Genomic DNA, 57,671 nt, shown 5'->3' on the forward strand with positions numbered 1-57,671 from the left:
CCCTCGTGCGTCTCACCGAGCTTGTGGGTGATGCCTGTGTAGAACAGGATCCGCTCGGTTGTGGTGGTCTTGCCCGCATCGATGTGGGCCATGATGCCGATGTTGCGGACCTTGGTCAGGTCAGTCAGCACGTCGCGTGCCACGAGTTTCTTCCCCGTTCCTACAGCAGGTGCAAGCTGTCGAATCGGTGAGCCGAGGCGGGCATTGCCGACCCGACGTCACCAGCGGTAGTGCGCGAAGGCCCGGTTGGACTCCGCCATCTTGTGAGTGTCTTCGCGCTTCTTGACGCTCGCGCCGAGACCGTTGCTCGCGTCCAGCAGTTCGTTCATCAAGCGCTCGACCATGGTCTTCTCCCGGCGCTGGCGGGCATAGGTGACCAACCACCGCATCGCCAGCGTCGTCGAACGGCCCGGACGGACCTCGATCGGCACCTGGTAGGTCGCGCCACCGACGCGGCGGCTGCGGACTTCCAGGGTCGGCTTCACGTTGTCCAGGGCGCGCTTGAGCGTCACGATCGGATCGGTGCCGGTCTTCTCCCGGCAGCCTTCCAACGCCGCGTAAACGATCCGCTCTGCCAGCGAACGCTTGCCGTCCACCAGCACTTTGTTCACCAGCTGGGTGACCAGAGGCGAACCGTACACGGGATCAGCACTCAGCGGCCGCTTCGGGGCCGGACCCTTCCGGGGCATTAGCTCTTCTCCTTCTTCGCGCCGTACCGGCTGCGGGCCTGCTTGCGGTTCTTCACACCCTGCGTGTCAGCGGAACCGCGGATGATCTTGTAGCGCACACCGGGGAGGTCCTTCACACGGCCGCCACGAACGAGCACGATCGAGTGCTCCTGCAGGTTGTGGCCCTCACCCGGGATGTAGGCCGTGACCTCGATGCCACTGGTGAGCTTGACACGAGCGACCTTGCGCAGTGCCGAGTTGGGCTTCTTCGGAGTGGTGGTGTACACGCGGGTGCACACACCACGCCGCTGCGGGCTCCCCTTGAGCGCCGCACTCTTGGTCTTCGCGACCTTGTCCTGGCGGCCCTTTCGGACCAGCTGCTGGATGGTGGGCATGGACCGGCTTTCTGTCAGCGTTCGCGTCTTTACGGGTACTCGTCCAAGCAGCGCTCGTTCGAGCTTCTGTGCCCCTGGCGTCGAGCACCTGTCAGGCACTGTGTTCAGGACTCCCCCGCGCCCCGAGGTCGGGCGTGTCGCCCACTCCCCGGACTTGCGGCGCCGTGGCGTCCCGATCGGGAAGGACCCCAGCGGGCTGGCAGGAGGAGTTCCACACGCCGCTCGGCGCTGCCGTGACCGACAAACGAGAAATCTCGCCCTCGGCCTCGTCATGCACGGGCATGCGGATCGACCCGATGGGGTCGGGTCCGATAAATAAAGATACCTGCCCCGTTCTCAGAGGGTCAAAACGGGGGTCGGTTTGACCTGCTGATCTTCCGAACACCCGCTGCCCAGCGGGTCTGTCGAGCGCATCTCGTGTTACCCCAACACTGTACCCGCGCGCGCAACCCCGGCCGACGACGACGGTGCCCGACGACTTCCAACTGCGCGAGCCAGCTGCCGGCCACCGGGTCCTGACCCGACCGCGGCAGCACGCCGGCGATCCCGGCATCCACCTGCTCGCGGTCCAGATCGAACGCACCGCTCCGGGATGCCGCGGCGTCCGGTGATCATGGTAACCGGCGGGCTGCTGCGGCAGTGCGGCGACGCGGCCCCGGAACCCGGGGCCGCGTCGCGCAGTTCCAGGCCATGCCCACCAACCGACCCCGCGCAGCAGCACCGACGACCTCGCGCAGGCCCGGGTGCCGGCGGAGGGCGCCCCGCGGATCACCGGTGCTCGTCTCGCAGCGGTCCATCGGGCACTGCTGTTCCGAACCGGCGCGGGGCCGGCTTCGGAGCCGGGAACTCGTGCACCGATTCCGGGTCGACCGCCGGCAGCACCTGGGTGGCTTCTTCCTGGGCCTCGCCACCCCCGGCACCCGCGGTCCCCGCATCCGGCGCACCCCCGGTCTCCTCGGCGTGGACCGCTGCACCGCCGGTGCCGTGCGCCCGCACCGGGTAGCGGTCCCGCCATTCCGCATCGTCCGGGGAGTCCGTCTCCTCCTGCCCGCTCCGGAACGCTCCGCGGCCGAACTCGGCGAGGCAGTCCAGCGCCATGCGCTCGACGACCTCCCGCAGCTCCAACCCGGCCAGCCAATCCACGGGCAGGGCCCGCACCCCGTGCAGGGCGCCCACGATGTTCCCGCAAACCGCGCTGGCCGCATCGCCGTCAGCTGCCCAGTCGGCCGAAGCCTTCAGGGCGAGCTGCAGATCGTCCCCCGCGGCCAACGTGGTGCAGACCGCTGCCGCCAGCGCCCCCGCACCGGTGTCGGGAGTGCCGAGCACTTCCGCGGCCTGCTCCGGCGAACCGCGTTCGGCGAGCTCGACCGCGGCTTTCAACCGGGTGGTCGTGCCTTCGTGCCCCGGCCAGGTCTCCAGCACCTGCAGGGCGAGCCACACGCCGTCGTCGAGCCCCCGACCGAGCAGGGCTTGCTGCACGATCACCGCGAGCGCCCCGGCCGGCAGGTGCCCGTCGGGGTGGCCGTGGGTCAGCGCGGCGACCCGGGTGGCGAGTTGGAAGACCTCGGCGGGGTCGGCGGAGTACAACGCCACCGGGGCGACCCGCACCAGCCCGCCGTTGCCGGCGGAATCGTTGACCGGCTCGGTCGGCGTGCCGGTCGGACGCCCCTCGGCGAAACGAGCGAGCTCTTGCCGCGCCGCTCCGTCGGAGATGCGGCTGCGGAACAGTTCCGGGACCCCCACCAGCCAGCCGTCGGGTGCGGGGAAGTCGTCCCGGAAGGGCCCGGCGGCCGATGGCCACGGCACGCCCTGGGTGTGCAGCCATCGCTGGTAGGCGAGCTGGATCTGGGGCAGCGGGTCTTCCGCGCCGAACAACCGCCTCGCCATGCTGCCGCGGATCAGACCTTCGGCGGTGAACAGCGACAGCTGGGTCTTGTCGCTGAGCTCTCCGTCGTGCACGTCCGAGCTGCCCCGCTGCGCGGTGGTCGCCATCCCGAGCGCGTCGCCGAGGGCACCGCCGAGGAAGCAGCCGAGGACCCGCTCGGGCAAGGACGGCGCAGACCGCCGGTCGTCCTCCTGCTTGGCGTGCCCGCCTCGGACCGAAGCCGGGGAGGCCTCGGGCTCGGGCAGTTCGGGGAACTCCAGCGCGGTGTCAGCGACGTGCTGCTCGGTGGCCGTCCCGGGCTCGCCCAGGTCCCCGTGCGCTGCCGTGGTGGTCTGCTCCGGTTCGGGCAGCGCGGGTTCGGTGAACCAGCCCGGTTCCTCGGCTGGGGGCTCGGGATCGTCACCGGAGGCCGGCTCGGCCGAGGCCACCTGCCCCGCGGGCTCGTTTCCGTCCGGCTCGGCGGCGGGCTCGGGGTCCGCGGTGGACTGCTCCACGAGCGGCTCGGGGGCTCCCGGCGTGGCGGCCTGCTCCCCAACGGGTTCTGGCTCGCCCTGCGGAACGAGCCCGGCGCCGTCCGGCTCGGTGGGCAGCTCCGCGGCGAGCACCGGTTCCGACCCGGCATCGGCGGGTTCGGCGGGGTCTTCCCGCCGGTCCGCGTCCGCTGGGGACACCGGCTCGAAGTCGTCCGGTTCCGGGGCGGGCTCCTCCGCTTCCGCCTCGGTCGACTTCGGCTCGACCGGTTCGGGCACCGCTCCCGGGAGCGGGCCGGACAACTCGTGCTCCGCCGCAGCCCCGAGGCCCGGTTCGGCCGAGTCCGTCGGCTGTGCTGCCGGTTCGACCACTTCTTCCGCGGCAGGCCCCGATCCGTCCGAACCCGTCGGCTGCGCCGCTGGCTCGGGCACCTCAGCCACCGCGGAGTCCGGCCCGAGCTCCGCAACCGGTTCTGCCGGTGCCTCCACCTGCGGGGCTTCCGACTCCTCCTCTTCTGGAGCTGCCGGCGCTCCCGCCTCCGGGGTTCCGGGGTCGCTGACCGGCGCGGCGGCGACCCCGTCCTCGACCGGTTCGGCCAGCTCGCTCGGTCGCGGTGCGGTGGGTTCGGCTTCCTCCGCCGGGGCGGCTCCTTCGGCTTCCTCGACGGGGGCGACTTCTTCCACCGCCGGCTCTTCGTCCGGTTCCCGGACGGGAGCGGTGGTCTCGTCCTCGACGGGCGCTGCGGGCTGCGAGTCGCCTTCCTGGTCCGCTCGCTCGTGCGGATCGGGTTCCGGCACCACCGGTTGCGGCGCGGTCGGCTCGCCGCTGGCGAGGAGGGCGGTGTCGCCGTCCACCGGCACCGGGATGGGGCCGGTGGTCTCCGCCGGGGTCTCCTCGGGAACCGACGGGAAGGCGGGCGCGGCCACTTCGCCGGCCGGATCAGGCGCCGCCGACTGCGGGGCCTGCACCGCAGCGGACGGCGGTTCGCCCACCGCGGCCTCGGTTTCCGGGCGGATGAGCGGCAGCACGGTGGTCTGCTCCGCCTGGCTGTCCGCAGTGCTGTGCTGGCGGCCGCGGGCCGGGGCGGCCGGCTGCGGCGCGTACCGCTGCGCCCACTGCGGCGGGGCGAACGCCTCACCGGCGTCCCGGCACAAGGTCTCGACGACCTGCCGCAGCTCCAGCTGCTGCAACCAGGCCTGCGGGATCGCGCCGACCCCGTAGAGAGCACCGGCGAGTTGCCCGGCGAGCGCTCCGCTGACGCAGCTGTCCGCGGAGTGGTTGATCGCCACGCGGACCGCGTCGACGAAGTTGCGCGTGCTGCCGACGGCGGCCAGCGCTATTCCCAGCTCCCCCGGTTTCGCCTCCACGTCGAATTCCACGTCCACGTCGGCGGGGGTGAGCCGACGGCCGCTCCGCCCGACGAACATCGCCGCGTGCACGGTCCGGCGAACATCCGCGGGGACCCCGTTGACCTGGTACGCGACGCCGAGGCGGTGCTGCTCGGTGGCGGTGACCGCGTCCCACAGCGGGATGCCGCGGATCAACTGGGCCAGCACGTCGGCGTGGAACCCGGCGGCGCCGACGGCGTTGGGCCCGGAGGTGAACAGGTGGGCGATGCTCGCCCCGGCGGCGTAGACCGCTTCCGGCCGGTTCGACCACACCATCACCGGCGCGACCCACGCCGCGAAGTCGGCGTTGCCGTCCCGGTCGTGCACCGGGCGCACCGCGTCGCCGGACAGCGGCGGCTGCGTGGCCATCCGGCCGATCATCGGCAGCTGCTGTCCGGTGGGGTTGCGGGTGGAGTACAGCTCGCCGCGGTTCAGCAGCCAACCGGTGGGCTCGGGCTCGGTCCGCAGGAAGGCCGACATCGCGTACTGCCACGGCACGCCCTGGGTGTGCAGCCAACGCAGGTAGTTCACCATCGCGAACCAGGTGGGCAGCCACTGCGCGGTGGGCGCGGAGTTCGCCGCCCTGGCCCGCAGCAAAGCGTCCATTGTGAACGCGACGAGCTGGGTGACCTCGCTGGAGCCGCCGGGGCGGCCGTACACCGGCACGTAGTCACCAAGGCCGCCCGGTCCGAATCTGCGTTGGATCTCGCGGCTTTCCAGGTGCCGCACACCGGTGCCGAGAGCATCACCGACGGCGCCGCCGAGCAGAGCGCCGCGGAACCGCTCGGTCCACGACAACTGGGGCGCGCCGGGACCGCCTTGCTGACCGTTCGTCATCGCCGATGTTCTCCTCACCAGGCGGGATACCGCTTTGCCCAGGCCGGACGCGCCGGCGGGTGGGGACTGGGCCCGGCCAGCACCTCTCCGGCCGGGTTTCCGGTCACCTCGCGCAGTTCCAGCTGCTGCGACCAACGCTGCGGGAGGCCCGAGCCCCGCACTGGGCTCCAGCAATGTTGCCGCACACCGTTCCGGCGGCATCGGAGCACCCCGAGCGGTCGATCGCAGCAGCAGCTCGTCCAGCAGGTTCGGTGCGCCCAGGACCGCGCGCAGCTGCGGCGGGAGCTCCTCCCCGCGACCGGGGACTGGGGACGGCCGGTGCTGTGGCGCGGTCCCCGCTCTCCGATCGGCCGAGCTGCTGCGCTGAGCGCTCGGAGCCGCTCTCCGCAGCACGCCCGGGAAAACGGCCGGGGCCGGTTGAGCGGTGCAGTTCCGCGACAGCTGGCGCACGACCACCGGGAGCGCGCCGGGGAGGAGACGTCCGCGGTGACCGCTCGGTGAACCCTACAGTCCACTGTGGCATGTCAGCGAGGGGTGATCCGCTGGGCGGACGGACTCCGGCCCGCCCCTTCGCCCCGCACCTCGCACCAGGCCCGATCGGGCCGCGAGCGGACCGCTCACGCCTGCAATCTCCGGAACGCATCGCTGTTGCCCTCGTCCACCGTCCGGTACTCGTCCGCGGCGGCTCGCACGTTCTCCGCGGTCTCCCGCATGGCTTCAGCGGCCCTCTTCAGGGCTTCCACGCCCTGCTTCTCAACGGGGTCCAGCATCCAGGCGAACGGCCGGCAGAGGATGCCGTAGGCGTCGTTGTCCAAAGTGACCTGCTGAGCCGCTTCGACCGCCGTGCCGATCCGATCCGCCACACCATCCACTTTGGAGGCATGGGTGTGCAGGTCGTCGGGTGCGATTCTCACCTGGTCAGGCATGGCTCGAAATCCCGCCGGATCCCGGCGCCGGCTCAGCGCAGGAACGACTGATCGCTGAAGTCCTCGTCATCGTCGTCGAAGTCGTCCGGCCTGCGGCGCTGAGGACCGCTGCGCCGCGCATCGGGAGCGGACTGCTCGACGTCCTCCTGCTCGTCGAACCCGATCTCCTGCGGACCGGAGTAGCGTTGCGCACCGTCGTCCTGCTCCTCCGGGGGCTGCGGGAACGCCTCCCGCGCCTTGCCGAGCACGTGCTGCACAGCGGAGTCTTCCAGCCCGACCGTGCTGGCCGCTGCCTCCTGCATCAGCTCCGGGAGCTTGGCCTGGGCCTTCTGCACAGTGCGCATGATCTCGGAGGCCAGCGCGGACATCGAGCGGTTGGCCGCGCTGTCGGAGAGCTGCAGGTCCTGCAGGATGCCGTTCGACCCCACGGTCACCTGCACCGCACCGTCCTGGGAGGACTCGGTGACCGTGATCGACTGGATCGCAGCCTGCATTTGGCCGAACTTCTCGGCCTTTTCGGTGGCACGCTGCTGCCACTCGCGAACCATCCGTTCAGCAGCGCTGAGGTCGTCAGGCACGACATCCCCCGCACGGAGCAGATCGGCGGACACCGGAAAGCTATCACCGGCATCCGGCTACCAACAGCAGAGCTCTGCGTTCATGATGCAGTTAACATCATCTGGCAAGTTCACCGCGGAACCAAGGGGAAATTTCGGTATCGTCCGCGGTGTGACAGCCGGATGGGCCGCCTCGCTGGGAATGCACCCGCACCGGACGGGCCGGGCGGACAGCCTGCAGCTGGCCGAGGCGCTGCGCGCGGCGATCCGCGACGGCCGGCTCACCGCGGGCAGCAAACTCCCCTCCACCCGGGCGCTGGCCCAGGAGCTGGGCATGGCCCGCGGCACCGTCACCCGCGCCTACCAGCAGTTGACCAGCGAGGGGTTCCTGCTGTCCCGGCAAGGGGCGCCCACGGTGGTCGCCGAGCGGTTGACCACCGAACCGCCGGCGCAGCCGACACCGGCAGCAGACCCGGAGCCCGCCCCGCTGTGGGACTTCCGGCCGGGACGCCCGGACCTGAGCTCCTTCCCGCGTCGGGACTGGCTGGCGGCGAGCCGGAGAGCGCTGGAGTCCGCCTCGGCGGAAGACCTCGGCTACGGCGATCCGCAGGGGCACCCCGCGCTGCGGGAAGCGCTCAGCGACTACCTCTCCCGGGCCCGCGCGGTGGTCACCAGTCCGGATCGGATCGTCATCTGCAACGGCTACAGCCAGGCCTTGGCACTGCTCAGCAGGGTGCTCCAGGACCAGGGCGGGAAGTCGATCGACTTCGAAGACCCTTCGGTCCCGCTGCTGCGCTCGATCCCCGCCCGGCTGGGCTTGTCCGTGCGCGGCGTCCCGGTCGACGAGAAGGGGCTCGCGGTCGACGAGATCACCGGCGATGCCGCGGTGATCACCCCGGCGCACCAGTACCCGCTGGGGGTGGCGTTGAGCTCCGCCCGCCGCACCCGGCTGGTGAAGCTGGCCCGGGCGGGCGGCCTGCTGGTGCTGGAGGACGACTACGACGGCGAGTTCCGGTTCGACCGCCCACCGATCGGCGCCATCCAGGGATTGGCCCCGGAGGACGTCGTCTACGCGGGAACCGCGAGCAAAACCCTCGCCCCGGCGTTGCGGCTGGCCTGGCTGGCGGTGCCGCACCGGCTGGTGGAACCGCTGCGGGAGCTCAAGCGGGAGAGCGGTGGCCACGCCCCACTGGTAGAACAGTTGACCATGGCTCAGCTGATCCGGTCGGGGGCTTACGATCAGCACATCCGCCGGTCGCGCGCGGTGTACCGGAAACGCCGGGCAGCACTGCTGGAAGCGCTCGGCGGACTGCGCGCTCGGCACCGCCCGGTGCCGGCCGGGGTCTCGGCGGGCCTGCACCTCACCTTGCTGCTGGACCCGCGCGGCGAAGCCGAACCGGACGTGCTGCAGCGGGCCCGGGATTGCTCGGTCGGGCTGGATCCGCTCGGTGCGCACTGGTTCCACCCCGGCTCCCACCCGGGCGGACTGGTGCTCGGCTACGCGTCCCCCGCCGGAGATGCCTTCGAGCCTGCCCTGCAGGCATTGCTGGCGGTGCTGGAGGACCGGTGAGCACCCGCCACGATTCAAGATCAACAATGGTCGTGCCGCCGCACACGAGGGGAACACCTGTTCTATGCTGAGGTCCCCCTCCGCGACACACAGGGAGATGAAGTTGACCGAAGAACAGACGGGCACTGAACAGACGGGCACCGAACAGGCAGCCACCGAGCAGGCAGCCACCGAGCAGACCGCTCCGGCCGAAGCCGCGCCGACGCCCGCGCCCGCCGAGGAACAGTCGACTCCCGCCCCCGCCCCGGAACCCCCGAAGAAGAAGCGCACCAAGAGCAGCGCCCGCAAGACCCGCACGGTCGAGCTGACCTTGACCGTCACCGGGACCGCCGAGGGCGAGTGGCAGGCCGAACTGGTCCACGCGGGCAAGCGCGTCGTCCAGGGACTGCAGATCCCGGCCTCCTCCGTCTCCCGGGCCGCAGCTGAACTGCACCAGGAGATCGCCGAGCGGATCGACACGGTGATCACCCAGGCCCGGGAACAGCAGCAGGCGAAGCTGGCGGAACTCGAAGCGGAGATGGAGCGGGTCCGCAAGGCCCTGGCCGACCTCGAGGGCTGACCCCCGCGCCACGGGTTGTGCCGTGCCGGCCCCTCGACGACACGGCACAACCCGCCAAATCCCGGCCATCACACCATGGCAGCCCTGGGAGACTCCCAGATTTCCTGGGAGACTTGCAACTCCCAATTCGGATCGGAGGATTAAGCTGCGCCGCATGAGCGGCTCCCCGAGAGCACGAGCACTCGCCAGCGAGTTGCGCGCAGCCCGAAAAGCAACCGGCATGTCCATGCGGCAGCTCGGCGCGAAACTCGGCTGGTCGGAATCCAAGGTCAGCAGGATCGAACTGGCCCAGCACACGATCGGCGAAGAAGACCTGGACCGGGTGCTGACCGCGCTGCAGGTCGACGAATCGATCCGCGAGAAGCTGCTCAAGCTCGCCCGGGAGATCCACCACCCGGCCTGGTGGGAATCAGGACTGGACCTCTCCCCCGACGTCGCCACCCTCATCGAAACCGAACAGCGGGCCACCGCCATCACCCACTACTGCTCCACTGTGGTGCCCGCGCTGCTGCGAACCCCCCGCTACACCCGGGCCCTGGCGGCAGCTGTCACCCCGGAACCGGAACAGGTGCAGCGCATCGCCGAGCTGTGCCAATACCGCCAAGGCGTGTTCGCCAAGGAAGACCCGGTGCAGCTGGAGGTCTTCCTCGACGAAGCGGTGCTGGCGCGCCCGGTCGGCGGGCGAGCGGTGATGGCCGAACAACTGCACCACCTGCTGCAGGCATTCGAAGCGAACAACATCGAGCTGCGCGTCGTGCCGTTCTCCGCCGGCGAGCACGCGGGGCTCCACGGCAGCTTCATGCTGGTCGAATTCCCCTGCGAGAGCCCGGTCGTCCACTTGGAACAGCACAAGATCAGCACGCTGCGCTGCCCGCAGGAGATCGCCACCTTCACCGACGCGATCGCCCGGCTGCGCCGAGCCGCTGCCCCGAAACCCCGGTCCAAGCAGCTGCTGACCCACTTCCTCGCCCGCTACCGGGACTGAGATCCCGCCGCGGAACCCGATCCACCGCGGGCGCGCCCCGCTCACCCCGAACCGCCTCCACCGCCCGGACAGCCGACGCACCAGAACCGGCCCTGGAACGGGAAAAGGAAAAGGCCCCTGTCCGGAGGAGACGGACAGGGGCCTGGAATCTGACGGGCCGGAACAGCCCGATCAGACGTCAGCGGTAGTCGCGGCCGAAGTCGTAGTCGTCCAGCGGCACCGCGGCACCGGTACCGGTACCGAACACATCCGGGGTGTAGTAGCTGTCGTCGTAGGACGGGATCGCGTAAGCCGCGGCCCGCGCCTCCTCCGTCGGCTGCACCTGGATGTTGCGGTAGCGGTTGATGCCGGTACCCGCCGGGATCAACTTACCGATGATCACGTTCTCCTTCAGGCCGACCAGCTTGTCACTGGACCGCTCGATCGCGGCGTTGGTGAGGATGCGGGTCGTCTCCTGGAAGGAGGCCGCCGACAGCCAGGACTCGGTCGCCAACGACGCCTTGGTGATACCCATCAGCACCGGACGGCCGGACGCCGGGTCGCCGCCCTCGGCCACCACGCGACGGTTCTCCGCCTCGAACACCGACCGCTCGACCGGCGAACCGGGCAGGAACTCGGTGGAGCCCGAGTCGATGATGATGACCCGGCGCAGCATCTGCCGGACGATCACCTCGACGTGCTTGTCGTGGATGCCCACACCCTGGGAGCGGTACACCTTCTGCACCTCGCGAACCAGGTGCAGCTGGGCTTCCCGCGGACCCATCACGCGCAGCACCTCGTGCGGGTCGACCGCACCTTCCAGCAGCTGCTGGCCGACGTCGACGTGGTCGCCGTCCTGCAGCTGGCGTTCGGTGCCGTCCACGTTGATCACCGCGAGGCGCTGGCGCTTCGACAGCTTGTCGTAGACGATCTCGTCGCTGCCGTCGTCCGGGATGATGGTGATCTTCCAGTACCGGTCGTTGTCCTCCAGGCGGATGCGGCCAGGAGCATCGGCGATCGGGGCCTTGCCCTTCGGGACGCGGGCCTCGAACAGCTCCTGCACACGCGGCAGACCGGTGGTGATGTCGTCACCGGCCACACCACCCTGGTGGAACGTGCGCATCGTCAGCTGCGTACCGGGCTCACCGATCGACTGCGCGGCGACGATGCCGACGGCCTCGCCGACGTCCACCAGCTTGCCGGTGGCCATCGAGCGGCCGTAGCAGACCGCGCACACCCCGGTGCCGGACTCGCAGGTGAGCACGCTGCGGATCTTGACCGTGGTGATGCCGGCCTCGATCAGCTTCTCGATGATCGGGTCGCTGAGGTCGGTGCCCTTGGTGACCAGGATGTTGCCGTCGCTGTCGGTGACGTCCTCGGCAGCGGTGCGCGCGTAGACGCTGGTCTCCACGTGCGGGTGCCGCGTCAGCGAACCGTCGGGCAGCTGCTCGGCGATCGGCATCCGGATGCCGCGCTCGGTGCCGCAGTCGGCCTCGCGGACGATGACGTCCTGCGAGACGTCGACCAGACGCCGGGTCAGGTAACCGGAGTCGGCGGTGCGGAGCGCCGTGTCGGCCAGACCCTTGCGGGCACCGTGGTTGGAGATGAAGTACTCCAGCACCGTCAGGCCTTCGCGGAAGTTCGCCTTGATCGGGCGCGGGATGTACTCACCCTTCGGGTTGGACACCAGACCGCGCATACCCGCCAGCTGGACGACCTGGGTCATGTTACCGGCGGCACCGGACTTCACGATCATGTTGATCGAGTTGTCCTCGGGGAAGTTCTTCTCCATCGCCTCAGCGACTTCTTCCCTCGCCGCCGTCCAGATCTTGACCAGCTCGTCGTTGCGCTCCTGGTAGGACAGCGCACCGCGGCGGTACCGCTTCTCGATCTGGTCAGCCTTGGCCTCGTAGGAGTCGAGGATCTCCCGCTTGTTCGGCGGAACGACCACGTCGGTGATCGAGATCGTCACACCGGACCGCGTGGCCCAGTAGAAGCCGGCGTCCTTGAGCTTGTCCAGCGTCTGGGCCACGGTGACCATCGGGTACCGCTCGGCCAGGTCGTTGACGATCGCCGCCTGCCGCTTCTTCGGCAGCAGCTCGTTGACGAACGGGTAGTCCTCCGGCAGCAGCTCGTTGAACCACACCCGGCCCAGCGTGGTGTGCGCGATCCAGGGCTTGCCCGGCTCCCAGTCCTCGGGGGTCTCGTCCCGCGGCGGGACCATGTCCCGCATGCGGATCTTGACCTTGGCGTGCATGTCCAGCGTGCCCCGGTCGTAGGCCATGATCGCCTCGCCGACCGACGAGAACGCCTGGCCCTCGCCCTTGGCCCCGTCCACCTGGCGGGTCAAGTGGTACAGGCCGGTGACCATGTCCAGTCGCGGCATGGCCAGCGGACGACCCGACGCCGGCGACAGGATGTTGTTGCTGGACAGCATCAGGATGCGGGCTTCGGCCTGCGCCTCGGCCGACAGCGGCAGGTGCACCGCCATCTGGTCGCCGTCGAAGTCCGCGTTGAACGCCTCGCAGACCAGCGGGTGCAGCTGGATGGCCTTGCCTTCCACCAGCTGCGGCTCGAAGGCCTGGATGCCGAGGCGGTGCAGCGTCGGAGCTCGGTTGAGCAGCACCGGGTGGTCGGCGATGACCTCTTCCAGCACGTCCCACACCTGCGGGCGCTGGCGCTCCACCATCCGCTTGGCGGACTTGATGTTCTGCGCGTGGTTGAGGTCCACCAGCCGCTTCATGACGAACGGCTTGAACAGCTCGACCGCCATCTCCTTCGGCAGACCGCACTGGTGCAGCTTCAGCTGCGGACCGACGACGATCACCGAACGGCCGGAGTAGTCGACGCGCTTGCCGAGCAGGTTCTGGCGGAACCGGCCCTGCTTGCCCTTGAGCAGGTCGGACAGCGACTTCAGCGGCCGGTTGCCCGGGCCGGTCACCGGACGTCCGCGGCGGCCGTTGTCGAACAACGCGTCCACGGACTCCTGCAGCATCCGCTTCTCGTTGTTGACGATGATCTCGGGAGCCCCGAGGTCGATCAGCCGCTTCAAGCGGTTGTTCCGGTTGATGACCCGGCGGTACAGGTCGTTGAGGTCGGACGTGGCGAACCGACCACCGTCGAGCTGCACCATCGGGCGCAGGTCCGGCGGGATGACCGGCACGCAGTTGAGCACCATGCCGGCCGGGTCGTTGCCGGTGTTCTGGAAGGCGGCGACGACCTTCAGCCGCTTCAGCGCGCGCAGCTTCTTCTGGCCCTTGCCGGTGCGGATGGTCTCGCGCAGCGCCTCCGCCTCGGCGTCGATGTCGAAGTTCTCCAGCAGCTTCTGGATGGCCTCGGCACCCATGCCGCCGGTGAAGTACTCGCCGTAGCGGTCCTGCAGCTCCCGGTAGAGCACCTCGTCGGTGATCAGCTGGCGCGGCTCCAGCTTGGTGAAGGTCTCCCAGATCTCGTCCAGCTTGTCCAGCTCGCGCTGGGCCCGGTCGCGGATCTGGCGCATCTCGCGCTCGCCGCTCTCCTTGACCTTGCGGCGCACGTCGCTCTTGGCGCCCTCGGCCTCCAGCTCGGCCAGGTCGGCCTCGAGCTTCTGGGCCCGCTGCTCCAGCTCGGCGTCCCGCTGGTCGGCGATGCGCTTGCGCTCGACGCTGATCTCGCTTTCCAGCGTGGGCAGGTCGTTGTGCCGCATCTCGGTGTTGACCGAGGTGATCACGTAAGCGGCGAAGTAGATGATCTTCTCGAGGTCCTTCGGCGCCAGGTCCAGCAGGTAGCCCAGGCGGCTCGGGACGCCCTTGAAGTACCAGATGTGCGTCACGGGCGCGGCCAGCTCGATGTGGCCCATGCGCTCACGGCGCACCTTGGCGCGGGTGACCTCGACACCACAGCGCTCGCAGATGATGCCCTTGAAGCGGACCCGCTTGTACTTACCGCAGTAGCACTCCCAGTCCCGCGTCGGGCCGAAGATCTTCTCGCAGAAGAGCCCGTCCTTCTCCGGCTTCAGGGTCCGGTAGTTGATGGTTTCGGGCTTCTTCACCTCGCCGTACGACCACTGGCGGATGTCGTCGGCCGTGGCGAGGCCGATTCGGAGTTCATCGAAGAAGTTGACGTCCAGCACGTCGGGTCTTCTCCCTTTGTCGGAGGGCGCTGCCGTCGGGCAGCAGTGCCAGGTTGGGTCGGACGCCGGTCCGCGGCCAGTGCTCCGCGGACCGGCGGCGAGGTTCAGTGCGCGATGTCGTCGACCGACGGCGACTCATTGCGGGACAGGTTGATGCCCAGATTGGCCGCAGCACGCTCCAGGTCCTCGTCCTCCCCGTCGCGCATCTCGATGGCGGCACCGTCCGTGGAGAGCACCTCCACGTTCAGGCACAGCGACTGCAGTTCCTTGAGGAGCACCTTGAACGACTCCGGAATGCCCGGCTCCGGAATGTTCTCGCCCTTGACGATCGCCTCGTAGACCTTGACGCGGCCGACCACGTCGTCGGACTTGATCGTCAGCAGCTCCTGCAGCGTGTAAGCAGCACCGTAGGCCTGCATGGCCCAGCACTCCATCTCACCGAAGCGCTGGCCACCGAACTGCGCCTTACCACCCAGCGGCTGCTGGGTGATCATCGAGTACGGGCCCGTCGAACGGGCGTGGATCTTGTCGTCCACCAGGTGCGACAGCTTCAGGATGTACATGTAGCCGACCGCGACCGGGTACGGGAACGGCTCACCACTGCGCCCGTCGAGCAGTCGGGCCTTGCCGTCGGAACCGACCAGCCGCTGACCGTCCCGGTTCGGCTTGGTCGAGCCGAGCAGGCCGATGATCTCCTCCTCGCGAGCACCGTCGAACACCGGCGTCGCGGTGTTGGTGCCCGGCTCCACGTCGTAGAGCTCCTCGGGCAACCGCTTCGCCCAGTCCGGGTCGCCTTCGATGCTCCAACCCTGGGAAGCGATCCAGCCGAGGTGGGTTTCCAACACCTGGCCGATGTTCATCCGTCGCGGGATGCCGTGGGTGTTCAGGATGATGTCCACCGGCGTGCCGTCCTCCATGAACGGCATGTCCTCGACCGGGAGGATCTTGCCGATGACACCCTTGTTCCCGTGGCGGCCGGCCAGCTTGTCGCCGTCCTGGATCTTGCGCTTCTGCGCGATGTAGACCCGGACCAGCTGGTTGACGCCGGGCGGCAGCTCGTCGTCGTCCTCGCGGTTGAACACCCGGACGCCGATGACCTTGCCGGTCTCGCCGTGCGGCACCTTCAGCGAGGTGTCGCGGACCTCGCGGGCCTTCTCACCGAAGATGGCGCGCAGCAGCCGCTCCTCCGGGGTCAGCTCGGTCTCGCCCTTCGGGGTCACCTTGCCGACCAGGATGTCGCCGCCCTGCACCTCGGCACCGATGCGGATGATGCCGCGCTCGTCCAGGTCGGCCAGCACGTCGTCGGAGACGTTCGGGATGTCCCGGGTGATCTCCTCCGCACCGAGCTTGGTGTCGCGGGCGTCGACCTCGTGCTCCTCGATGTGGATCGAGGTGAGCACGTCGTCCTGCACCAGCCGCTGGGACAGGATGATCGCGTCCTCGTAGTTGTGCCCCTCCCACGGCATGATCGCCACGAGCAGGTTCTTGCCCAGGGCCATCTCGCCGTTCTGGGTGCACGGACCGTCCGCGATGACCTGTCCGACCTCGACCCGGTCGCCCTCGTTGACGATCGGCTTCTGGTTGATGCAGGTGCCGTGGTTGGACCGGTTGAACTTGGCCAGCTTGTAGGTGCGCCGGGTGCCGTCATCGGCCATGACGGTGATGTAGTCGGCGCAGACCTCCTCGATCACCCCGGCCTTCTCGGCGGTGACGACGTCACCGGAGTCGACGGCGGCCCGCAGCTCCATGCCGGTGCCGACGTACGGCGCCTCGCTGCGCAGCAGCGGAACGGCCTGCCGCTGCATGTTGGCACCCATCAGGGCGCGGTTGGCGTCGTCGTGCTCGAGGAACGGGATCATCGCCGTGGCGGCGGAGACCATCTGCCGCGGCGAGACGTCCATGTAGTCGATCTCGGTCGGCGCCAGCAGCTCGACCTCGCCGCCCTTCCGGCGCCCCAGCACCCGGTCTTCGAGGAAGTAGCCGTTCTCGTCGATGCGGGCGTTGGCCTGGGCCTTGACGTACCGGTCCTCTTCGTCGGCGGTCAGGTAGTCGACCTGGTCGGTGACCCGACCGTCCACGACCTTGCGGTACGGCGTCTCGATGAAGCCGAACTCGTTGACCCGGGCGTAGGTGGCCAGCGAGCCGATCAGACCGATGTTCGGACCTTCCGGGGTCTCGATCGGGCACATCCGGCCGTAGTGCGACGGGTGGACGTCGCGGACCTCCATGCCGGCCCGCTCCCGGGACAGACCGCCCGGACCGAGCGCGGAAAGACGCCGCTTGTGCGTCAACCCCGCGATCGGGTTGGTCTGGTCCATGAACTGGGACAGCTGCGAGGTGCCGAAGAACTCCCGGATCGCGGCGACGACCGGACGGATGTTGATCAGCGTCTGCGGCGTGATCGCCTCGACGTCCTGGGTGGTCATCCGCTCCCGGACGACCCGCTCCATCCGGGACAGGCCGACCCGGACCTGGTTCTGGATCAGCTCGCCGACGGTGCGCAGCCGGCGGTTGCCGAAGTGGTCGATGTCGTCGACCTCGACCGGGATCGTCTCGCCCTCGGCGCCGCCCCGGGCCGGCATGCTCTCCTCACCGGCGTGCAGGCGCACCAGGTACTCGATCGTGGTGACGATGTCCTCTTCGGTGAGGACGCCGGTGCCGTACGGCAGGTCCAGGCCGAGCTTCTTGTTGACCTTGTACCGACCGACCTTGGCCAGGTCGTAGCGCTTCTCCTTGAAGAACAGGTTCTCCAGGAGCGTCTGCGCGCTCTCCTTCGTCGGCGGCTCGCCCGGACGCAGCTTGCGGTAGATGTCCAGCAGGGCCTCGTCCTGGCCGGCGGTGTGGTCCTTCTCCAGGGTCGTCATCAGCGTCTCGGAGAAGCCGAACCGCTCCCGGATCGCCTCTTCGGACCAGCCGAGGGCCTTGAGCAGGACGGTCACCGGCTGCCGCCGCTTGCGGTCGATGCGGACACCCACGGTGTCGCGCTTGTCGACGTCGAACTCCAGCCACGCGCCGCGGCTGGGGATGATCTTGACGCTGTAGACGTCCTTGTCCGTGGTCTTGTCGACGGACTGGTCGAAGTAGACGCCCGGAGACCGGACGAGCTGGGAGACCACGACCCGCTCGGTGCCGTTGATGATGAACGTGCCCTTGTCCGTCATCATCGGGAAGTCACCCATGAACACCGTCTGGCTCTTGATCTCGCCAGTGGAGTGGTTGGTGAACTCCGCCGTGACGAACAACGGGGCAGAGTAGGTCATGTCCTTGTCCTTGCACTCGTCGACGGAGGCCTTGACCTCGTCGAAGCGCGGGTCGGAGAAGGACAACGACATGGATCCGGAGAAGTCCTCGATCGGGGAGATCTCGTTGAGGACTTCCTCGAGGCCGCTCACGGGGTTTTCTTCGCCGGCGTCGACCCGGCGCTGGAACCAGGTCTCGTCACCGATGAGCCATTGAAAGGACTGGATCTGCAGGTCAAGCAGATTCGGCACGTCCAACGGCTCACTGATGTTCGCGAACGAGACCCGCTTGGGTGCCCCAGGGATCCCCGACGTGAAGTTGGAGACTGCAGAGACCTTGGTCGCGCGGGAGACTGCCAAGATGCGTCCTTCCGGGACTCTGAACTGGCTACAGCCGCATCAGTGGTGACCGGCCGGACAAACCGGACTGGTAGGACCAGACCGGTCAAGCCGCTAACACAGCTGTCAAGGGGTGCAATGGCGCCCACAATCCTACGCCCCACCAAAGGGCACGCGGAAAGAGGGCAGCGCAAATTAGCAGTCTAGCCGCAAACGCACGAGCTGTCGAGCGGGCCCCGCGAATTCCCACCCTGGCCTCGTGTTGTGACCAGAGTGAACCCGCAAGCGCCGCCAGTCAAGAGATCAAGCTGCGATCACTCTCGTGGCGCAGAACACGATCACCAGAAGTGACCAACCCTCCACCGTGTTTTGCCTGGCTGTTTACCTCCCAGCGGAAATCACCGGCCCGTTTGCGACTACCGAGAGCGCACAACCCCCGGCAGTCCGTCACCACCGCGCGAGCCGGCCGCGCCTCCCGACGACGGGACCCAGCACCCCGGCCCGCCGACCACTGCACCCTCCCCGCGCACGATACCGCTCGTGCCTCCGCGCACACCTTGAGTTCCAGCCGGCACTCGGGTAAGCCTGCAGTCCCGAGGCCGCTCCGCGCAGCACCGCCCAAGGTCTGCGCAGCTGCCACAGCCACCGATGGGCGGTCTCCACCACGCTGCGGGCCTGCCACCGGCTGCGCCCATTGGACGTGGCAAACCCCACACCGGCACCGGGCGCCTGCCGTTCTAGCAGTACAGGAGAACTGCCCATGAGAGACGACGCCAGCCGCGCAAGCGAGCAGTTACGCAGGCTGCAGCGTTGGACGGGCGGACGACGGACCAGCGGCAAGTCCAGCTCCAGCTGGTTCTTGGAAACGGACAGCAACCCGGCTCAGCAGTCCTCCCAGTCCGACCCGTCTCCCCCCGCTGCGGACGCGGAGAACGAGTACGCGGAAGCGGTCGCCGCGATGAACAAGATCGTAGCGACCCTGGATTTCTCCGCGCTGCCGTGGGTCACCGAGGTGTTCCGCCGCACCGCCGGCGTGCTCGCCGACGACGACCCGGCCCGCGCCAGCGTGCTCAACAACCTCGGCACCGCCGCCCAGCTGCACCACCTGAGCACCGGGGACACCGCGCACCTGGAAGACGCGCTCAACCACTACCGGTCGGCGGTGGCCGCGGCGCGCAGCTCCGACCAGGACCTGGTGCTCTACCGCTGCAACCTCGCGCTCGCGCTGAGCGACCTGGCGCGCAAGACCGAGGACCCGCAGCTGGCCGCGGAAGCGGTCGAGACGGCGCGCACCGCGGTCGCGGACACCCCTCGGGCGGACAACCGCAGCACCATGGCGCTGCTGCGGTTGGGCAACGCGCTCCAGCTGCACGCCGAGCTGGCCGCCCGGCCGGAGCTGGACGACGAGGCCGCCGAGGTCTTCCGGGAGGCCATGCAGCTGGCCCCGGCCTCCGGCGACACCGCGGGCGAGCTGGTGACCAACCTGGGCAACGCGCTCCTGCGCCGGTACCGCAGGCACGAAGAGCTGGTCGACCTCGACGGCGCCGTCCGCTACCTGCGCAGCGCGGTCAGCCGGACCGGCGAGGCGACCCAGCGCTGCACCCTGGCCGAAGCACTGCTGCTGCGGTTCCGCCGCACCGGTGATCTGACCGACCTGGACGCGGCGTCGGGCGAGCTGCTCAGCGCGCTCGGCCAGCTGCCCCCGGGAGACCAGCTGACCGGGCGCGTCGTCTGGCACGCCAGCGCCGTGGCCGTCGAGCACGCCGACACCACCGGGGGTGCCGAGCAGCTGCACCGGGTGCTGCACGCGGTGACACCGGCCGTGCGGGCGATGTCGACGACGGACCCCAACCGCACGCCGGGCTTGGCCGCCTACGGCGTCCTGCTGCGCCGCTACTTCCAGTACAGCGGGAACAACCGGACGCTGGACAACGCGCTGGCCGCGGGAGAAGCCGCGCTGGCCGCGGCCCGCCCCGAGGACGAGGTGCCCGCCGCGGCCGTGTCCCTGGTCATCACCCTGCTCACCCGCTACAAGCACCTCCAGAGCAGCGAGGACCTCGGCCGGGCGGCGGAGGTCGCGGAGAAGGTCTCCGCCGGCGATCACGGACTGCTCAGCCACCTGGCGACGGCCCAGCTCGGACTGGTCGCCCTGCACCGCTTCGACCAGTACGCCCGGATCGGCGAGCTGGAGCGCGCGGTCGGCCTGCTCGACGAGGCGTTCCGCGCCCTGCCGACCACCGCGCCGGAACGGGCCGCCGTGGGCACCGACCTCGGTCGGGCCCTGCGCACGCTGTACCGGCGCTCCGGGCGCCGCCGCCACTACCGCTGGGCCCGCCAGGTCCTGACGGAGGCCGCCCGGCAGGAGACCGCCCCGGCCCAGCAGCGGTTCGCCGCGGCCAGCCTGTGCGGCAAGCTGGCCGCGCAGGACAAGCGGTGGGCCCAGGCCGCGGAAGCGTTCTCCACCGCCGTCGACCTGCTGCCGCTGGTCGTCCGCGGCAAGCAGGTGGTCTCCTCGCCCAGCACCCAGCAGCGCTGGGCCCAGGTCACCGCCGACGCCGCGGCCAGCGCCCTGGAAGCGGGCGAGCCGGAACGAGCGGTGGAACTGCTGGAGCACGGGCGCACCGCGATCCTGGCGGAATACCTGCCGGCCGGTGGGGAGCTGGGCGAGCTATACCGCAGCAACCCGGAGCTGGCGGACGAGTCGGTGCGGCTGCGCCGGCTGCTCGACCGCCCCGTCACCGATCCGGTGTTCCCCGGTACCGATGACCGGGAACGGCTGGTGGGCGCCTGGAACGAGCTGCTCGCCGAGATCGACGAGGTCCAACAGGGGCACCTGCGCCGCAAACCGTTCAGCGAGCTGGCCCAGGCCGCCGAGGGCGGCTCCGCGGTGCTGGTGAACCTCAGCCGCTACCGGTGCGACGCGCTGGTGGTCATCGGCGAGCGGGCGGTGACGGTCCCGCTGCCCAAGGCCGACCCGGGGATCGCCGCCGACAAGGCCAGCGCGCTGCTGACCGCGGTGCAGCGGAACGACCAGCAAGGCGTCGCCGACGTGCTGGACTGGGTCTGGCGGCGCATCGCCTACCCGGTGCTCAACCGCATGGGGTACACCACCGCCGTCCAGCCCGGCTCCCGCTGGCCGAAGATGTGGTGGAGCTGTTTCGGGCCACTGGCCTACCTGCCGGTGCACGCGGCGTGCTCCCACGAAGGCGACAGCGTGCTGGACCGGGTGCTGCTCTCCTACACCCCGACGCTGGGCTGCCTGCTCCGGTCCCGGAACCGGCCGCTGCCCGCCGGCGGCACGCCGCTGGTGGCCGCGGGTGCGGCCGAGAACGTCGGCTACCAGTTGCCGAGGGCGAACCGGGTGCTCGCCCAGTACTGGCCCTCGGCGGAAATCGTGTCCAGCAGCCACGCCTCCGGCTCCGAGCTGGTTCGGGTGCTGCCGCGGCACCCGTGGTGGCACGCCTGCGAACCGAGCACCCAGTACCCGGCCCGCCCGGCGGCGGGGGTGGTGCTGGACCGCGGCGCCGAGCAGCAGTCGCTCGGCCTGGTCGAGCTGGGGCACGTGCCGCTGGAGCAGGCCGAGTTCTGCTACCTGGGCAATTGCGCGACGAAGCCCGGGGTGCCGACCGCTGCCGCGGTGTCGGTGCCCGCCGCGTTGTGCTTCGCCGGGTACACCCACGTGATCGGCACCCTGTGGGCGGTGGACGAGGACACGTCGGTGGCCGCTCTGGACCAGGTGTACCGGGAGGTGTTCGACGGCGACGAGCCGGACACCGACGGCGCCGCCCGCGCGGTGCACGCGGCCGCCCGGGCCCTCCGGGACGAGGCCCCGCGAGCTCCCGCGCGGTGGGCCGCCCAGGTGCACGTCGGCTGGTGAGCGCGGCTGGTCCCGGAGGCCTTCCCGCGGCCTGCCGGGATCAGCGCAGCACGATCCGGTCGATCTTCCACTTCCCGTCCTGCTTGACCGCCCCGACGGTCACCTGCGCCGGACCGACCGTGCTCTCCCCGGTGGTGGAGCGCATCGCGTGCTGGTCGACGAACAGCAGCACCTCGGCCCGGTTCCCCTGCAGCCAGGTGACCGCGCTGCTGCGCACCGTGGTGGTCACCACGAGCTGCTGCTCCGGGGCCTGTTCGCGGACGACCCGGAACAGGTCGTCGTACTTCTCCACCGCGGAACCGACCAGGATCTCCTTCGCGGCCCGCTCGGTCTTGGCGGTGTCGTTGAAGTCGTAGGAGAACAGCCGCTCCATCGCTTCGCTGACCTGCCCGTTGACCTCGCTGGTCGCCGCGACGTCGATCAGCGACTGGTTCGCCGCCGGCCCCAGGTAGCGCAGCCGGTAGTTCTCGTAGCCGAACCAGCCGGCCAGTCCGGCGCACACCACGGCAGCGACCAGCAGGGTGGCGATGAGCGGTTTCCGCCGGCGTCGAGGTGCGGACCGGTCTTCCCCGTCCTCGACTTCGCCTTCTTCGGCACCGTCCGCCGCGGTGTCCCCGTCGTCCGCCTCGCTCTCCGCGGCGGTCTCCGCGCCGGTTCCTCCGCCCGCGGACCGGTCGGCTTCCGCCCCGTCCGGTTCTTCGCGGTCGTCCGGTCCTTCGCGCCGGTCGTCACCGGGGGCTTCCGCCTCGGGCTCAGCGGCACCGCTGCGCTCGTCGCGTTCGACGGTGCCGTCCGGTTCAGCGCGTTCGTCCGCGGACGCCTCCTCCGCACCGGCGGAGTCGTCGGCGGCTTCAGCGCCGCCACCGGTGGCCGGCTGCTCCGCCGGTTCGGCTTCCCGCGGGGCGCTGTCCGCTTCGACCTCGACGGTGGCCAGTCCGGTGGACTGGTCTTCGGCGGTGGTTCGCGGATCGGGGTTCCCGGTTCGGCCCGACGACTGCTTGCGCTGGACCGCGGCTGCCTGTTCGCGCTTGCGCAGCCCGGCAACCCGCGGCCGCCGGGCCGGAACCCGGCGGTTGGACTTCGGGCGGCGGGGACTGGACACGACTCGTACTCCTCGGGGTTGCTGGTCGTCAGCCGACGGGCACGGTACCGATGGCGCTGAGCTTCCAGGTGTCTCCTTCCCTGGTCAGCTCAGCCGAGTACCGGTCCCGCTTGACGCTGGGCTGCTGTCCTTCCAGGGACACCTCGACCTGCACGACGGCGATCATCTTGGCCTTGCCCGCGGCCTCGTCGAGCTCGACGAGGCCGGCGTCCAGCACCTCGGCGGTGGTGGTGCTCTTCGCCTGGGTGATCTGGGTGGCGTAGTCCCGACGCCCGTTGCGGATCTCGTCCCGCAACGGACCGGTCGAGTACTTCTCCCACCGGTCGAGGCCGCGTTCCACGTCCCGGTAGTCGAGGGTGTTGAAGTTGACGATCGCGGTGCGCCCGGCCTGCAGCGCTTCGTCGCGCACCCGGGCGCGCTCGATCCCGGAATCGTTGGTCGCAAGCGCCCAGGCTCCTCCGAAGACCAGGCACGTCACCAGGCTCACCGCGAACAGCGCGGCGGAGCTGATGAGGCCGAGCCTGCGGGGCTTGGCGCGTTCGCTGGTCATGCTCACCTCTTCTCCTACCGCATGCCGGGCGCGTTCTGGGCGCCCCGCACGGACGTGTCGCTGCCCGGGGGTTCCGCGCAGTGCGCTTCGGTGTTCAGCGGAACCGGGTCGGTGTCGATCCCGGTGCGCCGCTGGGTGCCCTCGTATCCCGCGGTGCACGGCAACGGGTCGAACAGGTTCAGCACGAGTCCGAAGTGCGCGGTGCCGTCACCGGGGATGACCGTGTTGGCCGCCGTGACGACGGCCGGGTAGAGGGTCATCAGCTGCTCCACACCGTCCACCCGGGTCCGCACCAGCTGCGTGGTGCTGGTGAGGTTCGCCAGGAGCACTCCGAGCTGCGGGTTGTCCTCGAGCAACCCGCTGAGCTGCTGCGCGGTCGCCGGGGCGCGCTCGATGATGGCGCGCAGGTCGCCGTCGGACTTCTGCAGCTGTTCGGAGAGCAGTCGGAGGTCCTGGCTGAACGAGCGGATGGCCGAGCTCTGCTCGTTCTGGGTGGCCAGCACGGTTTTGCCGTCCTCCAGCAGTTGCACCGTCTGCGGGAGGTGCCGCTGCGCTTCGGCGGTGAACTCCTGGGTGGTGTCCAGGATGTTCTGCAAGTGGCCGCCGTTGTCCCGGAACGCGGTGCCCAGTTCGCTGACCACCGTTCGCAGCGAGTCCTCGGGAACCGAGTTGACGAACGAGTCCAGGTTGACCATCAGCGTTTCCACCGGCAGAGGCGTTCGGGCCTGGTCCTCCCGGATCACCGAGCCGTCCGCGAGGTACGGCCCGTCATCCCGCTTCGGGCGCAGGTCGACGTACTGCTCGCCCACCGCGGAGCGGTTGGTGACCACTGCTTCCACGTCGGCCGGGATGGGTGGGGCGCCGGGTTCGATGGCCAAAGGCACCTCCACACCGGTCTTGGTCAGCTCCAGCGTTCCGACCCGTCCTACGGGGACCCCACGATAGGTGACCTCGGCGTTTTCGAAAATGCCTCCGGTGTCGGGAAGTTGCAGCGTGACCACGTAGCCACGCGAGGTGAACAGCCGGTCCAAACCCGCGTAGCTGGCGCCGACGTAGCTGACGCCCACCAGGGCGATCAGCACGAACGCGATGATCTGCACGCGGACTTTGCGACTGAGCATCAGTTGCCTCCCAGGAGTCCGCCGAGCAGACCGCCGGACTGGTCGGGTTCCTCGGCCGGCGGGGACTGTTCGGTTTGCGGTTGTTCGGCCGGTTGCTGCTGCTGGGAGTCGTCCAGCGGCAGCGGCAGCTGCGGCAACCGCACCAGCGGCTGCCTGCTGCGGGTCAGGTTCCCCAGCACGTTGGTCAGGTTGAGGTCGGCCTTGATGTAGAGGTTGGTGAAGTCACTGCCCCCGATGCCGTCCACCGCGTTGTCCGGGAACGGGAAGGTGAGCAGCACTTCCAGCGACTTCGGCAGGTTCTCCCCGGCCGCGGCCAGCTGGTGGAGGGTGGGGGCCAGCTGGTTGATGTTGTGCACCAGGTCGTCCTTGCTCTGGTTGACCACGTCGGTGGCCACCGCGGACAGCTCGTCCAGCGAGCGCAGCATGGTCACCAGCTGCTCGCGCTGCTCGTTGAGCACCTGCAGCCCGGGTTCGATGTCGCGCAGCGCGGTGTCGATGTTCTCGCGCTGCGCGACCAGTTTCGCGCTGAGCCGGTTGATGCTGTCCAGGGCGCGGGTGATGTCGTCGCGCTGGGCGTCCAGCCCGGCCACCAGTTCGTCGAGGTTCTCCAGCAGGTTCCGCGCTTCGGTCTCGCGGCCCTCCAGAGCGGCGTTGAGCTCCTTGGTGATGCTCTGCAGTTGGGCGACCCCGCCCCCGTTGAGGAGCATGGAGAGGGCGCCGAGCACTTCTTCGACCTCCGGGCTGCGCCCGGTGCGCTCCGCGGTGATCAGGTCTCCGTCGGAGAGCGTGCCCACCGGTTGTTCCGATGCCGGCGGGGCGGACAGCTCGACGTACTTCTCCCCCAGCAGGCTGGACTGGCGGAGCCGGGCGACCGCGTTGGCCGGCAGGTGGACGTCACCGTTGAGCACCACGGTGACTTCGGCTTCCCACTCGTCGTCGGCCAGATCGACGGTCTTCACCCGCCCCACCGGGACGTTGTTCACCCGGACCCCGGCGTTGGGCACCAGGTCCAGCACGTCGGCGAAGCGCACCTTCACCTCGTAGGGGTCGTCCCCGACGTCAGCACCTCCCGGGAGCGGCATGTCGTAGACGCCGCGCCCGCACCCGCCGAGCACGACGACCGCCAGCAGCACCGCACCGCCGCGCAGCGCGCTGCGCCAGCTGAACCGCGCCCGGTCGGCCGGCCGGGCCAGCAAACGACGAATCATCGGCCACCTCCCGCGGGTTGCCCGCTGTCCGGTGTGGAGAGCGGCAACGGAAGCGGTGGCAGCTCGCCCTTCTCCAGGGAGCCCACCACCTCTGCCGGGGTCGGCAGTTCGACCACTCCGTCCAGCACTCCCTGCAACGACTCGCAGGCACCGGCGACGTCACCCGGGATTTCCGCGGGACTGGCGTTCTGCAGCAACTGGCACACCGCGACCAGCGGTGGCTGGTTGAGCTCGTTGATCACGGCCCGGGTGTCCAGGGTTCCGGACGCCCCGTTGTAGGAGTTGTTCAGGTTGCCCAGCGCCAGCGGAGCGGTGCTGAGCGCTTCCTTCAACGCTGCTTTCTGCTTGACCAGCACGGTGGTCACCGCGGTCAATTGCTCCACATTGGATTGGAGCTTGCCGCGGTTGTCGCGGACGAACTTCTCGACCTTGCCCAGGGCGACCGCCAATTCGGCCATCGCCGCGCTCAAGTTCTGCCGCTCGTCGGCCAGCAGGGCGCTGACCTCCTGCATCTGCCCGGCGAACTGGCGGACTTCGTCGTCGTTGCGCGCCAGCATCTCGGTGAACTTCTGCAGGTTGTCCACAGTGGCGAACAGTTCCTCGCTGTCGCCGGAGAGCGTGCTGCTGAGCTCGCCGAAGTTGCGGATGGTCTCGGACAGCGCTTCGCCGTTGCCGTCGAGGTTCTGCGCGGCGGTGTCGAGCAGCTCGCTCAGCTCGCCGTTGGAGTTGGCCCCGTTGGGCCCCAACGCCGTGGTGAGCTCGTTGAGGCTGCGGTAGATCTGGTCCAGCTCCACCGGGGTCGCGGTGCGCTCCTGCGGAATCACCGCGCCGTCCTCCAGCTCCGGACCGCCCTTGTAGACCGGGGCCAGCTGGACGTACCGGTCGCTGACGATGCTCGGCGCCACCGCCACCGCCACCGCGTCCGCCGGAACGCGCACCTCCCGGTCCACTGTCATCTCGACCCGGACCAGCTTGCCGGACGGCACCACTTCCTCGATCGTGCCGACCGGAACCCCGAGGATCCGGACGTCCCCCTTCGGGTACAGCCCCACCGCGGCGGCGAAGTAGGCGGTGATGCGCCGCTGGCCGGCGTCCTGGAACAGCCACCAGCCGGCACCGGCGACCGCCAGCACGAGCACCGACGCGATGGCGATCAGTCTGGCCAGCGAGGGCTTGTTGCGGCTCATAGGTGGCAGCCCTCCCGGTTGATCGGTCCAACAGTGGGCGGCAGCAGACCGCAGATGTAGGAATCGAACCAGTGCCCGTTACCGGTCACGTTGGCGAACAACCTGGTGAACGGCGCGAACATCTGGAGGCTGCGGTCGAGGTTCTCCTGGTTCCGCTCCAACAGCTCGGTCACCCGGTCCAGCTGTTCCAGCGCCGGGCCGAGCTGGTCCTGGTTGTCCTCGACCAGTCCGGTCAGCTGGGCCGAGAGGTCCCGGGTGCCCTGCAGCAAGGTGTGGATGGAGTCCCGTCGGGCACGGATCTCCTGCAGCAGCAGGTTCCCGTCCGCGAGGAGCTTCTCCAGCTCGGCGTTGCGCTCGGCAACGGTCTCGGTGAGCTGGCTGGTGTGCTGCAGCAGCTCGTCCAGCTGCTCGTCGCGGGAAGCGATCGTCTGCGACAGGGCCGACAACCCGTCCAGCGCGCCGCGGACGTCATCGGGGGTTCCGCGGAAGGCGTCGGTCAGGGTGCGGAAGCTGGTGGCCAGCTGTCCGGTGTCGATCTGGTCCACTGTGGTGGACAGGTCGCTGAACGCCTCGATGACGTCGTAGGGAGCCATCGTCCGCTCCAGCGGGATCGGCTGGTCGGTGGAGAGCTCCTCGTTCCCCTGCGGGTCCAGCGCCAGGTACTTCTGCCCCAACAGGGTTTTGATGCGGATCATCGCCGTGGTCCGGTCACCGAGCCAAGCGTTGTTGACCCGGAAGGTGACCAGCACCTTGTCGCCGTCGAGCTCCACGTCGGTGACCTTGCCGACCTTCACCCCGGCGATCCGCACCTCGTTGTCCGCCCGCAGGCCGGCGGCCTCGCTGAAGTGGGCCTGGTAGGTGGTCCCGCGGATGATCGGCAGCTGCTCGAAGTTCAACGCCAGCAGGATCGCCAGCACGATTCCCAAGATGCCGGCAACACCTGTCTTCAGCGGATCTCGCTTGGAGAATGAGGTCATCGCTGGCACCTCGGCTGGGTCACGGGCTGCAAGGGCAGCGTCAGGTTGAGCTCACCGATCCCCACGGTCCCGCTGGTGCTGCACAAGTAGAAGTTGAACCAGGAGCCGTAGCTCGCGGTCCGGCCCAGCGTTTCCAGCTTTCCGGGCAGGTTCTGCAAGAAGCGCTCGGTGAGCTCCTCGTGGTCGTTGAGGTTCTGGCTCAGGTTCCGCAGCTCGGTGATGTCCTGCTGCAAACCCGGCCTGGCTTCGGTCACCAGGTCCGCGGTGGTGTTGGTCAAGCCGTCCATCGCGGTGATCGCGTCCCCGATCGCCTGCCGGTCCTGCGAGAGCCCGGAGACCAGCTGCTGCAGCTGCACGATCGACTCGGACAGCTGCTCGTCCCGGGTGTTGACCGTGGCCAACACCTCGTTGAGGTTGGTGATCACCTCTCCGATGACCTGGTCCCGGGAGGCGATCGTGGACGTCAGCGACGCGGTGTGGGCCAGCAGGCTCTCCACCGTGCCGCCTTCGCCCTGCAGCACCTGGATGATCTCGTGGGCCAGCTTGTTGACGTCCTGGGGCGACAACGCCTGGAACAGCGGCTTGAACCCGCCGAGCAGCACCGTGAGGTCCAGCGCCGGCTTGGTGCGCTCCAGCGGGATGGTCGAGCCGGGCTCGAGGTAGCCGGTCTGGTCCCCGGTGCCCTGCTCCAACGCGATGTAGCGCTGCCCGACCAGGTTGCGGTACTTGATCGTGGCCGTCACGGTCTTCGGCAGCGGACGGTCCGCCACGTTGAACTTGACCCTGGCCAGCCTGCGGTCGGCCAGCTCGATCTCCTCCACCTCGCCGACCTTGACCCCGGAGATGCGGACGTCGTCCCCCTCGTTGAGGCTGGTGACGTCGGTGAACACGGCGTAGTAGGACTGCGCGGGCCGCAGGTCCTTGTTGGCGATCGTCATCGTCAGCACGCCGGTGGCGGTGACCGTGACGAGCACGAAGACCAAGAACTTGATCAGCGGCCCGGTGATGCTGCGCCCGTTCATCGGTAGCTCACCTCCGCTCCGCGCAGCACGGGACCGACCAGCAAGGTGCCCCAGCCGGGGATCTCCGATGCGGGCCGTCCGACCGCGGGGGCGATCACCGTCGCCACCAGGTCCTGCTCAGCCGGGGAGTTCTGGGAACTGCCGCCGGCTCCCTGCTGGACGGTGCTGGCCGGCGCGGACCCGGTCAACGCCGGGTTCAGCCCACCGTCCCAGTTCCGGGAAGCGGGCGGCGGGACGGAACCGTCCTTGAACGGCCCGTCCGGCGGGTACTCGGGGATCGGGTCCGGCAGGGGGTCCATGTCGTAGCAACGAGGTCCGCGCTTGTCGGCGAACTCGGGTTCGTCCCGGTTGGGCACGTACTTGCCGCGGTGCGCGGTGATCTCCAGCGTGATGTGCAGGCCGGGTTCGTCCGTGCCTTCGCCGAAGACCTCGCGCACCCGAGGCACGTACTCGGCCATCTGCCGCAGGAAGCAGGGGTACTGCGGGGAGTACTTGGCCAGCACGTCCAGCGTCGGACGAGCGCTCTCGCCCAGCGAGATCAGGTTGGCCCGGTTCTCCCGCAGGAATTCCTCGTAATCACCGGCTGTGGTGGTCAGTTGCGCGGTCAGCGCGGTGAGGTTCTCCCGCTGCTCGACGAGCGTGCGGGAAGTCGTGGTGAGGTTCTCCAGCGCCTCGATGACGTCCGGCGCGGCCTCCTCGTAGGTCTCGGCGACCCCGACGAGTTCCTGCAGGTTCTGCTGCAAGTCCGGAATGGACGGATTGAGCCCTTCCAGGTAGGTGTTGAGCTGCGAGATCGTCTCGCCGAGCTTCTCACCGCGCCCGGAGAGCGCCTGGTCCAAGGCGTTGAGGGTGGCTGCCAGGTCGTCGGGGTGCACGGCCTGCAGCACCGGCAGCGTGTCGGCCAGGATCCGCTCCATCTCGATTCCCGCCTTGGTGCGGTCCTGCTCGATGACCGAGCCGGAGCGCAGCACACCGGTCGGGTTCTCGGGGAGTTCCAGCGAGACGTAGCGCTCGCCGAAGAGCGTGCGGGGCAGCAACCGGACCGAGACGTTGCTCGGCAGCAGCTGCGCCTTGTCCGGCTCCAGCTCCAGGTGGATCTGCGCGCCGGAACCGTCGGAGGTGACTTCGGCGACCCGGCCGACGATCATGCCGCGGACCTTCACGTCGGAGTCGCGCATCAGCTGGCTACCGGTGGTGTCCGCGCGCACCACCACGTCCACCGAGGACGTGAACGCGCGGTTGTAGAAGGCGAGGGTGAGGCTGAAGAACAGCACGATGCACAGCAGCAACGCGACGCCCAACGCGCGGCGCCGCAACGTGGTCAGCGCACCTCTAGTACTCATCCGGTGATCCGAACTGTCGTGGTAGTGCCCCAAATGGCCAGGTCGACGAAGAAGTTCAGCAGCGCGGTGGTCACGATCGCGGTGCGCACCGCGCGCCCGACCGCGACCCCCACCCCGGCCGGACCGCCGGAAGCGCGGTAGCCGAAGTAGCAGTGCGTCATGATCACCACGACGCTGAACACCAGGACCTTGCCGAACGACCAGAGCACGTCTTCCGGAGGTAAGAACAGCGCGAAGTAGTGGTCGTAGGTGCCGGCTGACTGCCCGTACAGGTAGACCGTGACCGATCTCGCCGCCACGTAGGACGTCAGCAGCCCCAGCACGTAGAGCGGGATGACCGCGATGAACCCGGCGATGACCCGGGTGGTCACCAGGTACGGCAGGCTCGGCACGCCCATGACTTCCAGGGCGTCGATCTCGTCGGAGATCCGCATCGCCCCCAGCTGGGCGGTGAACCCGGAACCGACCGTGGCCGACAGCGCCAGCCCGGCGATCAGCGGTGCGATCTCCCGGGTGTTCATGTAAGCCGAGACGAAACCGGCGAAGGCCGAAGTGCCGAGCTGGTCCAGCGCTGAGTAGCCCTGCAGACCAACCACGGTGCCGGTGAACAGCGACATGCCGATCATCACGCCGACCGTGCCGCCGATGACCGCCAGCGCTCCGCTGCCGAAGCTGACTTCCGCCAGCAGGCGCAGCGTTTCCTTGCTGTAGCGGGCGATCGCCTTCGGCGTCCACGCCAGCGCGCGCAGGTAGAACGACATCTGGTCGCCCAAGTCGTCCAACGTCTGCAGCGGGCGCTGCATCGCGCGCCGTGCGCGCTGCGAGATCGTCACCATGTTAGATTCCCCACGCTCACCAGGCGGTCAACGGAACACAGAGCAGGCACGGATTCACATTCCCTTTGGTGGTACGAGCTCGAGGTAGATGGCGGTAAGCACGAAGTTGACGGCGAACAGCAGCAGGAAGGTGATCACCACCGACTGGTTCACCGCGTCACCGACCCCCTTCGGGCCGGGCGGCGGGTTCAGCCCCCGGTAGGAGGCGACGACCCCGGCGAGGAAGCCGAAAATCACCGCTTTCAGCTCACTGATCCACAAGTCCGGCAGCTGGGCCAGCGCGCTGAAGCTGGCCATGTACGCGCCCGGTGTGCCGTCCTGCAGCAGCACGTTGAACCCGTAGCCGCCGACCACGCCGACCACGCTGACCATGCCGTTGAGCAGCAGCGCGACCAGCATCGCCGCGAGCACCCGCGGCACCACCAGCCGCTGCACCGGGGAGATGCCCAGCACCTCCATCGCGTCGATCTCGTCCCGGATCTTGCGGGAACCGAGGTCGGCGCAGATCGCCGAACCGCCCGCGCCGGCGATGAGCAGCGCGGTGACCAGCGGGCTCGCCTGCTGGATGACCGCGAGCACGCTGGCGGCGCCGGTGAACGACTGGGCGCCGATCTGCCGGGTCAGCGAGCCGAGCTGCAGCGCGATCACCGCGCCGAAGGGGATCGCGACCAGCGCGGTCGGCAGGATGGTGACGCTGGCGATGAACCAGCACTGCTGGATGAATTCGCGGATCTGGAACGGGCGCTTCGGCACCGCCCGGCAGACGTCCAGCCCCAGCGCGAACATCCGGCCGGCTTCCCGCAGCGCGCCTGCTCCCGGGAACTGGGTCGGGGTGCGAGCGCTCATCGAGCACCGCCCTGCTTGCGACCGAACCACCGGCGCCGCTGAGGTGACGCGGACGGCTCTTCCGGGGGCTGCTGCGCCTGGACCGGGTTGCGCGGCACCGGTGACGGGCGGGAGGGCGGTTCGGGCACCTGGGCCACCACCCGCTCCGGGACGGTCGGGGCGGTCTGCTCCGGCCAGCCGCCGACCCCGGGCTCACCGCCGATCCCGTAGCGGGCCCGCTCCTGCGGGGTGAGGCTCTTGAAGATCTCCTGCTGCGCGGCCGGGGAGAGCGTGTGCAGGTTCCGCATCACCCGGTCCTTGCGGCGGCGCACGGCGGCCCGCTCCGGCAGGCCGTTGCTGGGCTGCAGCTGCGGAACGATCTCGGGGACACCGGTGTCGGCGTCCCGCAGCTGGGCCATTTCCGCGGCCAGCTGACCGGCGTCCTTCTCCTCGCTCATGCCGATCGGGCCTTCACGGCGACCGTTGAGGAACTGCTCCACGACCGGTTCGGTCGAGGTGAGCAGCATTTCCCGGGGACCGAACATCACGAGGTTGCGGCGGAAGAGCATACCGATGTTGTCCGGCACGGTGCGGGCGGTGTTGATGTCGTGGGTGACGATCAGGAAGGTGGCGTCGATCTGCGCGTTCAGGTCGACGATCAGTTGGTTCAGGTAGGCCGTGCGGACCGGGTCCAAACCGGAGTCCGGTTCGTCGAACAGGATGATCTCGGGGTCCAGCACCAGCGCTCGGGCCAGGCCGGCGCGCTTGCGCATACCGCCGGAAATCTCGCCGGGAAGTTTTTCCTCGGCTCCGATGAGTCCGACCATCTCCATCTTCTCGAGCACGATTCGGCGAATCTCGCTCTCGTTCTTCCTCGTGTGCTCGCGAAGCGGAAAAGCGATGTTGTCGAACAGGTTCATGGAACCGAACAAAGCACCGTCCTGGAACAGAACCCCGAAAAGCTTCCGCACTTCGTAAAGTTCGTGTTCCGAGCAGGTGCAGATGTCCACGCCGTTAATGACCCCCCGGCCCTGCTCCGGCCGCAGCAGGCCGACCAGCGACTTCAGGAAAACCGACTTACCAGTCCCAGAGGGTCCTAACAGGACGCTGATTTCCCCAGGCGGAAGCGTTAGCGTGACATCCCGCCAGATGGTCTGGGCACCGAAGGACTTGGACAGTCCCTCGACGACCACCTCGACGCCCATCGTCACCTCCGCATCCTCGAGTTCGCCCGTCCGGGGCCATCTCCCGGAGAGGGAGCTTGTCACATGTGACGCGCTTAACGAAGGTAAGTCGAGTCACACCTGTGCAACGAGCTCGACGCGGAGAGGTTACTGGCGAGTTCGCAATTCTTCGAAATGCCGACAGATTTGTCCGTTCCACAAAATTTAAGAAAGTCAGCATTTTCCACGAAGCAAAAAAGAAGCGGGCACTCACAGTTGTGAGTGCCCGCTTGGAATACCGAGCGTCAAGCCCGGTTCTCAGCTAGCGCTGGCGAAGCCCGCTCACTTGAGGCTGACGGAAGCGCCGGCCTCCTCCAGCTTGCTCTTGGCCTCCTCGGCCTTCTCCTTGTCGACCTTCTCCAGGATCGGCTTCGGAGCGCCCTCGACCAGCTCCTTGGCCTCCTTCAGGCCCAGGCCGGAGACCAGCTCGCGGACGACCTTGATGACCTGGATCTTCTTGTCGCCGGCGCCCTCGAGGATGACGTCGAACTCGTCCTGCTCCTCAGCAGCGCCACCCTCAGCGGCACCACCGGCGGCCGGCGCGGCCACGGCGGCGACCGGGGCAGCAGCGGTGACGTCGAAGGTCTCCTCGAACTGCTTCACGAACTCGGACAGCTCGAGCAGGGTCATTTCCTTGAAGGCGTCCAGCAGCTCTTCGTTGCTCAGTTTCGCCACGACGGCGTTCCTTTCCGATCGGCGCCCGAACACGGGCGGTACGGCAGTTGCAAAGCAGCGACACCCCGGTCCGAGAACGGACCGCGGGAGCCTTGGTCACTCGCTCTTCTTCTCCTGCAGAGCGTTGGCCAGCCGAGCCATCTTCGAGGCCGGAGCAGCGAACGCCGCCGCAGCCTGGTTCAGCTTGGCCTTCATCGCCCCGGCCAGCTTGGAGAGGGAGACCTCGCGGGAGTCCAGGTCGGCAATCCGCTCGACCTCGGACACCGAAAGGGCACGGCCCTCCATGTAGCCGCCCTTGATGACCAGGGCTTCGTTGTCCTTAGCGAAATCACGCAGGGCCTTGGCGGCGTCGACCGGCTCGCCCTCGATGAAGGCGATAGCAGTCGGGCCGACGAACAACTCATCGAGCCCTTCGACACCCGATTGCTCGGCGGCACGCTTGACCAGCGTGTTCTTCGCGACACGGTAGGTCGTGTTCGGTCCGAGCGCGCGACGCAGCTCAGCCAGCTGCGCCGTCGTGAGGCCGCGGTATTCCGTCACCACAGTGGCGGTCGATTTGCTGAACCGCTCCGCGATCTCCTTGACCGCTTCGACCTTGTCGGGCTTCGCCATGTCGCCTCCTCTCTGCTTTCCGACTGAGATCCGCAGTCAGTCGAGATCCTGAGACGACAAAACGCCCCGGCGCAGAGCACGGGGCGTACCGATCGGCGAACGCGCACGCGGCGATCTTCAGCCTCGTCCTCCTGCGCGGGCCGCCCGCATCTCACGGGACCTTCGTTCTTCGTTCGCACGAAGAAGACCAGCGGTCTTGGGTGGAACTGCTACCAGCATAAAGCACCCGATCCGCCCAGCTGCACCGGCCCCTCCTCCCCGATCCCCACCGCAACCGGTATCCACAACGGCGGGACACGCGGCATGATGTGGAGCCGTGGGCGATCAACAGCAGTCACGCCGGATCCCCGGCCAACAGCCCGCCAGCGACCAGCCCGACCCCGGGCCTGGCGGCATCTCCGATGCGGAGTACCAGGAGTTCCTGGAGTTCAAGAAGTTCCAGGAGTGGAAACGGGGCGAACGCGCCGCAGACCCCACCGGCCCGCGACCCACCGCCACCGGCACCGGACGCAGGCCGTGGTGGAAACCGGTGCTGCGCGTCCTCCGCTTCAAGCTCGTCCGCAGACTGCTCTACCTGCTGCTGGCCATCCTGCTGCTGCCGTACCTGCTCGCCTGGTTCCTCAGCGGCGGCAGCTCCAGCAACTCGGGCAGCGGCAGCATCCCGCCCGACGCGGCCTCGGTGGCCCCCGCCCGCCCCCTGGAGACCGTCCACGGCGTCTTCAAGTACCTGCGCGGGCCACAACCGGACCAGGCCTGCATGCTGTTCACCCCCTCCGGCCAAGCCGCGTTCGCCCAAGTGCACAACGCACCGGACTGCGCGGCCGCCGCCCGCGCGCTGAGCTCGCAGATCACCGTCCCCGGCGAGTACGCCACCCCCGGGTTCAACTCGGACGCGCTGCAAGAAGCCAACGGCAAGGCCGTGGTGCACCACTGCCGGGTGAAGATCAGCGGGGGCCCGGAACTCGGCAGCTTCGAGCTCACCCAGAACAACAGCGGGGGGTGGAAGATCACCGGGTACGGGTTCGACGACCCGCTGTGCCGGTGATCCGTCCCGCAAAAGCGAAGAGGTGGGCCGGCCCAACGTCCGACCCACCTCGCTGAACCCGTGATGGCTCAGGCAGAAGCCTGCACCAGACCCCGAGTCTGGGTCGGGTCCACCGGGATGCCCGGACCCATCGTCGTGGTGAAGGTGACCTTCTTCAGGTAACGGCCCTTGGAGGCCGCCGGCTTGGCGCGCAGGATCTCGTCCAGCGCGGCGGCGTAGTTCTCCACCAGCTTCTCGGTGTCGAACGAAGCCTTGCCGATGATGATGTGCAGGTTGGCCTGCTTGTCGACCTTGAAGTTGATCTTGCCGCCCTTGATGTCCCGGACCGCCTTGGTGACGTCCGGGGTGACCGTGCCGGTCTTGGGGTTCGGCATCAGGCCGCGCGGACCGAGCACCCGCGCGATCCGGCCGACCTTGGCCATCTGGTCCGGGGTGGCGATCGCCGCGTCGAAATCGAGCCAGCCGCCCTGAATGCGCTCGATCAGGTCGTCGGAACCAACCGCGTCCGCCCCGGCGGCCTCGGCCTCGGCGGCCTTCTCACCAACGGCGAACACGATGACGCGGGCGGTCTTACCAGTGCCGTGCGGCAGGTTCACGGTGCCCCGGACCATCTGGTCCGCCTTGCGGGGGTCGACACCCAGCCGCATCGCTACCTCGACGGTAGCGTCCATCTTGGTCTTGGCGGTCTTCTTCGCCAGCTCGGCGGCCTCCATCGGCGTGTACAGACGCGTCCGGTCGACCAGCTCGGCCGCCTGCTGGTATGCCTTGCTGCGCTTTGCCATTTCTGTCCCTATCGCAGGTGGATCAGTTGTGGTTGGTCGGGCTGCGCACGCCCTCCCACGCTGCCGTGGCAGCTTCAGCCCTCGACGGTCAGCCCCATGGAACGGGCGGTACCGGCGATGATCTTCGCGGCCTGGTCGAGGTCGTTGGCGTTGAGGTCAGCCATCTTGGTCTCCGCGATCTCGCGGACCTGGTCCATGGTGACCTTGCCAACCTTGTTCTTGTGCGGCTGGCCACTGCCCTTCTGCACACCCGCGGCCTTCAGCAGCAGCTTGGCGGCCGGCGGGGTCTTCAGCTTGAAGTCGAAGGAGCGGTCTTCGTAAACGGAGATCTCGACCGGCACCACATTGCCGCGCTGGTTCTCGGTCGCGGCGTTGTAGGCCTTGCAGAACTCCATGATGTTGACGCCGTGCTGACCCAGAGCCGGACCAACTGGCGGCGCCGGGTTAGCCTGACCAGCCTGGATTTGCAGCTTGATGATCGCTGCCAGCTTCTTCTTCTTGGGCGGCATTTTGCTTCCTGTGTCTCAGAGCTATCCGGTTACCTGCTTCGACGTTCCGAAGCCGGACCAGGCGAGCCGATGCCGGCCCGCCCGCCGCTGCGCGGCAGTCCTGCCAACCACCGCACAGCCCCCACTTCCGCGGAGGACGTGGGTCAGATCTTGGAGACCTGGTTGAACGACAGCTCAACCGGAGTTTCCCGGCCAAAGATCGACACCAGCACCTTGAGCTTCTGGGTGTCGGGGTTGACCTCGCTGATCGTCGCCGGCAAGGTCGCGAACGGACCGTCCATGACGGTGACCGACTCGCCCACCTCGAAGTCGACCTCGACCGTGGGCTGAGCTGCCTCAGCCTTGGCCTTCTTGCTCTCCGCCTTCGGCTTCTCGACCTGCGGAGCAAGGAACTTCAGGACTTCGTCGAGGGACAGCGGCGACGGCTTCGAGGTGGCTCCGACGAAGCCGGTGACACCCGGGGTGTTGCGCACCGCTGCCCAGGACTCGTCGTTGAGCTCCATCCGGACCAGGATGTAGCCCGGAAGCACCTTGCGCTGCACCAGCTTACGCTGGCCGTTCTTGATCTCAGCGACTTCCTCGGTGGGCACCTCGACCTGGAAGATGTAGTCCTCCATGTCGAGGGTCTGGATACGAGTCTCCAGGTTGCTCTTGACCTTGTTCTCGTACCCCGCGTAGGAGTGCACGACGTACCACTGGCCAGGAGCGCGACGCAGCGCGTCCCGCAGCTCCTGAACCGGGTCCGGTTCTTCTTCGGATTCGGCTTCCTCGGATCCGGCCTGGTCGGACGGTTGAGCGCTGTCCTTGGCCGAGCTGGTGTCCTCGCCGGAGTCGGCGCTGTCCGAAGCAGCCTCGACCGAGTCCGCGGCCGACGCCTCAGCGGCCTGGTCGGCCTCGGCGTGCACCTGCTCGTTGGTGAGGCCGGTGGATTCCTGGCCCTCTTCGGAGGTCACAGTCGGTCTCGCTTCCTCTCGTGCGTTGCGTGCCGGGTTATTTAGCATCGCCGTACCCACTCTCCGCGCGGGCCCGGAGATGTTCAGCCGAACAACCAGAGCACGCCCTTTGCGAAGAGCACGTCCAGACCGGCCACGAACGCCACCATGGCGCTGACGAAGACCAGCACCACGAGCGTGTAGGTCACCAACTCCTTCCGGGTTGGCCAGATGACCTTCCGCAGCTCGGCGACGACCTCGCGAAGGAAGCGTCCGACCCGCCGGACCGGCGAAACCCGACCCTGCCGACCGCTCCGCGCCGGAGTCGGCCGACCTTTGGACTCAGTTGTGCGTGCGGAACCGGGCTTGGTGGAGCCCGATCCCCCAGCCCGGCCCTTCCGGCTCGCCGGGCGGGCAGAGGAACGACGTTCGCGCCGGGCCGCAGCGCCGGACGGACGGGCGTCCTCGTTGCGCCCCTCCCGGCCCTGCTCGCGGTCCTCGCTCACAGCCTTCCTCCGCTCACCGTCGCATCGACGCAGGGGTGACAGGACTTGAACCTGCAACCTGCGGTTTTGGAGACCGCTGCTCTGCCAATTGAGCTACACCCCTTCAGCGGCCAGGTACTGACCGCGATGTACTGACGCCTCCCAGTACTCGCGCACGATCCTAGCAGGTGTCTCAGTTCGGCTAGTGTACGGCACGCTGATGACCACTCTCCAACCGCATCCCGGTAAGCGATCGGCGGCGACCTTCCCGCAGGTGGGGAGTGCCGGAAGAGCAGCCATCCGGTCTGCCAGGATGCAAGTATGGCCGCACCTGAAACAAATCAGCAAAGTACGAAGCCGCGGGTGTCCGCACGCATCGGTGGCATCAGCGAATCCGCCACCCTCGCCGTCGACGCCAAGGCCAAGGCCCTCAAGGCCGCCGGCCGCCCGGTGATCGGCTTCGGCGCCGGCGAGCCCGACTTCCCGACGCCGCAGGCGATCGTGGACGCCGCCGTCGCCGCGTGCACCGACCCGAAGAACCACCGCTACAGCCCCGCCGCGGGCCTGCCGGAGCTGCGCCAGGCGATCGCCGACAAGACCAAGCGCGACTCCGACTACACCGTCGAGCCCAGCCAGGTCCTGGTCACCAACGGCGGGAAGCAGGCCGTCTACCAAGCCTTCCAGACCCTGCTGGACCCGGGCGACGAGGTGCTGCTGCCGGCGCCCTACTGGACCACCTACCCGGAAGCGATCACCCTCGCCGGCGGTGTCCCGGTGGTCGTGCCGACCGACGAATCGACCGGCTACCTGGCTTCCGTGGAGCAGCTGGAAGCCGCCCGCACCCCGCGCACCAAGGTGCTGCTGTTCAACTCGCCCTCCAACCCGACCGGGGCGATCTACCCGCCCGAACAGGTGGAAGCGATCGGCCGGTGGGCCGTTGAGCACGGCATCTGGGTCGTCACGGACGAGATCTACGAGCACCTCGTCTACGGCGACGCCCGGAACGTCTCCATGCCGGCGGTGGTGCCGGAACTGGCCGACACCTGCATCGTCCTCAACGGAGTCGCCAAGACCTACGCGATGACCGGCTGGCGGGTCGGCTGGATGATCGGCCCGACCGATGTGATCAAGGCCGCCACCAACCTGCAGTCCCACCTCTCCTCGAACGTCTCCAACGTCAGCCAGCGGGCGGCGCTGGAAGCCGTGTCCGGCTCGCTGGACGCGGTGGCGGAGATGCGGGCCGCCTTCGACCGGCGGCGCCGCAAGATCGTCGAGATGCTCTCGGAGATCCCCGGCATCAGCTGCCCCGAGCCGCAGGGGGCCTTCTACGCCTACCCGTCGGTGAAGGGGCTGCTCGGCAAGGAGATCCGCGGCGTGCGCCCGGAGACCAGCGTGCAGCTGGCCGAACTGGTCCTGGAGCACGCCGAGGTCGCGGTGGTGCCCGGGGAGGCGTTCGGCACCCCCGGCTACTTCCGCATGTCCTACGCCCTCGGCGACGACGACCTCGTCGAAGGCGTGCGGCGCATGGGCGAGCTGCTGCGCGAAGCCGAGTGAGGCGCGGTGCGCAGTTCCAGCCACCCGGCGGGGACTGCGCACTCCCGCAGCGCGTTCAGTCGGGCAGGCGGACCGTGGCGCTGGCCCCGCCGAGCACGCCTTGCCCGGCGCTGCGCGCCGTGATGTTCACCTTCACCGTGCCGTCGTCGTTCTTGGCCGCGACCTTGCCCGTCAACTCGACCACCGCACCGGTGTCGTCGTCCGCGACCACCACCGGGCGGGTGAACCGCACGCCGTAGCGGAGCAGCGCACCGGGATCCCCGGTCCACTTGGTGACCACCTGGCCGGCCAGCGCCATGGTGAGCATGCCGTGCGCGATCACGTCCGGCAGACCGACCTCCTTGGCGAACCGCTCGTTCCAGTGGATGGGGTTGAAGTCACCGGAAGCGCCGGCGTACCGCACCAGGTCCGCGCGGGTGACGGTGATCTCCAGCCCGGGCAGTTCGTCCCCCACCGCCACTTCGGACAACCGCGGCATCAGGCGTTCCCCCCTTCGGCGCCGGCCCCTCGGGCCACCAGCATGGACGTGGCGGTGCAGACCGGTTCCCCGGACACCGTGCTGATCTCGGCCTCCACGGTGAGGAAGTCGTTCCCGGCCCGGGTCTTGATGTCGGCCACCCGCGCGGTGGTGACCAGTTGGTCTCCGGCGCAGATCGGCCGCTGGTAGGTGAACTCCTGCTGCCCGTGCACCACCCGGCTGTAGTCCAAGCCGAGCTGCTCGTCGCCCACGATCACGTCGTGGGCGCGCATGGACAGGATCACCGCGAAGGTCGGCGGGGCGATCACGTCCGGGTAGCCGGCGGCCTTGGCCGCTTCGGCGTCCCGGTACAGCGGGGAATCGTCCTTGATCGCGTCGGCGAATTCCCGAATCTTCTCCCGCCCGACTTCGTACGGCTCGGTGGACGGGTAAGAACGTCCGATGAATGACGGATCTAGCGGCACATGCGCAGGCTACCGCAGGCGCCGAGGGAGATCGGTGGAGCGTGCCGGACGAAAAACGAGGGCTTGCCCTGACCAGGCAAGCCCTCGAATGAAGCTGGTATCAGGTCCGCGTCAGCGGGTTTCCTTGTGCGTCCGGTGCGTACCGCAGTTCGGGCAGAACTTCTTCAACGCCAACCGGTCGGGGTCGTTCCGCCGGTTCTTGTTGGTGATGTAGTTGCGGTGCTTGCACTCCTCGCACGCCAGCGTGATCTTGGGACGAACGTCGGTGGCGGCCACGGAGGTGCCTTTCTCTCCTCGATCCTGGTTCCTGACTGGCCCGCCCGGAACTGCGCGGACCTGCGGCTTGGTAGCGGTGGCCGGACTTGAACCGGCGACACAGCGATTATGAGCCGCTTGCTCTACCGACTGAGCTACACCGCCATGCCTGGATACCCAGTGCCGTGAGCACAGGATATCCCATGCAAAACAGCCACAGCACCCAGCTATCGAGCACCGCGGCTGTTTCTCGAGCCCCAATACGGAATCGAACCGTAGACCTTCTCCTTACCATGGAGACGCTCTGCCGACTGAGCTATTGGGGCGTTGCTCTTGCCGAGCGATTAAGACTTTACATGGCCCTCCCGGGGGCTTGAAAAGGGGGGGTACCTTTTTCAAAACCCCTGGTCAGAACCCATTTTGCCACGGAATCGGACATTTTCACGGAAGAAGTGTGAGCACCGTCTCAGCACAGCTGCCTTTGCTGCGGCGGGTGCGCGCCTGCAACCACGCCTCCAGGCGTTCCTCGGACAGCGGTCGGGAGATCAGGTACCCCTGGGCCACATCGCAGCCCAGCTCGACGAGCTGCTCGCGGGCGGCGTCGTCCTCCACGCCCTCGGCGACCACCACCAGGTGCAGGTTGTGCCCCAGCTCGACGATCGACCGGACGACCGCCATGTCGCCGAGATCGGTGCCCATCCCCAGCACGAAGCTCTTGTCGATCTTCACCTCGTCCACCGGCAACTGCCGCAGGTAGGCCAGGGACGAGTAGCCGGTGCCGAAGTCGTCCACCGCCAGCACCACGCCTATGGCGTGCAGCCTGCGCAGCACCGGCAGGGCGCGCTCCGGCTCCTCCATCACGCTGGACTCGGTGAGCTCGAAGGTGAGCAGCTCGGGCGGCACCTTGTGCCGGTACAGGGCGCCCCGCACCCGGTCCGGGAATTCGTCGGCGAGGTTGCGCACCGAGAGGTTGACCGCCACCGACATCCGCAGCCCCCGGTCCAACCACTGGCGCACCTTGGTCAGCGCGCGCTCCAGGACGAAGGCGGTGAGCGCGTCCACCAGCCCGGTGGCCTCCACCACCGGCACGAACTCGTCCGGGCTGAGCCGCCCGTACTCCGGGTGCACCCATCTGACCAGCGCCTCCGCCCCGATGACCTGCCGCTCCGGCAGCGAGACCTTCGGCTGGTAGGCCACCTGGATCTGGCCGGACTCCAGCGCCTGCCGGAACTGGGTGACCAGCTGGAAGCGGCGCAGGAAGACCTGCCCCATCGCCGGGTCGTAGGCGCGCACCTTGTCCTCGCTGTTGCGGGCGGCCCGCACCGCGACGTCGGCGTGCTGCAGCAACTTGTCCACGTCGTCGGCGTCCGGGGCCGCCGACGACGCGTACCCGGCGACCCCGGTGGCCTCCACCACGATCCGGTTCAGCGGGTACGGCCGGGAGAGCACCGAGCGCAGCCGGTGGGCGAGCTCGTGCGGCTGCCCCGCCGGCGCGTCCAGCAGCAGCACGGCGAACGAGTTGGCCTCCAGGCGGGCCACCGGGACGTCCCCCAGTTCCTCGCGCAACCGCTGCCCCGCGGCCACCACCATCCGGTCCGCCCAGGTGTAGCCGAGCGCTTCGCTCACCGTGCTCGGCACGTCCAAGTCGATGCGCAGCACCACGGCGGTGTGCCCGTTGCGCAGTTCGTCCGCGGCCAGGTCGCGGAAACCGATCCGGTTGAGCAAGCCGGTCAGCGGGTCGTGGTAGGCGTCGTGCCGCAGCCTGGCCAGCAACCGGCGGTTGTCCATCGCGGTCGCCAGGTGGTTCGCCAGGGTGTGCAGCAGGCGGACCTCGGCCCTCCCGAAACCGCGCCACCTGCTGACCCGGTCGTGCACCTCCACCGCGCCGAGCAGCTGGGTGGTTCCGCGCAGCGGCACCACCAGCGCCTCGTAGGCCCCGCGCTGCCGCAGCGCCTTGCGCACCTCCTCGGGCGCCTCCGGCATCCGGAACGACCTGACGTGGCTGCCCGGCAGCTGCAGCAGCGGATCGTCCCGCAGCGCGCTGGTCGCGGCCACCCGAGCCCCCTCCGGCATCGGCTTGCCCGCCACCAGCGTGCTGACCTCACCGCTCAGCCCCAACCGCAGCCGCATCACCACCCGGGTGGCGTTGAGCTGTTCGCGGATGCGCTCGGCCAGCGGCTCCCACTCGGCGAGCGACAGCCCACCGCTGTCGTCGGGGCGGTTCTGCTGCGGCCGGGCGTACCGGGAAACGCTGAGGCTGACCTCGCTGAGCGCTTCCAAGTCCTGCTGCTCCCGCAGCAGCCCCGAGTAGGCCCGGTAGAGCCCGAGCACCGCGGTCGCCACGAGGAACACCAGCAGCCACCCCCAGGTGGTGGAGCTCGCCACTTGGTAGCTCACCAGCCCCACCGAAGTGTTGAGCAGCCCGACCGCCAGGGTGCGCACGGCCAGCCGCAGGCCGGCCGTGACCCGCATCGAGCCGCCGAGCACGTGCAGGGCCCCCAGGGCGAAGGCGCAGCTGAGCAGGGAAGAGGTGAGGGTGCCGACCACCGGGCCGAACCAGTGCGGAGCCACCTGCTCGGTGAGCTGCGACACCCCGTGCGAAACGCTGAACGGGATGGCGATCTCCAGGCACAGGACCGCGGTGTTGTAGGGGACGTGGCTGCCCGCCCGCCGCCCCACCTGGGCGCCGAGCCCGGCGAGCAGGTTGGCCGCCAGGACCACTTCGAAAGGAGCGGTGAGCAACCCCAGGATCAGCGGGATCTCGGAGAAGGAGATGGTCCAGCCGACCCGTTTGACGTCCAGGTTGATGCTCAGGTACTCGGCCAGCAGGAAACCGATCACCAGCAGCGGACCGATGAGCAGCAGGTCCGAGCTGTACACCGAGGGGATCCACACCGCGGTGCCGATCGAAGCGCAGATACCGGCACCGAGCAGCAGGCTGGAGAACAGGAGGAAGATCCGCCGCCGCTGCGGTTCCACTTCGGCGCGGACCGGGGGCCGGGTTGCGCTCGTCCTGGCGTGCCTGCTCTCGGAGCGCTGACGCTCGACCATCCACGCCCCTCTCTGGCCAGCACACCATCTGTCTAACGGGTGATCGTGACTTATGATCGCCGCCGTTGACCAGAGCCCGTTCGTCTCCATTGCGGTATGTGGGTGAGCCGCCGGAGCGACCTGGTCTGCACCGCTTCCCGGTACTTCCCGGCTGAGCAGGGCAAATGCTTTTCGTCCGGATGACGCGCGGTCAACAGCCAAAACAGCTTGTTACTTCTCGTAATTGTGATGATGAACGCAGCAACCTGAGCAGGGGGCAACGACTCGCAGCCGGAACACGCACCGTGAACGACTTCGGCTCCTCGGTAGCACCTCCACCGATCGGCTACCAGAAGCGGAACTCGTCGAAGAAGTCGAACACGGCCCGGTCCAGGTCGGCCAACCCCGATTCCTCGAGCGGCAGGTGCCCGGTCCCCCGCAGCCGCACCGATCTGGTCTCCGCCGGCAACCGGGCGCAGAACCGCTGCGAGAACAGCGGCGGCACCCAGCCGTCCTCCTCCGGGCAGGCCAGCAGCAGCGGCGGCCCGGAATAGCTCTCCGGGGCAGTCCCGGGACGACCGGCCAACCAGCTGCGCACGAAAGCCAGGGACAGCCCCCTGCTGCCGGCCAGCGGGTCCGCCCAGACCAAGTTGGCGAACTGCGTGTGGTTGGCGATCGCCGCGACGTTGGTCAGCCGGTTCACCGGGAGCCGGAGGGCGGACAGCGGCCACGGCACCAACCGCAGCGCCCCCGAGCTCGACGCCAGCGCGGGCCGGGTGACGAGGCACCGCCGCACCACCCGCTGCCGCACGTCGAACAGGCAGGTCGCGATCACCGCGGACACCCCGCCACCGGAGCGGGCCGCCACCTCGTAAGCCAGCTGTCCCCCGGTGCTCACCCCGAACAGCACCACCGGCCGCTCGTCCCGCTGCCGCTCAGCGGCGACCAGCTCGGTCGCGCACTCCACCCAATCCCGGTAGACCGGGGAGCGCAGCGACCGCGCCGACAACCCGAACCCCGGCAGGTCGGGGGCGATGAACTCGAGGTCGGCGAACGCCGGCAACCGCCCGTACGCGGCGAGCATCCGCCCGTAGCTGCCGATGCCGTGCAGCGCGATCAGCTTGGCCGGCGCGTCGGGGCGAGCCACCCGGTCGACGTGCAGCCGGCGACCGCGCCAGGACATCCACTCCTCGGTCGGCGCGCTGGCCAGGTCCGTGCGCAGTGATCCGGGGAAGAACCGCTGGTAGCGCAGCCAGTACCGCTGGCTGCGATAACTGGGTCCGACATCATCGGCAGACCCGGCCGGAGACGCGCTCGATCCCACGCACCGAACATACGCAGCGCGCTGATCGGCCCGCACCCGGCTGTCGGCTCATCGCCGGCGCAACCGGATCACCTGGGAGCCGGTCGGCTCACCACCGGACTCCCGCTCGTCCTCCCGGGCAACCTCCACCCAGGCCAAGTGCTCCAGCTGGTGCCGGGCCCCGGTGCTGAACAGGCCCTCCACCCCCAGCACGGCAGAACCCCGGGAGCCAGCGGCCTCCACCGCCCGCTGGGCCGCGCGCCGCTGCCAGCGGCGGCGCGCCCGGGCCGCTCGATCGATCGCCACCACCTCAGACTAGCCGGAAATCCCGCTGGACCAGCCCGCCCGACGCGAACACGACAGGCGGCCCCCCTCTTCCCCTAAGCTGGTGGCTCGTGTCTGACCCGTACCAGGTCCAAATCCGCACCAGTGAACTGACCGGTTTGGCAGCGGCACTCGACGTCGTGGCCGAGCACGCCGAGCTCAACCACCGCTACCACAAGCTCATCGACGACTCCCGCAGAGCGCTGGCGGCCGAGGAGGTCCGGCTCACCCAGGCCCGCGGCATCGCCAAGAGGCTGATGGTGCTGGTCAAAGCGGCCGGACCGAACTTCGCCGACACCCTGCCGGAGCAGTCGCGCCAGGCCCTCAACGACGGCTTGATGCGCGCCAACGACCTGGTGTTCCACTACGAAGCGGAGGCGTGACAGAGTCGCGGGCCATGCTCTGGTCCATGGCCCGCCCAACCAGGGCGAACCGGCCAGCACGCAGGTTCCTGGCCAAAAAACGGGACCGGACCGGTGATCTCACCGGTCCGGTCCCGTTCGAAGTGCCGGGTGAAGGATTCGAACCTCCGTAGGCAGTGCCGGCTGATTTACAGTCAGCTCCCTTTGGCCACTCGGGCAACCCGGCGGAGCAAGCGAAGCTTGCGACTCAGAGGATACATACCGCCATCTACCGGAATCCAACGGGGGTGGACGGGTAGCGTATCGGCACAGGACGAACTCCCCCCACACCAGGAGGTAGCACGTGGCGACCTCGTCGTTTGACGTGGTGAGCAAGGTCGACCGCCAGGAGGTCGACAACGCGCTGAACCAGGCCGCCAAGGAACTCGCCAACCGGTTCGACTTCCGCGGCACCGGAACCAAGATCCAGTGGTCCGGTGAGAACGCGGTCACCCTCGAATCGGAAACCGAAGAGCGCTGCAAGGCCGCCATCGAGGTCTTCAAGGAGAAGCTGGTCAAGCGGGGCATCTCGCTCAAGGCGCTGGACATCGGGCAACCGACCAGCTCCGGCAAGGTGTTCAAGGTCACCGGCAAGATCGTGCAGGGCATCTCCCAGGAGGTCGCCAAGAAGATCAGCAAGAAGATCCGCGACGAAGGCCCCAAGGGGGTGCAGGCGCAGATCCAGGGCGACCAGCTGCGGGTCTCCAGCAAGAAGAAGGACGACCTGCAGGCGGTGATCCAACTGCTCAAAGCCGCCGACTTCGAAGTCGCCCTCCAGTTCGAGAATTACCGGTGATCCCGGGAGGGAATCGGACTTGAAGGGAATCGTGCTGGCCGGGGGCAGCGGCACCCGGCTGCATCCGCTCACCCAGGCCGTGTCCAAGCAGCTGCTGCCGGTCTACGACAAGCCGATGGTGTACTACCCGCTGTCGGTGCTGATGCTGGCCGGCATCCGGGACGTCCTGGTGATCTCCACTCCGGCCGACCTGCCGCTGTTCCAGCGCCTGCTGGGCGACGGCACCCAGTTCGGCATCCAGCTCAGCTACGCCGAACAGCCCGAACCGAACGGACTCGCCGAAGCGTTCATCATCGGCGCCGACTTCATCGGCGACGACTCGGTGGCCCTCGTCCTCGGCGACAACATCTTCTACGGCCAGGGCTTCTCCCGGATCCTCCAGCAGTCGGCCGCCGAGCTGGACGGGTGCACCCTGTTCGGCTACCCGGTCCGCGATCCCCAGCGCTACGGCGTCGGCGAGGTGGACGACGAGGGCAACCTCGTCTCCATCGTGGAGAAGCCGCAGCAGCCCAAGTCCAACATGGCCATCACCGGCCTGTACTTCTACGACAACCAGGTCGTGGACATCGCCAAGGGGCTCACCCCCTCGGCGCGCGGCGAGCTGGAGATCACCGATGTGAACCTGACCTACCTCGAGCAGGGCCGGGTCAAGTTCACCCAGCTCGGCCGGGGATTCGCGTGGCTGGACACCGGCACCCACGACTCCCTCGTGGAAGCATCCCAATTCGTCCAGGTGCTGGAGCACCGCCAGGGCGTGCGGATCGCGTGCTTGGAGGAGATCGCCCTGCGCATGGGCTTCATCTCCCCTGACGAGTGCTTCGCGCTGGGCGCCGCGCTCGCCAAGTCGGGCTACGGCGAGTACGTGATGAGCGTGGCCCGAGCAGCGGGGGCGCAGGGCTGAGCCGTTCAGCTGTGGAGCTGGCGGCCGGCCATGCCCTCCAGCCGGCGCACCCGGTCGCTGATCGGCGGGTGGGTGGAGAACAGCCGGGCCAGCCGCTCACCGGGCCGGAACGGGTTGGCGATCATCAAGTGCGATTGGGACACCACCTGCGGCTCCGGAGCCAACGGAGCCGCCTGGGTCCCCATCTCCAGCTTCCGCAACGCGGAAGCCAACGCCAGCGGGTCCCCGGTCAACTGCGCGCCCGAGGCGTCGGCCTGGTACTCCCGCGAGCGGCTCACCGCCATCTGCACCACGCCCGCGGCCACCGGGCCGAGCAACGACGTCAACAGCACCGCGAACAGGTTCGGCCGCTCCTCGTCGCTGCCGCCCAGGCCGAAGAACATGCCGAAGTTCGCCAGGAACGTCACCACGCTCGCCAACGCGCCGGCCACGCTAGAGATCAGGATGTCCCGGTTGTAGACGTGCGCCAGTTCGTGCCCCAGCACCGCCCGCAGCTCGCGCTCGTCCAGCAGCTCCAGGATGCCGGCCGTGCAGCACACCGCGGCGTTGCGCGGGTTGCGCCCGGTGGCGAACGCGTTCGGGGCCTGCGTCGGGCTGATGTACAGCCGGGGCATCGGCTGCTTGGCCGAGGTCGCCAGCTCCCGCACTATGCGGTACATCACCGGTTGCTCCGCTTCGGAGACCGGCTGGGCCCGCATCGCCCGCAGGGCCAGGTTGGCCGAGTTGAAGTACGCGTAGCCGTTCATCCCCAGGGCCACGATCAGCGCGACGACCAGGCCGGTGCGGCCGAACACGGCGCCGACCAGCAGGACGATCGCGCTCATCGACCCCAGTAGCAGCGCGGTTTTCAGGCCGTTGAACTGACTGCGCACGTATCCGCCTCCGCTCAGGGACACCGACTGGGCCACTTCAGCAGTCCGACCGGACTCCTGGTGTTTTTGCAGCTCATCGTGAAAACGAGCCGGCGTCGACCGAAGTTCCGCTGACCAGGTGTGCTGAAGGCAACGAGGGGGAGATGATCAATTGGTTACACAGACATGCTTAGCATTGCCAGCCAGTAGTTGATTTCGCAACCTCGTCAGCCCCGAACTGACAGAAGGGAAGCAGATGATTTTCGCCAAGCTGCGTCGACGTCGGTCGACCGGCGAGGGCGGGCCGTCGCGCTCCGGCGGCTCTATTCTCCCCCCGACACCACTCGACAGCGGTGTGCTGACCTGCCAGGTCCACGACACCAACGGACAGCTGCTCCCCGACGCGACCGTGACGGTCGTGGACCGGATGAGCCAGCCCATCGCTGAAGGCACCACCGACCAGTACGGTTACTTCGCCACGGCGCTGTCCCCCGGAACCCACAAGGTCGCGATCACCGCCAGCGGTTTCCGGCGGTTCACCACCCAGGTCGAGATCCGCGTCAACCGGCACACCCAGCTGGGCCGCGTCCAGCTGGAACCCGACGCCTCGCTGGAACTCCCCCAGCCCGGCCGCTACCGGTTCGACCCGTACCACACCGAGATCCGGTTCGTCGCCCAGCACATCGGCATGTCCCTGATCCACGGCATGTTCAAGCGCTTCGACGGCGTGGTGGACGTGGCGCCGCGGATCCAGGACTCCCGCATCGAGGTGGTCATCGACGCCTCCAGCATCGACACCGGTGTGGAGAAGCGCGACGAGCACCTGCGGTCGGCGGACTTCTTCGACGTGGAGAACTACCCGCACCTGTACTTCGTCGGCGACCGGTTCACGCACGTGCGGTCCAACCTGTGGACCATCGACGGCCAGCTGAGCATCCGCGGCACCACGCGGCCGGTGCAGTTGGAGACGAACTACCTGGGGCAGCGCAAGTGGCAAGGCCCCGACATCGACGGCGACATGCGAGTCGCCGGCACCGCCACCACCCAGCTGCGACGGGACGACTACTCGGTGAACTGGCAGGCCACCCTCGCCAAGGGCATCGCGGTGGTCGGCCCCACCATCAAGGTCGAGCTGGGCGTTCAGGCCGTGCTGGAGCAGTGACAGCTGAGCCCGGGCGTCCGCGGACGCCCGGGCTCCCCCTGCTCAGCTCAGTGCAGCTCCATCGTGCAGCACTTCGGCCCGCCCCCGGACTTGCGCAGCTCGGAGATGTCCACCAGCACCGGCTCGTAACCGCGCCCCTGCAGTTCGCCGGCGAGCCGGGTCGCCTCCTTCGGCAGCACCACGTGCAGACCGTCCGAGACCCCGTTCAGCCCCAGGCACGCCGCGTCCTCCGCGGTAGCGGTGACCGCGTCCGGGAACATCCGCTGCAGCACCCGCTGGGACCCCTCCGAGAACGCCTCCGGGAAGTAGGCGATCTGCGGGCGTTCCCCCTTGCGCAGCACGAACAGCGCGGTGTCCAGGTGGTAGTAGCGCGGATCGACGAGCTGCAGCGACACCACCGGAACCCCGAGCACTTCCTGCGCCTCGGCGTGCGCCGCCGGATCGGTGCGGAACCCGGAACCGGCCAGCAGCACCTGCCCCGTCCAGGCGAAATCCCCTTCCGCCTCGTTGACCCGAGAGGGCATCACCAGCTGGTGGTAGCCGCGGGCGAGGAACCAGCGGCGGAAGTGCTCGGCCTCCGCTGCCCGCTGCGGGGCCCGGAACTTCGCCCCCAGCACGCGCCCCTCGATCACGGTGCCCGAGTTCGCCGCGAACACCATGTCCGGCAAGCCCGGCTGCGGTTCCACCACCTCCACCCGGTGGCCGAGCCGCTCGTAGGTGTTCTTCAGCTCTTCCCACTGGGCCATCGCCAGGTCGGCATCGACGGGTTCGTCCGGATCCATCCAAGGGTTGATCGAGTACTCAACGGTGAAGTACTTCGGCGGGCACATCACGTAATGGCGCCGATTCGCCCGCGGGGTCTCCGCGCACGCATCAGGCGCATAACCAGCGATGACCGTCATAAATCGAAATTTAAGATGGCTTTTGACAACTCATCAACGCATTTCCGTTACCCGCATACGGCAGAATGTTGCGCATGGACCCTCTGGATCAGCGGATCATTTCGCACCTGGTGGCGGACGCCCGGGCCAGCTACGCCGAAATCGGCAACAAGGTCGGGCTCTCCGCCCCCGCGGTGAAACGACGCGTGGACAAACTGCTGGACAACGGCACCCTGCAGGGGTTCACCGCGGTGGTCGATCCGGAAGCGCTCGGCTGGGGCACCGAAGCGTTCGTCGAAGTGCACTGCAACGGCAACGTCCCGGTGCACCGCATCCGCTCCGGCCTGGAACCCCTGCCGGAAGTCGTCGCCGCCTACACGGTGAGCGGGCAAGCGGACGCGATCGTGCACATGCGCGCGGCCAGCATCGCCCACCTGGAACAAGCGCTGGAAAGACTGCGCTCGGTGGACTTCGTCCACCACACGGTCTCCACCGTGGTGCTGTCCCGGCTCCTGGAACGTTCCCCGCAGACCAACAAGTGATTCAGCGCACCGGCCGGCCGTTCCACGGCCGGAAACCGGCGATCTCGGCGTCCTCGGCGGTGCGGAACCAGACATCCGCTTCGATCTCGTCGTACACCGGGGAGTCCGGGGTGTGGTACTGGCGGGACGCCGAATGCCCCTTCACCTGCGGCCCGTTCCCGCCGGGGTCCTTGCCCGGTTCCTTGCCCGGGTACGGGCCCGCCCCCGGGGTGCGGCGCGGCAACGCGCCCCCTTCCTCCGCCGGCGGTTCCTCAGCGGGCTCCGCGGCGGGCGCCTCAGCACGCGCCTCCTCCTCGCCGGCCGCGCCGACGGGTTCCACCGGACGCGTTCTCTCCTCGGGCGCCACGAACCAAGGCGACTGCGACCGCTGCGGCTCCGGCTGCGGTTCCGACTGGAGTTGAGGCTCCGGCTGCGGCCGGGGTTGCGGTTCGGGCTGCTCCTGCACCTGCGGTTCCGGCTGCGGCGGGGTGGGGAACCGCTTCGTCGACTCCTGACCCGCCGTCCGCGGCTCGCACTCGCCACCCCGCACCGGGGCCCTGCCCCCGTGCTGTTCGGTGGGCTGCTGGTCCAGCGGCAACCACGGCCGCGGCCTGCGATCCCAGTCACCCATCGGAGGCTCCTCGACCGGTTCCTCCGGCTCCGGATCCGGATCGAACAAACCGAGCGGGCTGTCCATCGTCTCCGTCGGAGCATCCCGGTCCACCGGCGAGCGCTCGAAGTCGAACTCCTCCACCGGCTCCGCCAGGAGCTGGTCCAGCCGCCGCTGCAGGGGACGCACGAAGAGCAGCCAGGTGATCAGCGAACCAAGCCCGAACGAGAACAGACTCCACAGCCAAACCTGGGTGAAAAGCCAGGTCAAGGTTGCCCTCCTTAGCCACTACCGGGCTTTCGCGCACCCGCTCCGGCGCACCGGCAGATCCCTCAGCGGTCCTCGTCCTCCAACGCAATGGGAAACCACCGGGTTCGAGCATCCCCCGGGACCGAGACCCACTCGTTGCGCAACCGATGCGAAGCAGGCATCAGCGAGTGCGCTCGAGCACGTACTCGACAAGCCCGGCCAGCGCGTCGCGCGCCGGGTGGTCCGGCAGCGAAGCCAGCTCCTTGCGGGCGTCGTCGGCGAACTCCTCCAGCGTGGCGCGAGTCCTGGGCAAGCCGCTGGACTCACGCAACAGCTCCAGCGCTTCCTCGACCGCGTCGTCCTCGGTGATCGGCCCGGACAGTAACTCGCGCAGCCGGTCGCTGGTGCCCGGATCCGCCAGGGCGTACAGCATCGGCAGCGTCCGGACGCCCTCCCGCAGATCCGTGCCCGGGGTCTTGCCGGACTCGGTGGCCGGTGAGGCGATGTCGATGATGTCGTCGGAGATCTGGAAAGCCGTGCCGATGATCCGGCCGACCCGCTCCAGAACCCGCACTTGCTCGTCCGAGGCGCCGGAGAAGAACGCGCCGAACCGACCCGCCGTGGCGATCAGCGACCCGGTCTTCTCGTAGATCACCTGCAGGTAGTACTCGATCGGGTCTTCGTCCGGTCCGACACCGACCGTTTCCCGCATCTGCCCGGTGACCAGCGCGGCGAACGTCTTCGCCATCTGCCGCCCGGCCTCCGGCCCCAGGTCCGCGACCAACCCGGAGGCCCGGGCGAACAGGAAGTCCCCGGTGAGGATCGCCACCGAATTGTCCCAGCGGGCGTTCGCGCTGGTCGCGCCGCGGCGCATCGTGGCCTCGTCCATCACGTCGTCGTGGTAGAGCGTGGCCAAGTGGATCAGCTCCACCGCCGCCGCGGACTTGATCACGAACTCCGCCGACGGATCGCCGAACTGCGCGGCCAGCAAGGTGAACAGCGGACGGATCCGCTTGCCGCCCGCTTCTACCAGGTGCAGCGACGTCTCGGTCACGAACGGGAGATCGCTCTGCACCGATTCGCGCAGCAGCTCCTCCACCCGTCCCAGACCTTGCCGCACCGACTCGGCCAACGCCTGGTCGGCAATCTCAATACCCGGCATACCCCTGGTCAGCCCGCTGATCGGGTCTCCCGCTGGCCTGCTCACGTCACCGTCGCCTTCGCTCCCCCAACGATCGCCCTACGGGCGAGCACTCTACGACACGAAGGTACCGACGTTCGCCCAGTCCAGGGCCAATGTGGGCAGCACCCCCAAAAGCAAGGTCATCACAACACCGAGCGTAATCGCGGCTGTCGTGAACGCACCCGGCACGCTCACCGTCGGACCGTCCTCGGCGGGCTCCCGGAAGTGCATCACCACCACCACCCGGAGGTAGAAGAACGCCGCCGCCGCGCTGGCCAGCAGCGCCACCACCACCAGCGGAGCCATCCCGTCCGCCAGAGCGGCCTCGAACACCACGAACTTGCCCACGAAGCCACTGGTCAGCGGGATCCCGGCGAGAGCCAGCAGCAGGAAGGTGAACACCCAGGCCAGCACCGGGGAACGCTTCGCCAACCCGGCCCAGTCGGAGAGCTGGGTGGCTTCGCCGTCGGCGGTCCGCACCAAGCTGATGACCCCGAACACCGCCACCGTGGTGAACCCGTAGGCCAGCAGGTAGAACATCGTGCCCGAAAGCCCCCGGTCGGTCAGCGCGATGGCACCGACCAGCATGAACCCGGCGTGCGCCACCGACGAGTAGGCGATCATCCGCTTGATGTCCTGCTGCGTGAGCGCCAACACCACCCCGATCACCATCGACGCGATCGCGATGGCCCACAGCACTCCCCGCCACTCCCAGGAGGACGCGGTGAAGGCCACCTGCAGCACCCGCAGGATCGCCCCGAACGCGGCGACCTTCGTGCACGCCGCCATGAAACCGGTCACAGCGGTGGGAGCGCCCTGGTACACGTCCGGCGTCCAGGTGTGGAACGGCCCCACCGAAGCCTTGAACAACAACCCGATCAGCAGCAGCCCCAGACCGGCGAACAGCAGCGTGCTCGACCGGTCCGACGCCGCGGTCGCGTTCGCGATCGCCGCCAACCGCACCGAACCGGCGTAGCCGTACAGCAGCGCCAGCCCGTAGAGGAAGAACGCCGAGGAGAACGCGCCGAGCAGGAAGTACTTCATCGCCGCTTCCTGGGAGAGCAGCCGCCGCCGCTTGGCCAGCCCGCACAGCAGGTACAGCGGCAGGCTCAGCACCTCCAGGGCGATGAACATGGTCAGCAGGTCGTTGGCGGCGCAGAAGATCATCATGCCGCCCAGCGAGAACAGCGCCAGCGGGAACACCTCGGTCCGCATCCCCACCGCTGCGCCCGCGGCCCGGCTCATCGCCCCCGGCCCCTCGGCCGCCCGGGACTCGGCCACGAAGGCGCCCCCGGGCTCCACCGAGCGGTCGGCGATCAGCAGGATCGCCGCCAACGACAACGCCAGCAGCGTTCCCCACAAGAACAGCGCGGGCGGGTCCACCGCGATCGTCCCCGCCAGCGTCGTGACCCCGGGGCGCCCCTGGCTGGCGTACAGCGCCAGCGCCCCGCCGGCCACCACGATCGCCACCAGCGCCAACCCGACCTGCACCAGCCACCGCTGCTGCCGCGGCACGAACGCCTCGACCAGCACGCCGAGGCACGCCGCGCCCAACACCACCAGCACGGGAGCGATCGCCGCGTAGTCGATCGGCGGAATGCCGATGAATTGCTGCGCCAATGCACCCACTGTCAGTTACCTCCCTGCGAGGTCACCGGGTCGGCAACGCCGACCTCGCTCATAGTCGCCCCGACCGACGGGTTGATCACGTCGAGCACCGGCGCCGGGTAGAAACCCAGACCGATCACCAGCACGATCAGCGGAGTCAACACGGCGATCTCGCGAACACCCAGGTCCGAGATCCGCATCCGGTGCGCGCCCGACTCCCGGTTCGGGTCGGCCACCGTGCCCGGACCGGCGGAAGCGCCGAGCAGCGCGCTGCCCCGCACCGGCCCCTGCATGGTCCGCTGGTACAGCCACAGCACGTAGACCGCGGCCAGCACCATGCCGATCGTGGCCAGCACCGTGTACACCGGCCGGGTTTGGAAAGAACCGATCAGCACCAGGAACTCGCTAATGAACGAGTTCGTGCCGGGCAGCGACAACGTGCTCAACCCGGCGATCAACAAGGTGCCGGCTAGCAGCGGCGTCACCTTCGCCATCCCGCCGTAGTCGGCGATCCGCGTGGAGCCGCCACGCGCGATGATCATCCCGATCACCAGGATCAGCATGCCGGTGGCGATGCTGTGGTTGACCATGTAGGACACCGAGCCGGCCTGCGCCTGCGAGGTGAAGGCGAAGATGCCCAGCGCGATGAATCCGAAGTGGGCGATCGACACGTAGGCGATGAACCTCTTGAGATCGGTTTGGCCGAACGCCTGCAGCGAACCGTAGAGCACGCCGAGCACCGCCAGCACCAGCACCAGCGGCGCCAGCGCCTGCGAGGCCTGCGGCGTCAACGGCAGGCTGTAGCGCAGGAAGCCGAACGTGCCGACCTTGTCCAGCACGCCGACGACGATCACGGCCACCCCGATCGGGGCCTGCTGCGCGGCGTCCGGCAGCCAGGTGTGGAACGGGACCAGCGGCGCCTTCACCGCGAAGGCCACGAAGAACCCGGCGAACAACCAGCCCTGCACGCTCAGCGGCGCATCGGCGAGCACCTGCTGCAGCGCGGCCCAGTCGAAGGTGCCCCGCCCGGTGACCTGTGCACTGTAGACGTAAGCGCCGATGGCCGACCCCAGCATGATCAGTCCACCGAGGAACGAGTACAGGAAGAACTTCACCGCCGCGTAGGTGCGCTTCTCCCCGCCGTAGCCCCCGATGAGGAAGTACATCGGGATCAGCATCAGCTCGAAGAGCACGTAGAACAGGAACAGGTCGGTGGCCGCGAAGACCGCGACGGTGATCGCCTGCTCCAGCAGCAGCAGGCCGAAGACCCCGCCGTGGGTGCGCCCCTGCGGCAACCGCTCGTTCCAGCTGTAGAGCAGCACCAGCGGGGTGAGCACCGCGATCACCGCGATCATCACCAGCGCGATGCCGTCCACCCCGAACGACCACCGGATGTCGAACGCCGGGATCCACGGCCGGGAACTGGTCAGCTGCAGCCGGGGACCGGCCGGGTCGTAAGCCGCCCAGGCAGCCACCGCGATCAGCAGCTCCACCAAGGAAAAACCGAGCGCGGTCCACTTGGCCGCGGTGGGATTGGCCCGCAGCAGCGCCACCACCACCGAACCGGCCAGCGGCAGCAGGATCAGAGCGAGGAGCAAGGTCATCGGTTCTCCTCCGTGCGACGTCCCGAAGACGGGTCTTGCCGGACTCCGCCGGCGGTGCCGGCAACTGCGATGGGAACCGTCCTGGTGCTCATGCCGGCACCCCCACCGCGAGCAGAGCGGCGATCACCACGATCCCGCCGAAGAGGATGGAAAGCGCGTAGGACCGGACGAACCCGGTTTGCAGCCGCCGCATCCGCAGCGAACCCGCGTTGAACAACTGGGCTATCCCGGACACCGCGCCATCCACCCCGCTGCGGTCGAAAGCCACCGCGGCGCGGGAGAGGCCGAAGGCCGGCCGGACGGCGAGCAATTCGTTGATCTTGTTGCTGTACAGGTCTTCCCGGGCAGCCCGCACCACTCCGGAGACCCGCTCCGGCCGCTGCACCGGCACCGGCTTGCGGCCCACCAGCAACCAGGCCACCAGCACCCCGAGCGCGGAAATCCCGACGGTGAGAACCGGGATCAGCGCGTGCGGCAACACCGTGCTCTCGGCCTCCGCCAGCTCGCCCAAGGAGGGGCTGAGGAACGTCACCAACCGGTCACCGCTGGCGAAGAACAACCCCGCCACCACCGAACCGATCGCCAGCACGACCATCGGCGCGGTCATCACGGTCGGCGACTCGTGCGGGTGGAAGCGTTCCCCGTTGCTGGCCGTCAACCCCTCCCAGCGCTTCTCGCCGAAGAAGGTCAGCAGCATCAACCGGGTCATGTAGAAGGCGGTGATACCGGCACCGAGCAGCGCGGCACCACCGAACGCCCAAGCACGCCAACCCTCCTGGCCGAACGCCGCCTCGATGATGGCGTCCTTGGAGTAGAAGCCCGACAGGAACGGGAACCCGATGATCGCCAGGTAGGCCAGTCCGAAGGTGACGAAGGTGACCGGCATGTACCGGTGCAGGCCACCGAACTTGCGCATGTTGACCTCGTCGTGCATGGCGTGCATGACCGAACCGGCCCCGAGGAACAGACCGGCCTTGAAGAAGCCGTGGGTCAGCAGGTGCATGATGCCCAGCGCGTAACCGGCCGGCCCCAGGCCGACCGCCAGCATCATGTAGCCGATCTGGCTGACCGTGGAGTACGCCAGCACCTTCTTGATGTCGTCGTAGGCGCACCCGATGACGCATCCCACCAGCAGCGTCACCGCGCCGACGACGGTGACCGCGAGCTGGCCGCCCGGCGACAGCGTGTAGAGCGGGTTGGCCCGGGCGATCAGGTACACCCCGGCGGTGACCATCGTGGCGGCGTGGATGAGCGCCGACACCGGAGTGGGGCCTTC

The 57,671-nt window shown here is 68.7% G+C and carries 49 protein-coding genes and 4 tRNA genes (1 of these 53 running past the window's edge); 11 read left to right on the forward strand and 42 right to left on the reverse strand.

Going from position 1 to position 57,671, the window contains the following annotated elements; translation table 11 throughout:
- The 6 genes from SREC43747_RS20380 to SREC43747_RS0100035 all read right to left on the reverse strand — a co-directional run.
- A partial coding sequence (locus SREC43747_RS20380) for a GTP-binding protein (protein ID WP_152528264.1) occupies positions 1 to 143 on the reverse strand: 143 nt, incomplete at its 3' end.
- Between the two features lie 75 nt (positions 144 to 218).
- Positions 219 to 689, reverse strand: a complete 471-nt coding sequence (gene rpsG, locus SREC43747_RS0100010) for a 30S ribosomal protein S7 (RefSeq protein ID WP_029719102.1) — start codon at positions 687 to 689, stop codon at positions 219 to 221.
- Positions 689 to 1,063 (reverse strand): 30S ribosomal protein S12, encoded by a 375-nt coding sequence (gene rpsL / locus SREC43747_RS0100015; RefSeq protein ID WP_029719103.1) that lies wholly within the window; start codon positions 1,061 to 1,063, stop codon positions 689 to 691. The genes rpsG and rpsL overlap by 1 nt, the downstream gene beginning before the upstream one ends.
- Positions 1,064 to 1,831: 768 nt before the next feature.
- Positions 1,832 to 5,644: an ADP-ribosylglycohydrolase family protein gene (locus tag SREC43747_RS0100025; protein WP_051387462.1), complete on the reverse strand. Its 3,813-nt coding sequence runs from the start codon at positions 5,642 to 5,644 to the stop codon at positions 1,832 to 1,834.
- A gap of 617 nt (positions 5,645 to 6,261) precedes the next feature.
- Complete coding sequence (locus tag SREC43747_RS0100030) at positions 6,262 to 6,570, reverse strand: type VII secretion target (RefSeq protein ID WP_029719105.1); 309 nt, start codon at positions 6,568 to 6,570, stop codon at positions 6,262 to 6,264.
- A gap of 32 nt (positions 6,571 to 6,602) precedes the next feature.
- Positions 6,603 to 7,148, reverse strand: coding sequence for a YbaB/EbfC family nucleoid-associated protein (locus SREC43747_RS0100035; RefSeq protein ID WP_029719106.1), 546 nt, complete (start codon positions 7,146 to 7,148; stop codon positions 6,603 to 6,605).
- 151 nt (positions 7,149 to 7,299) lie between these two features.
- Between SREC43747_RS0100035 and pdxR the strand changes: the two genes are divergently transcribed.
- The 3 genes from pdxR (at position 7,300) to SREC43747_RS0100050 (ending at position 10,241) form a co-directional block, all read left to right on the forward strand.
- The gene (gene pdxR, locus SREC43747_RS0100040; RefSeq protein WP_029719107.1) at positions 7,300 to 8,697 is read left to right on the forward strand and encodes a MocR-like pyridoxine biosynthesis transcription factor PdxR; all 1,398 of its coding nucleotides are present in this window, start codon (positions 7,300 to 7,302) and stop codon (positions 8,695 to 8,697) included.
- A 103-nt stretch (positions 8,698 to 8,800) separates the two neighbouring features.
- Complete coding sequence (locus SREC43747_RS0100045; RefSeq protein WP_029719108.1) at positions 8,801 to 9,256, forward strand: DUF6319 family protein; 456 nt, start codon at positions 8,801 to 8,803, stop codon at positions 9,254 to 9,256.
- A 154-nt stretch (positions 9,257 to 9,410) separates the two neighbouring features.
- Entirely contained in the window at positions 9,411 to 10,241 is an 831-nt protein-coding gene (locus tag SREC43747_RS0100050; RefSeq protein WP_081722338.1) for a helix-turn-helix domain-containing protein, read from the forward strand.
- Positions 10,242 to 10,419: 178 nt separating this feature from the next.
- Here the strand turns inward: SREC43747_RS0100050 and SREC43747_RS0100055 are convergent, their stop codons facing one another.
- Positions 10,420 to 14,331 (reverse strand): DNA-directed RNA polymerase subunit beta', encoded by a 3,912-nt coding sequence (locus tag SREC43747_RS0100055; protein ID WP_029719110.1) that lies wholly within the window; start codon positions 14,329 to 14,331, stop codon positions 10,420 to 10,422.
- 104 nt (positions 14,332 to 14,435) lie between these two features.
- Positions 14,436 to 17,930, reverse strand: coding sequence for a DNA-directed RNA polymerase subunit beta (gene rpoB / locus SREC43747_RS0100060; RefSeq protein ID WP_029719111.1), 3,495 nt, complete (start codon positions 17,928 to 17,930; stop codon positions 14,436 to 14,438).
- 739 nt (positions 17,931 to 18,669) lie between these two features.
- Here rpoB and SREC43747_RS0100065 point away from each other — a divergent pair.
- On the forward strand, positions 18,670 to 21,786 hold the full coding sequence (locus tag SREC43747_RS0100065; RefSeq protein ID WP_029719112.1) for a CHAT domain-containing protein: 3,117 nt from the start codon (positions 18,670 to 18,672) through the stop codon (positions 21,784 to 21,786).
- 40 nt (positions 21,787 to 21,826) lie between these two features.
- Here SREC43747_RS0100065 and SREC43747_RS0100070 read toward each other — a convergent pair whose 3' ends face one another.
- The 13 genes from SREC43747_RS0100070 to rplJ all read right to left on the reverse strand — a co-directional run bounded on the left by SREC43747_RS0100070 (position 21,827) and on the right by rplJ (position 34,467).
- On the reverse strand, positions 21,827 to 22,888 hold the full coding sequence (locus SREC43747_RS0100070) for a hypothetical protein (RefSeq protein ID WP_029719113.1): 1,062 nt from the start codon (positions 22,886 to 22,888) through the stop codon (positions 21,827 to 21,829).
- 28 nt (positions 22,889 to 22,916) lie between these two features.
- Positions 22,917 to 23,438: an Rv1363c family protein gene (locus SREC43747_RS0100075; protein WP_029719114.1), complete on the reverse strand. Its 522-nt coding sequence runs from the start codon at positions 23,436 to 23,438 to the stop codon at positions 22,917 to 22,919.
- Between the two features lie 14 nt (positions 23,439 to 23,452).
- Positions 23,453 to 24,559, reverse strand: coding sequence for an MlaD family protein (locus SREC43747_RS0100080; RefSeq protein WP_029719115.1), 1,107 nt, complete (start codon positions 24,557 to 24,559; stop codon positions 23,453 to 23,455).
- Complete coding sequence (locus tag SREC43747_RS0100085) at positions 24,559 to 25,767, reverse strand: MCE family protein (protein ID WP_081722340.1); 1,209 nt, start codon at positions 25,765 to 25,767, stop codon at positions 24,559 to 24,561. Before SREC43747_RS0100085 ends, SREC43747_RS0100080 begins: the two co-directional genes overlap by 1 nt.
- Complete coding sequence (locus SREC43747_RS0100090; RefSeq protein ID WP_029719117.1) at positions 25,764 to 26,954, reverse strand: MCE family protein; 1,191 nt, start codon at positions 26,952 to 26,954, stop codon at positions 25,764 to 25,766. The genes SREC43747_RS0100085 and SREC43747_RS0100090 overlap by 4 nt, the downstream gene beginning before the upstream one ends.
- On the reverse strand, positions 26,951 to 27,931 hold the full coding sequence (locus SREC43747_RS0100095) for an MCE family protein (protein WP_029719118.1): 981 nt from the start codon (positions 27,929 to 27,931) through the stop codon (positions 26,951 to 26,953). Before SREC43747_RS0100095 ends, SREC43747_RS0100090 begins: the two co-directional genes overlap by 4 nt.
- The gene (locus SREC43747_RS0100100) at positions 27,928 to 28,953 is read right to left on the reverse strand and encodes an MCE family protein (protein WP_029719119.1); all 1,026 of its coding nucleotides are present in this window, start codon (positions 28,951 to 28,953) and stop codon (positions 27,928 to 27,930) included. Before SREC43747_RS0100100 ends, SREC43747_RS0100095 begins: the two co-directional genes overlap by 4 nt.
- Complete coding sequence (locus SREC43747_RS0100105; protein WP_029719120.1) at positions 28,950 to 30,296, reverse strand: MCE family protein; 1,347 nt, start codon at positions 30,294 to 30,296, stop codon at positions 28,950 to 28,952. The genes SREC43747_RS0100100 and SREC43747_RS0100105 overlap by 4 nt, the downstream gene beginning before the upstream one ends.
- Positions 30,293 to 31,132 carry an MlaE family ABC transporter permease gene (locus tag SREC43747_RS0100110; protein WP_029719121.1) on the reverse strand — a complete coding sequence of 280 codons (840 nt, stop codon included), beginning with the start codon at positions 31,130 to 31,132 and terminating at the stop codon, positions 30,293 to 30,295. Before SREC43747_RS0100110 ends, SREC43747_RS0100105 begins: the two co-directional genes overlap by 4 nt.
- A gap of 54 nt (positions 31,133 to 31,186) precedes the next feature.
- On the reverse strand, positions 31,187 to 31,978 hold the full coding sequence (locus SREC43747_RS0100115) for an MlaE family ABC transporter permease (RefSeq protein ID WP_029719123.1): 792 nt from the start codon (positions 31,976 to 31,978) through the stop codon (positions 31,187 to 31,189).
- Positions 31,975 to 33,162 (reverse strand): ABC transporter ATP-binding protein, encoded by a 1,188-nt coding sequence (locus tag SREC43747_RS0100120; RefSeq protein WP_029719124.1) that lies wholly within the window; start codon positions 33,160 to 33,162, stop codon positions 31,975 to 31,977. Before SREC43747_RS0100120 ends, SREC43747_RS0100115 begins: the two co-directional genes overlap by 4 nt.
- Positions 33,163 to 33,462: 300 nt before the next feature.
- Positions 33,463 to 33,855: a 50S ribosomal protein L7/L12 gene (rplL, locus tag SREC43747_RS0100125; protein WP_029719125.1), complete on the reverse strand. Its 393-nt coding sequence runs from the start codon at positions 33,853 to 33,855 to the stop codon at positions 33,463 to 33,465.
- Positions 33,856 to 33,951: 96 nt separating this feature from the next.
- Positions 33,952 to 34,467, reverse strand: coding sequence for a 50S ribosomal protein L10 (gene rplJ, locus SREC43747_RS0100130; protein ID WP_029719126.1), 516 nt, complete (start codon positions 34,465 to 34,467; stop codon positions 33,952 to 33,954).
- A gap of 316 nt (positions 34,468 to 34,783) precedes the next feature.
- On the opposite strand from rplJ, the gene SREC43747_RS19470 reads away from it, so the two are divergent.
- On the forward strand, positions 34,784 to 35,512 hold the full coding sequence (locus SREC43747_RS19470) for a hypothetical protein (protein WP_051387467.1): 729 nt from the start codon (positions 34,784 to 34,786) through the stop codon (positions 35,510 to 35,512).
- Positions 35,513 to 35,580: 68 nt separating this feature from the next.
- Here the strand turns inward: SREC43747_RS19470 and rplA are convergent, their stop codons facing one another.
- From rplA to SREC43747_RS0100160, 5 genes are all read right to left on the reverse strand, one after another.
- Entirely contained in the window at positions 35,581 to 36,294 is a 714-nt protein-coding gene (gene rplA, locus SREC43747_RS0100140; protein ID WP_029719128.1) for a 50S ribosomal protein L1, read from the reverse strand.
- Between the two features lie 74 nt (positions 36,295 to 36,368).
- Positions 36,369 to 36,803, reverse strand: coding sequence for a 50S ribosomal protein L11 (gene rplK, locus SREC43747_RS0100145; RefSeq protein ID WP_029719129.1), 435 nt, complete (start codon positions 36,801 to 36,803; stop codon positions 36,369 to 36,371).
- A gap of 143 nt (positions 36,804 to 36,946) precedes the next feature.
- Positions 36,947 to 37,756, reverse strand: a complete 810-nt coding sequence (gene nusG / locus SREC43747_RS0100150) for a transcription termination/antitermination protein NusG (RefSeq protein WP_029719130.1) — start codon at positions 37,754 to 37,756, stop codon at positions 36,947 to 36,949.
- An 83-nt stretch (positions 37,757 to 37,839) separates the two neighbouring features.
- On the reverse strand, positions 37,840 to 38,241 hold the full coding sequence (gene secE, locus SREC43747_RS0100155; protein WP_029719131.1) for a preprotein translocase subunit SecE: 402 nt from the start codon (positions 38,239 to 38,241) through the stop codon (positions 37,840 to 37,842).
- Positions 38,242 to 38,271: 30 nt separating this feature from the next.
- Positions 38,272 to 38,344 (reverse strand) — tRNA-Trp (locus SREC43747_RS0100160).
- Positions 38,345 to 38,541: 197 nt separating this feature from the next.
- On the opposite strand from SREC43747_RS0100160, the gene SREC43747_RS0100165 reads away from it, so the two are divergent.
- On the forward strand, positions 38,542 to 39,774 hold the full coding sequence (locus SREC43747_RS0100165; RefSeq protein ID WP_029719132.1) for a pyridoxal phosphate-dependent aminotransferase: 1,233 nt from the start codon (positions 38,542 to 38,544) through the stop codon (positions 39,772 to 39,774).
- Positions 39,775 to 39,829: 55 nt separating this feature from the next.
- Here the strand turns inward: SREC43747_RS0100165 and SREC43747_RS0100170 are convergent, their stop codons facing one another.
- The 8 genes from SREC43747_RS0100170 to SREC43747_RS0100205 all read right to left on the reverse strand — a co-directional run bounded on the left by SREC43747_RS0100170 (position 39,830) and on the right by SREC43747_RS0100205 (position 45,610).
- The gene (locus tag SREC43747_RS0100170; RefSeq protein WP_029719133.1) at positions 39,830 to 40,252 is read right to left on the reverse strand and encodes a MaoC family dehydratase; all 423 of its coding nucleotides are present in this window, start codon (positions 40,250 to 40,252) and stop codon (positions 39,830 to 39,832) included.
- Positions 40,252 to 40,716: a MaoC family dehydratase N-terminal domain-containing protein gene (locus SREC43747_RS0100175; RefSeq protein ID WP_029719134.1), complete on the reverse strand. Its 465-nt coding sequence runs from the start codon at positions 40,714 to 40,716 to the stop codon at positions 40,252 to 40,254. Before SREC43747_RS0100175 ends, SREC43747_RS0100170 begins: the two co-directional genes overlap by 1 nt.
- A gap of 111 nt (positions 40,717 to 40,827) precedes the next feature.
- Positions 40,828 to 40,992 (reverse strand): 50S ribosomal protein L33, encoded by a 165-nt coding sequence (gene rpmG / locus SREC43747_RS0100180; RefSeq protein ID WP_029719135.1) that lies wholly within the window; start codon positions 40,990 to 40,992, stop codon positions 40,828 to 40,830.
- 68 nt (positions 40,993 to 41,060) lie between these two features.
- A tRNA-Met gene (locus SREC43747_RS0100185) sits at positions 41,061 to 41,136 on the reverse strand.
- Positions 41,137 to 41,224: 88 nt separating this feature from the next.
- Positions 41,225 to 41,297, reverse strand: a tRNA-Thr gene (locus SREC43747_RS0100190).
- Positions 41,298 to 41,412: 115 nt separating this feature from the next.
- Positions 41,413 to 44,022 carry a putative bifunctional diguanylate cyclase/phosphodiesterase gene (locus tag SREC43747_RS0100195; RefSeq protein WP_029719136.1) on the reverse strand — a complete coding sequence of 870 codons (2,610 nt, stop codon included), beginning with the start codon at positions 44,020 to 44,022 and terminating at the stop codon, positions 41,413 to 41,415.
- Between the two features lie 325 nt (positions 44,023 to 44,347).
- Complete coding sequence (locus SREC43747_RS0100200; protein ID WP_236622944.1) at positions 44,348 to 45,325, reverse strand: alpha/beta hydrolase; 978 nt, start codon at positions 45,323 to 45,325, stop codon at positions 44,348 to 44,350.
- Between the two features lie 48 nt (positions 45,326 to 45,373).
- Positions 45,374 to 45,610, reverse strand: a complete 237-nt coding sequence (locus tag SREC43747_RS0100205) for a hypothetical protein (RefSeq protein ID WP_029719138.1) — start codon at positions 45,608 to 45,610, stop codon at positions 45,374 to 45,376.
- An 89-nt stretch (positions 45,611 to 45,699) separates the two neighbouring features.
- Here SREC43747_RS0100205 and SREC43747_RS0100210 point away from each other — a divergent pair, with 89 nt between their 5' ends.
- Positions 45,700 to 46,011, forward strand: a complete 312-nt coding sequence (locus SREC43747_RS0100210; protein WP_029719139.1) for a hypothetical protein — start codon at positions 45,700 to 45,702, stop codon at positions 46,009 to 46,011.
- 123 nt (positions 46,012 to 46,134) lie between these two features.
- Here the strand turns inward: SREC43747_RS0100210 and SREC43747_RS0100215 are convergent.
- Positions 46,135 to 46,216, reverse strand: a tRNA-Tyr gene (locus SREC43747_RS0100215).
- Positions 46,217 to 46,333: 117 nt separating this feature from the next.
- On the opposite strand from SREC43747_RS0100215, the gene SREC43747_RS0100220 reads away from it, so the two are divergent.
- A complete protein-coding gene (locus tag SREC43747_RS0100220) occupies positions 46,334 to 46,825 on the forward strand; it encodes a YajQ family cyclic di-GMP-binding protein (protein ID WP_029719140.1) in 492 nt (163 codons plus the stop codon).
- Positions 46,826 to 46,844: 19 nt separating this feature from the next.
- Entirely contained in the window at positions 46,845 to 47,726 is an 882-nt protein-coding gene (gene rfbA / locus SREC43747_RS0100225; protein WP_029719141.1) for a glucose-1-phosphate thymidylyltransferase RfbA, read from the forward strand.
- Between the two features lie 5 nt (positions 47,727 to 47,731).
- Here rfbA and htpX read toward each other — a convergent pair whose 3' ends face one another.
- Entirely contained in the window at positions 47,732 to 48,598 is an 867-nt protein-coding gene (htpX, locus tag SREC43747_RS0100230) for a zinc metalloprotease HtpX (RefSeq protein WP_029719142.1), read from the reverse strand.
- Positions 48,599 to 48,833: 235 nt separating this feature from the next.
- Here htpX and SREC43747_RS0100235 point away from each other — a divergent pair, with 235 nt between their 5' ends.
- Positions 48,834 to 49,739, forward strand: a complete 906-nt coding sequence (locus tag SREC43747_RS0100235) for a YceI family protein (protein WP_029719143.1) — start codon at positions 48,834 to 48,836, stop codon at positions 49,737 to 49,739.
- A gap of 47 nt (positions 49,740 to 49,786) precedes the next feature.
- Here the strand turns inward: SREC43747_RS0100235 and ddaH are convergent, their stop codons facing one another.
- The gene (gene ddaH / locus SREC43747_RS0100240) at positions 49,787 to 50,641 is read right to left on the reverse strand and encodes a dimethylargininase (RefSeq protein ID WP_037331088.1); all 855 of its coding nucleotides are present in this window, start codon (positions 50,639 to 50,641) and stop codon (positions 49,787 to 49,789) included.
- 74 nt (positions 50,642 to 50,715) lie between these two features.
- On the opposite strand from ddaH, the gene SREC43747_RS0100245 reads away from it, so the two are divergent.
- Positions 50,716 to 51,162, forward strand: a complete 447-nt coding sequence (locus SREC43747_RS0100245; protein ID WP_029719145.1) for an Lrp/AsnC family transcriptional regulator — start codon at positions 50,716 to 50,718, stop codon at positions 51,160 to 51,162.
- A gap of 1 nt (position 51,163) precedes the next feature.
- On the opposite strand, the gene SREC43747_RS0100250 is transcribed toward SREC43747_RS0100245, so the two are convergent.
- From SREC43747_RS0100250 to nuoL, 5 genes are all read right to left on the reverse strand, one after another.
- Entirely contained in the window at positions 51,164 to 52,021 is an 858-nt protein-coding gene (locus tag SREC43747_RS0100250; RefSeq protein ID WP_029719146.1) for a sunset domain-containing protein, read from the reverse strand.
- 160 nt (positions 52,022 to 52,181) lie between these two features.
- Complete coding sequence (locus SREC43747_RS0100255) at positions 52,182 to 53,162, reverse strand: polyprenyl synthetase family protein (RefSeq protein ID WP_081722342.1); 981 nt, start codon at positions 53,160 to 53,162, stop codon at positions 52,182 to 52,184.
- A gap of 93 nt (positions 53,163 to 53,255) precedes the next feature.
- The gene (nuoN, locus tag SREC43747_RS0100260; protein WP_201768597.1) at positions 53,256 to 54,803 is read right to left on the reverse strand and encodes an NADH-quinone oxidoreductase subunit NuoN; all 1,548 of its coding nucleotides are present in this window, start codon (positions 54,801 to 54,803) and stop codon (positions 53,256 to 53,258) included.
- Between the two features lie 11 nt (positions 54,804 to 54,814).
- Entirely contained in the window at positions 54,815 to 56,395 is a 1,581-nt protein-coding gene (locus SREC43747_RS0100265) for an NADH-quinone oxidoreductase subunit M (RefSeq protein WP_029719149.1), read from the reverse strand.
- A gap of 88 nt (positions 56,396 to 56,483) precedes the next feature.
- Positions 56,484 to 57,671, reverse strand: partial view of an NADH-quinone oxidoreductase subunit L gene (nuoL, locus tag SREC43747_RS0100270; protein WP_081722343.1) — the 3' portion only. The gene runs 822 nt beyond the window's last position; only the last 1,188 of its 2,010 coding nucleotides appear in the window; the start codon falls outside the window, past its right edge; it ends in the stop codon at positions 56,484 to 56,486.

Origin of the sequence: Saccharopolyspora rectivirgula DSM 43747, from assembly GCF_000497205.1 — a bacterium.
Taxonomy (GTDB): Bacteria; Actinomycetota; Actinomycetes; order Mycobacteriales; family Pseudonocardiaceae; genus Saccharopolyspora; species Saccharopolyspora rectivirgula.

Coding starts and splice junctions, on each gene's coding strand:
- rpsG (WP_029719102.1), bottom strand. CDS start 689: ATGCCCCGGAAGGGTCCGGCCCCGAAGCGGCCGCTGAGTGCTGATCCC.
- rpsL (WP_029719103.1), bottom strand. CDS start 1,063: ATGCCCACCATCCAGCAGCTGGTCCGAAAGGGCCGCCAGGACAAGGTC.
- SREC43747_RS0100025 (WP_051387462.1), bottom strand. CDS start 5,644: ATGACGAACGGTCAGCAAGGCGGTCCCGGCGCGCCCCAGTTGTCGTGG.
- SREC43747_RS0100030 (WP_029719105.1), bottom strand. CDS start 6,570: ATGCCTGACCAGGTGAGAATCGCACCCGACGACCTGCACACCCATGCC.
- SREC43747_RS0100050 (WP_081722338.1), top strand. CDS start 9,411: ATGAGCGGCTCCCCGAGAGCACGAGCACTCGCCAGCGAGTTGCGCGCA.
- SREC43747_RS0100065 (WP_029719112.1), top strand. CDS start 18,670: ATGAGAGACGACGCCAGCCGCGCAAGCGAGCAGTTACGCAGGCTGCAG.
- SREC43747_RS0100075 (WP_029719114.1), bottom strand. CDS start 23,438: ATGACCAGCGAACGCGCCAAGCCCCGCAGGCTCGGCCTCATCAGCTCC.
- SREC43747_RS0100080 (WP_029719115.1), bottom strand. CDS start 24,559: ATGCTCAGTCGCAAAGTCCGCGTGCAGATCATCGCGTTCGTGCTGATC.
- SREC43747_RS0100085 (WP_081722340.1), bottom strand. CDS start 25,767: ATGATTCGTCGTTTGCTGGCCCGGCCGGCCGACCGGGCGCGGTTCAGC.
- SREC43747_RS0100090 (WP_029719117.1), bottom strand. CDS start 26,954: ATGAGCCGCAACAAGCCCTCGCTGGCCAGACTGATCGCCATCGCGTCG.
- SREC43747_RS0100095 (WP_029719118.1), bottom strand. CDS start 27,931: ATGACCTCATTCTCCAAGCGAGATCCGCTGAAGACAGGTGTTGCCGGC.
- SREC43747_RS0100100 (WP_029719119.1), bottom strand. CDS start 28,953: ATGAACGGGCGCAGCATCACCGGGCCGCTGATCAAGTTCTTGGTCTTC.
- SREC43747_RS0100105 (WP_029719120.1), bottom strand. CDS start 30,296: ATGAGTACTAGAGGTGCGCTGACCACGTTGCGGCGCCGCGCGTTGGGC.
- SREC43747_RS0100110 (WP_029719121.1), bottom strand. CDS start 31,132: ATGGTGACGATCTCGCAGCGCGCACGGCGCGCGATGCAGCGCCCGCTG.
- SREC43747_RS0100115 (WP_029719123.1), bottom strand. CDS start 31,978: ATGAGCGCTCGCACCCCGACCCAGTTCCCGGGAGCAGGCGCGCTGCGG.
- SREC43747_RS0100120 (WP_029719124.1), bottom strand. CDS start 33,162: ATGGGCGTCGAGGTGGTCGTCGAGGGACTGTCCAAGTCCTTCGGTGCC.
- rplJ (WP_029719126.1), bottom strand. CDS start 34,467: ATGGCGAAGCCCGACAAGGTCGAAGCGGTCAAGGAGATCGCGGAGCGG.
- rplA (WP_029719128.1), bottom strand. CDS start 36,294: ATGGCAAAGCGCAGCAAGGCATACCAGCAGGCGGCCGAGCTGGTCGAC.
- rplK (WP_029719129.1), bottom strand. CDS start 36,803: ATGCCGCCCAAGAAGAAGAAGCTGGCAGCGATCATCAAGCTGCAAATC.
- SREC43747_RS0100165 (WP_029719132.1), top strand. CDS start 38,542: ATGGCCGCACCTGAAACAAATCAGCAAAGTACGAAGCCGCGGGTGTCC.
- SREC43747_RS0100170 (WP_029719133.1), bottom strand. CDS start 40,252: ATGCCGCGGTTGTCCGAAGTGGCGGTGGGGGACGAACTGCCCGGGCTG.
- SREC43747_RS0100195 (WP_029719136.1), bottom strand. CDS start 44,022: ATGGTCGAGCGTCAGCGCTCCGAGAGCAGGCACGCCAGGACGAGCGCA.
- SREC43747_RS0100235 (WP_029719143.1), top strand. CDS start 48,834: ATGATTTTCGCCAAGCTGCGTCGACGTCGGTCGACCGGCGAGGGCGGG.
- ddaH (WP_037331088.1), bottom strand. CDS start 50,641: ATGACGGTCATCGCTGGTTATGCGCCTGATGCGTGCGCGGAGACCCCG.
- SREC43747_RS0100245 (WP_029719145.1), top strand. CDS start 50,716: ATGGACCCTCTGGATCAGCGGATCATTTCGCACCTGGTGGCGGACGCC.
- SREC43747_RS0100255 (WP_081722342.1), bottom strand. CDS start 53,162: ATGCCGGGTATTGAGATTGCCGACCAGGCGTTGGCCGAGTCGGTGCGG.
- SREC43747_RS0100265 (WP_029719149.1), bottom strand. CDS start 56,395: ATGACCTTGCTCCTCGCTCTGATCCTGCTGCCGCTGGCCGGTTCGGTG.